Annotated in this window: 53 protein-coding genes, 2 tRNA genes and 3 rRNA genes (2 of these 58 cut by a window edge); 21 read left to right on the top strand and 37 right to left on the bottom strand. The window is 61.6% G+C overall.

Annotated features, from left to right (window positions below; genetic code table 11):
- The 6 genes from J0W34_RS13575 to J0W34_RS13600 form a co-directional block, all read right to left on the bottom strand.
- Positions 1-1,904 carry the 5' portion of a DNA repair ATPase gene (locus J0W34_RS13575; RefSeq protein ID WP_230969132.1) on the bottom strand. The gene continues 3,394 nt to the left of window position 1, outside the view, so 1,904 of the gene's 5,298 nt are visible here — the first part of the coding sequence; it begins with the start codon at positions 1,902-1,904; its stop codon lies beyond the left edge, outside the window.
- Positions 1,905-2,127: 223 nt separating this feature from the next.
- The gene (locus tag J0W34_RS13580; RefSeq protein WP_230969133.1) at positions 2,128-4,239 is read right to left on the bottom strand and encodes a flotillin family protein; all 2,112 of its coding nucleotides are present in this window, start codon (positions 4,237-4,239) and stop codon (positions 2,128-2,130) included.
- Between the two features lie 45 nt (positions 4,240-4,284).
- Entirely contained in the window at positions 4,285-4,932 is a 648-nt protein-coding gene (locus tag J0W34_RS13585) for a hypothetical protein (protein ID WP_227817449.1), read from the bottom strand.
- Positions 4,933-4,983: 51 nt separating this feature from the next.
- Entirely contained in the window at positions 4,984-5,301 is a 318-nt protein-coding gene (locus J0W34_RS13590; protein ID WP_227817450.1) for a hypothetical protein, read from the bottom strand.
- A 1-nt stretch (position 5,302) separates the two neighbouring features.
- Positions 5,303-6,007 carry a PspA/IM30 family protein gene (locus tag J0W34_RS13595; RefSeq protein ID WP_227817451.1) on the bottom strand — a complete coding sequence of 235 codons (705 nt, stop codon included), beginning with the start codon at positions 6,005-6,007 and terminating at the stop codon, positions 5,303-5,305.
- 12 nt (positions 6,008-6,019) lie between these two features.
- Positions 6,020-6,436: a YjfI family protein gene (locus J0W34_RS13600; protein WP_227817452.1), complete on the bottom strand. Its 417-nt coding sequence runs from the start codon at positions 6,434-6,436 to the stop codon at positions 6,020-6,022.
- A gap of 298 nt (positions 6,437-6,734) precedes the next feature.
- Between J0W34_RS13600 and J0W34_RS13605 the strand changes: the two genes are divergently transcribed.
- Genes J0W34_RS13605 through parC form a run of 3 tightly spaced genes read left to right on the top strand, consistent with a single transcriptional unit; the run spans position 6,735 to position 11,703 of the window.
- Complete coding sequence (locus J0W34_RS13605) at positions 6,735-8,714, top strand: DNA topoisomerase IV subunit B (RefSeq protein WP_230969134.1); 1,980 nt, start codon at positions 6,735-6,737, stop codon at positions 8,712-8,714.
- A gap of 10 nt (positions 8,715-8,724) precedes the next feature.
- On the top strand, positions 8,725-9,312 hold the full coding sequence (locus J0W34_RS13610) for a hypothetical protein (RefSeq protein WP_230969135.1): 588 nt from the start codon (positions 8,725-8,727) through the stop codon (positions 9,310-9,312).
- Between the two features lie 33 nt (positions 9,313-9,345).
- Entirely contained in the window at positions 9,346-11,703 is a 2,358-nt protein-coding gene (gene parC, locus J0W34_RS13615; protein WP_230969136.1) for a DNA topoisomerase IV subunit A, read from the top strand.
- A 43-nt stretch (positions 11,704-11,746) separates the two neighbouring features.
- Here the strand turns inward: parC and J0W34_RS13620 are convergent, their stop codons facing one another.
- Entirely contained in the window at positions 11,747-12,451 is a 705-nt protein-coding gene (locus J0W34_RS13620; RefSeq protein ID WP_230969137.1) for a VIT1/CCC1 transporter family protein, read from the bottom strand.
- A 217-nt stretch (positions 12,452-12,668) separates the two neighbouring features.
- Here J0W34_RS13620 and J0W34_RS13625 point away from each other — a divergent pair, with 217 nt between their 5' ends.
- Positions 12,669-13,340, top strand: a complete 672-nt coding sequence (locus J0W34_RS13625) for a 2OG-Fe(II) oxygenase (RefSeq protein WP_230969138.1) — start codon at positions 12,669-12,671, stop codon at positions 13,338-13,340.
- A 15-nt stretch (positions 13,341-13,355) separates the two neighbouring features.
- Here J0W34_RS13625 and J0W34_RS13630 read toward each other — a convergent pair whose 3' ends face one another.
- The 22 genes from J0W34_RS13630 to rpsF form a co-directional block, all read right to left on the bottom strand.
- Positions 13,356-13,832: a bacteriohemerythrin gene (locus tag J0W34_RS13630; RefSeq protein WP_227817458.1), complete on the bottom strand. Its 477-nt coding sequence runs from the start codon at positions 13,830-13,832 to the stop codon at positions 13,356-13,358.
- Between the two features lie 90 nt (positions 13,833-13,922).
- Positions 13,923-14,801: a flagellar motor protein MotD gene (motD, locus tag J0W34_RS13635; protein ID WP_230969139.1), complete on the bottom strand. Its 879-nt coding sequence runs from the start codon at positions 14,799-14,801 to the stop codon at positions 13,923-13,925.
- Positions 14,802-14,902: 101 nt separating this feature from the next.
- Positions 14,903-15,985, bottom strand: a complete 1,083-nt coding sequence (gene arsB / locus J0W34_RS13640) for an ACR3 family arsenite efflux transporter (RefSeq protein ID WP_230969140.1) — start codon at positions 15,983-15,985, stop codon at positions 14,903-14,905.
- The gene (locus tag J0W34_RS13645) at positions 15,982-16,479 is read right to left on the bottom strand and encodes an arsenate reductase ArsC (RefSeq protein WP_227817461.1); all 498 of its coding nucleotides are present in this window, start codon (positions 16,477-16,479) and stop codon (positions 15,982-15,984) included. The genes arsB and J0W34_RS13645 overlap by 4 nt, the downstream gene beginning before the upstream one ends.
- 7 nt (positions 16,480-16,486) lie before the next feature.
- Positions 16,487-16,831 carry an ArsR/SmtB family transcription factor gene (locus J0W34_RS13650; RefSeq protein ID WP_227817462.1) on the bottom strand — a complete coding sequence of 115 codons (345 nt, stop codon included), beginning with the start codon at positions 16,829-16,831 and terminating at the stop codon, positions 16,487-16,489.
- Positions 16,832-16,896: 65 nt separating this feature from the next.
- A complete protein-coding gene (locus J0W34_RS13655) occupies positions 16,897-17,637 on the bottom strand; it encodes a flagellar motor protein (RefSeq protein WP_227817471.1) in 741 nt (246 codons plus the stop codon).
- Positions 17,638-17,662: 25 nt separating this feature from the next.
- Positions 17,663-18,430, bottom strand: coding sequence for an RNA polymerase sigma factor FliA (locus J0W34_RS13660; protein ID WP_227817463.1), 768 nt, complete (start codon positions 18,428-18,430; stop codon positions 17,663-17,665).
- Between the two features lie 144 nt (positions 18,431-18,574).
- Positions 18,575-19,369, bottom strand: coding sequence for a MinD/ParA family ATP-binding protein (locus tag J0W34_RS13665; protein ID WP_230969141.1), 795 nt, complete (start codon positions 19,367-19,369; stop codon positions 18,575-18,577).
- Position 19,370: 1 nt separating this feature from the next.
- Positions 19,371-20,861, bottom strand: a complete 1,491-nt coding sequence (gene flhF, locus J0W34_RS13670; RefSeq protein WP_230969142.1) for a flagellar biosynthesis protein FlhF — start codon at positions 20,859-20,861, stop codon at positions 19,371-19,373.
- Positions 20,862-20,998: 137 nt separating this feature from the next.
- Positions 20,999-23,098, bottom strand: coding sequence for a flagellar biosynthesis protein FlhA (flhA, locus tag J0W34_RS13675; protein ID WP_230969143.1), 2,100 nt, complete (start codon positions 23,096-23,098; stop codon positions 20,999-21,001).
- Between the two features lie 27 nt (positions 23,099-23,125).
- Positions 23,126-24,268: a flagellar biosynthesis protein FlhB gene (flhB, locus tag J0W34_RS13680; protein WP_230969144.1), complete on the bottom strand. Its 1,143-nt coding sequence runs from the start codon at positions 24,266-24,268 to the stop codon at positions 23,126-23,128.
- A 154-nt stretch (positions 24,269-24,422) separates the two neighbouring features.
- Positions 24,423-24,902 carry a DUF192 domain-containing protein gene (locus J0W34_RS13685; protein WP_321573674.1) on the bottom strand — a complete coding sequence of 160 codons (480 nt, stop codon included), beginning with the start codon at positions 24,900-24,902 and terminating at the stop codon, positions 24,423-24,425.
- 156 nt (positions 24,903-25,058) lie between these two features.
- Positions 25,059-25,172: ribosomal RNA gene (gene rrf, locus J0W34_RS13690) — 5S ribosomal RNA — on the bottom strand.
- 116 nt (positions 25,173-25,288) lie between these two features.
- Positions 25,289-28,178 (bottom strand): 23S ribosomal RNA (locus tag J0W34_RS13695).
- A 329-nt stretch (positions 28,179-28,507) separates the two neighbouring features.
- Positions 28,508-28,583, bottom strand: a tRNA-Ala gene (locus J0W34_RS13700).
- Positions 28,584-28,595: 12 nt separating this feature from the next.
- Positions 28,596-28,672: transfer RNA gene (locus J0W34_RS13705), tRNA-Ile, on the bottom strand.
- Positions 28,673-28,749: 77 nt separating this feature from the next.
- Positions 28,750-30,289: ribosomal RNA gene (locus J0W34_RS13710) — 16S ribosomal RNA — on the bottom strand.
- The 16S, 23S and 5S rRNA genes sit together here with 2 tRNA genes alongside, the layout of an rRNA operon.
- A 335-nt stretch (positions 30,290-30,624) precedes the next feature.
- Entirely contained in the window at positions 30,625-32,001 is a 1,377-nt protein-coding gene (dnaB, locus tag J0W34_RS13715) for a replicative DNA helicase (RefSeq protein ID WP_227817866.1), read from the bottom strand.
- A gap of 72 nt (positions 32,002-32,073) precedes the next feature.
- Entirely contained in the window at positions 32,074-32,526 is a 453-nt protein-coding gene (rplI, locus tag J0W34_RS13720; protein WP_227817867.1) for a 50S ribosomal protein L9, read from the bottom strand.
- 15 nt (positions 32,527-32,541) lie between these two features.
- A complete protein-coding gene (gene rpsR / locus J0W34_RS13725) occupies positions 32,542-32,808 on the bottom strand; it encodes a 30S ribosomal protein S18 (protein ID WP_227817868.1) in 267 nt (88 codons plus the stop codon).
- Positions 32,783-33,112, bottom strand: a complete 330-nt coding sequence (gene priB / locus J0W34_RS13730) for a primosomal replication protein N (RefSeq protein WP_227817869.1) — start codon at positions 33,110-33,112, stop codon at positions 32,783-32,785. The genes rpsR and priB overlap by 26 nt, the downstream gene beginning before the upstream one ends.
- 6 nt (positions 33,113-33,118) lie before the next feature.
- Positions 33,119-33,514: a 30S ribosomal protein S6 gene (gene rpsF / locus J0W34_RS13735; RefSeq protein WP_227817870.1), complete on the bottom strand. Its 396-nt coding sequence runs from the start codon at positions 33,512-33,514 to the stop codon at positions 33,119-33,121.
- 192 nt (positions 33,515-33,706) lie between these two features.
- Here rpsF and J0W34_RS13740 point away from each other — a divergent pair, with 192 nt between their 5' ends.
- Both J0W34_RS13740 and J0W34_RS13745 read left to right on the top strand, forming a co-directional pair.
- Entirely contained in the window at positions 33,707-35,092 is a 1,386-nt protein-coding gene (locus tag J0W34_RS13740; protein WP_230969145.1) for a DUF2868 domain-containing protein, read from the top strand.
- Positions 35,085-36,485 carry a GTPase/DUF3482 domain-containing protein gene (locus tag J0W34_RS13745; RefSeq protein WP_230969146.1) on the top strand — a complete coding sequence of 467 codons (1,401 nt, stop codon included), beginning with the start codon at positions 35,085-35,087 and terminating at the stop codon, positions 36,483-36,485. The genes J0W34_RS13740 and J0W34_RS13745 overlap by 8 nt, the downstream gene beginning before the upstream one ends.
- Here the strand turns inward: J0W34_RS13745 and J0W34_RS13750 are convergent.
- Positions 36,470-38,776, bottom strand: coding sequence for an ATP-binding protein (locus J0W34_RS13750; RefSeq protein WP_230969147.1), 2,307 nt, complete (start codon positions 38,774-38,776; stop codon positions 36,470-36,472). The genes J0W34_RS13745 and J0W34_RS13750 overlap by 16 nt on opposite strands.
- A gap of 13 nt (positions 38,777-38,789) precedes the next feature.
- The gene (locus tag J0W34_RS13755; RefSeq protein WP_230969148.1) at positions 38,790-39,635 is read right to left on the bottom strand and encodes a PhnD/SsuA/transferrin family substrate-binding protein; all 846 of its coding nucleotides are present in this window, start codon (positions 39,633-39,635) and stop codon (positions 38,790-38,792) included.
- Positions 39,636-39,902: 267 nt separating this feature from the next.
- On the opposite strand from J0W34_RS13755, the gene J0W34_RS13760 reads away from it, so the two are divergent.
- The 5 genes from J0W34_RS13760 to J0W34_RS13780 all read left to right on the top strand — a co-directional run bounded on the left by J0W34_RS13760 (position 39,903) and on the right by J0W34_RS13780 (position 45,167).
- A complete protein-coding gene (locus J0W34_RS13760) occupies positions 39,903-40,565 on the top strand; it encodes a LuxR C-terminal-related transcriptional regulator (protein ID WP_230969149.1) in 663 nt (220 codons plus the stop codon).
- 94 nt (positions 40,566-40,659) lie between these two features.
- Positions 40,660-42,207 (top strand): sensor histidine kinase, encoded by a 1,548-nt coding sequence (locus tag J0W34_RS13765; RefSeq protein ID WP_230969150.1) that lies wholly within the window; start codon positions 40,660-40,662, stop codon positions 42,205-42,207.
- A gap of 220 nt (positions 42,208-42,427) precedes the next feature.
- A complete protein-coding gene (locus tag J0W34_RS13770) occupies positions 42,428-44,068 on the top strand; it encodes a hypothetical protein (RefSeq protein WP_230969151.1) in 1,641 nt (546 codons plus the stop codon).
- A 121-nt stretch (positions 44,069-44,189) separates the two neighbouring features.
- Positions 44,190-44,642: a hypothetical protein gene (locus J0W34_RS13775; RefSeq protein WP_230969152.1), complete on the top strand. Its 453-nt coding sequence runs from the start codon at positions 44,190-44,192 to the stop codon at positions 44,640-44,642.
- Positions 44,643-44,660: 18 nt separating this feature from the next.
- Positions 44,661-45,167: an OsmC family protein gene (locus J0W34_RS13780; protein ID WP_230969153.1), complete on the top strand. Its 507-nt coding sequence runs from the start codon at positions 44,661-44,663 to the stop codon at positions 45,165-45,167.
- 44 nt (positions 45,168-45,211) lie between these two features.
- Here J0W34_RS13780 and J0W34_RS13785 read toward each other — a convergent pair whose 3' ends face one another.
- From J0W34_RS13785 to J0W34_RS13800, 4 genes are read right to left on the bottom strand one after another with little or no spacing between them, the layout of a single operon-like run.
- Positions 45,212-46,471, bottom strand: coding sequence for a TRAP transporter large permease (locus tag J0W34_RS13785; RefSeq protein ID WP_230969154.1), 1,260 nt, complete (start codon positions 46,469-46,471; stop codon positions 45,212-45,214).
- A gap of 1 nt (position 46,472) precedes the next feature.
- A complete protein-coding gene (locus J0W34_RS13790) occupies positions 46,473-47,018 on the bottom strand; it encodes a TRAP transporter small permease (RefSeq protein WP_230969155.1) in 546 nt (181 codons plus the stop codon).
- Entirely contained in the window at positions 47,015-47,998 is a 984-nt protein-coding gene (locus J0W34_RS13795) for a TRAP transporter substrate-binding protein (protein ID WP_230969156.1), read from the bottom strand. Before J0W34_RS13795 ends, J0W34_RS13790 begins: the two co-directional genes overlap by 4 nt.
- Before the next feature lie 56 nt (positions 47,999-48,054).
- Positions 48,055-48,786, bottom strand: a complete 732-nt coding sequence (locus tag J0W34_RS13800) for a GntR family transcriptional regulator (protein ID WP_227817883.1) — start codon at positions 48,784-48,786, stop codon at positions 48,055-48,057.
- A 106-nt stretch (positions 48,787-48,892) separates the two neighbouring features.
- On the opposite strand from J0W34_RS13800, the gene J0W34_RS13805 reads away from it, so the two are divergent.
- Positions 48,893-49,687: an amidohydrolase family protein gene (locus J0W34_RS13805; protein WP_230969157.1), complete on the top strand. Its 795-nt coding sequence runs from the start codon at positions 48,893-48,895 to the stop codon at positions 49,685-49,687.
- A gap of 20 nt (positions 49,688-49,707) precedes the next feature.
- Here the strand turns inward: J0W34_RS13805 and J0W34_RS13810 are convergent, their stop codons facing one another.
- On the bottom strand, positions 49,708-50,667 hold the full coding sequence (locus J0W34_RS13810) for an alpha/beta fold hydrolase (RefSeq protein WP_230969158.1): 960 nt from the start codon (positions 50,665-50,667) through the stop codon (positions 49,708-49,710).
- 171 nt (positions 50,668-50,838) lie between these two features.
- Here J0W34_RS13810 and pqqA point away from each other — a divergent pair, with 171 nt between their 5' ends.
- The 8 genes from pqqA to J0W34_RS13850 all read left to right on the top strand — a co-directional run bounded on the left by pqqA (position 50,839) and on the right by J0W34_RS13850 (position 56,392).
- Complete coding sequence (gene pqqA / locus J0W34_RS13815; protein ID WP_227817935.1) at positions 50,839-50,913, top strand: pyrroloquinoline quinone precursor peptide PqqA; 75 nt, start codon at positions 50,839-50,841, stop codon at positions 50,911-50,913.
- Between the two features lie 78 nt (positions 50,914-50,991).
- Positions 50,992-51,906, top strand: a complete 915-nt coding sequence (pqqB, locus tag J0W34_RS13820; protein ID WP_227817886.1) for a pyrroloquinoline quinone biosynthesis protein PqqB — start codon at positions 50,992-50,994, stop codon at positions 51,904-51,906.
- Entirely contained in the window at positions 51,906-52,715 is an 810-nt protein-coding gene (locus J0W34_RS13825) for a tetratricopeptide repeat protein (protein ID WP_227817887.1), read from the top strand. Before pqqB ends, J0W34_RS13825 begins: the two co-directional genes overlap by 1 nt.
- 24 nt (positions 52,716-52,739) lie before the next feature.
- On the top strand, positions 52,740-53,516 hold the full coding sequence (gene pqqC / locus J0W34_RS13830) for a pyrroloquinoline-quinone synthase PqqC (protein WP_230969159.1): 777 nt from the start codon (positions 52,740-52,742) through the stop codon (positions 53,514-53,516).
- Positions 53,513-53,788, top strand: coding sequence for a pyrroloquinoline quinone biosynthesis peptide chaperone PqqD (pqqD, locus tag J0W34_RS13835; protein ID WP_227817889.1), 276 nt, complete (start codon positions 53,513-53,515; stop codon positions 53,786-53,788). The genes pqqC and pqqD overlap by 4 nt, the downstream gene beginning before the upstream one ends.
- Positions 53,789-53,896: 108 nt before the next feature.
- Positions 53,897-55,039 (top strand): pyrroloquinoline quinone biosynthesis protein PqqE, encoded by a 1,143-nt coding sequence (gene pqqE, locus J0W34_RS13840; RefSeq protein ID WP_230969160.1) that lies wholly within the window; start codon positions 53,897-53,899, stop codon positions 55,037-55,039.
- An 80-nt stretch (positions 55,040-55,119) separates the two neighbouring features.
- Positions 55,120-55,716 carry a hypothetical protein gene (locus J0W34_RS13845; RefSeq protein ID WP_230969161.1) on the top strand — a complete coding sequence of 199 codons (597 nt, stop codon included), beginning with the start codon at positions 55,120-55,122 and terminating at the stop codon, positions 55,714-55,716.
- Positions 55,717-55,858: 142 nt separating this feature from the next.
- Entirely contained in the window at positions 55,859-56,392 is a 534-nt protein-coding gene (locus J0W34_RS13850; protein WP_230969162.1) for a hypothetical protein, read from the top strand.
- Between the two features lie 22 nt (positions 56,393-56,414).
- Here the strand turns inward: J0W34_RS13850 and J0W34_RS13855 are convergent, their stop codons facing one another.
- Positions 56,415-56,717 carry a hypothetical protein gene (locus J0W34_RS13855; protein ID WP_227817892.1) on the bottom strand — a complete coding sequence of 101 codons (303 nt, stop codon included), beginning with the start codon at positions 56,715-56,717 and terminating at the stop codon, positions 56,415-56,417.
- A gap of 210 nt (positions 56,718-56,927) precedes the next feature.
- Here J0W34_RS13855 and J0W34_RS13860 point away from each other — a divergent pair, with 210 nt between their 5' ends.
- Positions 56,928-57,468, top strand: the 5' portion of a protein-coding gene (locus tag J0W34_RS13860) for a hypothetical protein (RefSeq protein ID WP_230969163.1). 68 nt of this gene lie beyond the right edge of the window; only the first 541 of its 609 coding nucleotides appear in the window; the start codon lies at positions 56,928-56,930; its stop codon lies off the right edge, out of view.

A 57,468-nucleotide genomic window follows, 5' to 3' on the forward strand; every position in this document is an offset into this window, starting at 1 on the left:
ACGATGGCTTCGGCGGTCTCGCAGCCAGGCAAGCGCACTTCGATGTCCTTGAGCGCCTTGAGCTGCGCATCGAAGGCATGCTCATCGGCGAGGAACGACACCGCGCGCTCGCTGACCCGGGCATCTTCTTCGGCCACAGCGGCATCCATGGCATCGATACGCGCCAGATCGACGTAGCGCAGTTCTCTCAAACCATGCAGATGACCTCGTTGCTCACGCAGGCCGTCGAGTGCCTCGACAAAGTCCGTCGGCGACTTCCACAACATGGCACCGATCGCGGAGAACATCTCCTTCTGTTTGCGTTCCGCCTGCTCCAGTGCCTGGGTCGAATCGCGCCGAATGGCTTCGACCTTGTCGAATTCATCCACAGTCGTTCGAGCGGACTTGATCAAGGCCTGCAAGGCGGCACCCAGACCACCTGCGTCGGCATCCGACAACCAGAAATGCGCATCGACACAGCGTGCGCCCTGGCGAATGAGCGCATCGAAGGCGGCGCGCGTCTTCAGCTCACCGCGCGCCGCACGGGCAATGGCGTGCAGCTCGGATACACCACGCACCAGCGCAGCATTGCCTATGCGACCGTAGAAATCGGCCGGCGCCGCGGTCTGAGAGACATGTTCTTCGCTCTGAAAAGGCGTTTGCCACAGCTGCATCTGGTGCTGCCGGCGGGCATCGTCACCTTCTGCCTGCATGACGAGCATGCGTCCGTCGTCAAACCGCGCATAGCCGTTCGACACGATCGGCGCAGCCAGCCGCTTGTCGATCAGGTTGTATGAGAACAGCACATATCGACCGCCGCCGGGCTGATAGAAGACGAAGAGCACGTCCTCCCCGTTGGGCGACTTGAGCATGCGTTTGAATCGAAGGCTTTCCGCCAGATCGGCGGGCAGCTCGAAGCGCTTGAACTCCCCTGACTGCAGGTAGTACCCGCCGGGAAAGATGATGCCGTGGTCTTCGGGCAACTGGACGCAGGATTGCCCGATGGAATCGATGCGGGCGATCTTGCGCGTGATGCTGTTGAAAACGAGAAAGCGCTCTTCCTTTTCCCGATAGGGACGCACCTTGAGCAGGATCACCGAGCCCAGCCGGGCATAGGCGAACTCGGCATCGGCGAGCGACTGGTTCTGGTCTTCGACGGGCTCAGAATAAATGCCGAGCCCTGTCTCGGTGTTGTTTTCGACCTTGACGGTCAGATCGCCACCGATGGTCTCGATGAAGACGGTGTCCAGCACGTTGACATGGGGATGCTTGCCCCCGACGTGGTCGGCCCGTGTGACCGTCGTCCACTCGAAGTCATGCGATGCCGGCAGCGCAATGTCGCGCTCACCACGATTATCGATGTACCGCACCGAACCATCGCGCTCCACCCGCCAGCGAAAAACGCGGACATCCTGGAGCTTCTGGCCGATCTGGAAGGCGGCCAGCAAGGTTTCGCCGACCACCCGCAGCTGAACGAGCGTCGCTTGCTTGTAATAGGTGTAAAGCTCGCGAAAGTCTGCCACGAAGCGCCCTTCAGCGAGGAAGCTGCCCTCCATGGACTGTGGTTCGAGCTCGGTGGATGTGCTTTCGCCGGTCAGCTTGAAAAGCGAAAAGACATCTTCAACCCGGATTTCCTGGCGCAATCCGATGAACACGTTGTAGCCGAAGAGCAGATAGTCACCGACCCGGACGATATCGCGCGCGAGGCAGTTGTTCTCGGTGCGCGCACTGAGTCGTGTCAGCAGACTCATTTCCGAACGACCAAAGGCACGAATGCGAGCGTCGTTCAGCGCTTTGGTTTTCTGGTCGAGCGCCTCGGCTTCGGAGACGAGGCGCTTCTTCAGCAGTTCGTAACTCGTACTATCGGTCACCAGCGCTGCTGACTCATCGGCCTCCTGGCCCGGTTTCGGTTCTGTATCAGCCATTGGCAGGAAAATGTCCGTCTGAATTTGGGTCAATCGATGGGTCAGTGCCGGCAAATCACCGCGATGTCTTCGCAAGGCATTGGCGCGCCCGGCAACCCCGAAGACAGGCGGTTTGCCTCACATGCGGACGGCACGACCAATGCAATCCGGCGACCGACTTTGCTGCGGCACGGTTGGCCCGCGAAGCCGTCTTCGGCTCCTCAGGCCACCCGTGCCCGGTGCATCAACGCGAGTCGGTCTTGAAGCTTGAGATCAGGTTTGCCAACGCACTTTTCTGCTCTGGCGAGCCATCTCGCGCAATCTTGGCCAGCAAGGCCGACACGCTCAGGTTCTGCAGTTCCCCGGAAGACTGTCCCAACGCCCCGACCAGATCCTTCACGTCGGAGACCACGTTGCGATCACCCGAGAGGTGGTCCTTGAACGCCACCTGCAGCGTATCGCTCTTCTGGATGGCACCGTCGATTCCCTTGCCGACGGACAGCGCATTGACGAAGCGCTCGAAGTAAGCACCCTCGCCGCCGACGATGTCGATCTTCGCATTGCCCAGCGCTTTGGACAGCACTTCGGCCTGTTCGCGGGCAATGCCGGTCTGGGCGTCGATGGCCTTGAGGGTCTCGACATGAGACTTGTCCAGGCGCATGCGGAATTCTTCGTGCGCACGGGTCGCTTCGGTCATCGAAGACATGGCTGCAAACTTTTCGCGCAGGCCATTGGCTTCGGCCGCAAAGCGCGCCTCGACCACTTTCGCTTCGGCCATGCCCGACTGGACAATCGCCTCGGCGTCTGCCGTGCGAACCGTGACATCGGCCAGGCCGAGTTTCTCCTTGCCACCCGCTTCCGCTTCGAGTCGGGCTCGCAGCGCCTCGGCCTCGGCCAAACCGTACTTCTCGACCGCTTCGGCCTCTGCGATCTTGACCTTGGCATCTGCAAGGCCCTGTTTCTCGCTGGCATCCGCATTCACAAGCATCACCTTGGCAGAGGCCAGACCCGGTGCGGCCTCCAGCGCCTCGATACCCTCAGCTTCACGCTTCTTCGCATCGGCCTCGCGCTCAGCCACTTTCAGGCGCGCTTCGGCCAGTGTCAGTTCTTCGGCGGCACGGTGTTGCGCGCGCCTCTCCTGTGCTTCGGCGGCTTTCACTTCGATCACGAGTTTTTCTTCCGCCTGACCTTCGGCCAATACGACGGTCGACTTGCGGGTGCGCTCAGCCTCGGCGACAACGCGCAACTCCTTGATGGCTTCTTCTTGTTCGGCCACCGTGCGCTCGACGACGATGCGCTCGCGAATCACGTCGGCGATGTGCTTCTTCTGCAGTTCGACCGCCTTGTCCTTCTCGATCCGCTGCAGGGTGACTTCCTTCTCACGATCGACGATCTCGAGATCGCGGGCACGAGTGACTTTTTCTTCCTCGATGGCGATGGCACGCTGGCGGTTCTTCTCGGCCACTTCCTTCTCGCGCTGCGTGTTTTCGGTCTGCACGGCAATGGCCTGATCGGCATCCAGGCGTGCCAGTTCGGCCCGGGCGCCCTCTTCGGCCTCAATGCGTGCGGTCTCGGCCTGCTCACGCGCACGGACCGAAGCCACTTCACGCAACTGGCGAGCTTCAGCATCGGCCTGCTGGCGCTCCAGCTCCAGCATGGCTTCCTTGGTCTCGACGTCCTTCTTCTTGATCTGCATCTCTTCATCGCGACGCAGGTTGTTGGTGAAGACGTGCTCGACAGCGGTCAGCTCGGTAATTTTCTTGATGCCCTGAGCGTCAAGAATGTTGTTCGGGTCGAGTTTCGACAGCGGTGTCTGCTCGAGAAAATCGATGGCCGCGTCTTCGAGCGCGTAGCCCGAGAGGTCGTCACCAATCTGGCGGATGATCTCATCGCGAAACCGGTCACGCGCCTGGTACAGCTCGACGAAGTCCATCGACTTGCCGACGGTTTTCAGTGCCTCGGAAAACTTCGCGGAAAACAGCTCTTCGAGCGTCTCGTGATTCGACGCCCGGTCACAACCGATGGCCTGGGCAACCTTCAACACATCCTCGGCGGTCTTGTTGACCTTGACGAAGAACTTGACCTTGATGTCTGCCCGGATGTTGTCGCGACAAATCAGACCTTCGTTGCCGGTGCGGTCGATCTCGATCGTCTTGACCGCAATGTCCATGAGCTCGGCCTTGTGGATGATCGGATAGACCATCCTGCCCGTGAAGGTCACCTCGGGCTCGGACCGCAAGGTGTTGACGATCATCGCGTAGCCTTGTTCGACCTTTCGGTAGAACTTGGCAAATGCGGCAAACAGAATCAGTAGCAGTACGGCAAGGATGCCGACTGCAAAAAGGATGGGCTCCATGAATTCCCCTTTAGATAAGTGCCAGCACTGCCGGCAGCGATTTGATTATTCTTCGCCCGCGACCGCAGCTTCCTCGATGACGAGGTAGCCACCCTTGCCCGGGTCGTATTCCATGATTCGTGCAACGCTGCCCCGAACCAGCGTGTTGGGCTCTTCGGCCCAGACCTTGATGTTCAGACTCGCGCCACCGGTCTCGACTTCGGCTCGACCGAAATTCCGTTCGACGGAGCGACTGAGAATGCGGCAGGTCTCGCCGACAAAGCTCTCGTTCGAGCGGGCACTGTGCGTGACAAACAGTCCCCTGAGCGGACGGATCGCCACCGCAGTGGCGGGAATGGCCACCACAACCGACGCCACCAGCGCGAGAGCACCGGCAAGCCATGAAAGTGGCGCGAGCGGAACGATCGGAAGAATCCACATGGCAGCCAGGCAACACACCATCCAGGCCAACAGGACGATGAGGGTGATGACGACCGAAAACGGAACCCCACCCAGTCCGAATGCGACCATGTATGCGCCGACCGAGCCGGCGTCCAGCCCGTCGGCGTCCAGATCAAGATCGAGGCCCAGAATGCCGTCTTCGATATCGACCAGCCCGATTGCGCCGAGCAACCAGTAGAAAAGGACCACGCAAAGAGCAACGGTCAGTACCGCTGTCGGGAACCCCGTCGCCGCATCGAAGAAGCCGAGCATCTCGCCCTCCATATGAATATTTCATGCGCGCAGGACAATAGCATTAATCTGTTACTGTCCGGCAAAGTCGATCAGCTCGCGCGTGACCTTTTCCTTGATCCCCAGGCGATCCGAAGGGTCGAGCCCGTACCGCCTCGCCAGGGTCTCGTAATCGTCCGGCGTCAACGACACGGTGAGCCGTGGTCGTTTCGGTCGCCCCGATACGGGCAGGCCGAGCAGATGTCGAATCTGGTCGGAGGTTGATCGATTCGTTTCGAAGGCGGCCCGCCGAACCGCCTCCAGCACCGCATCTTCGACATCGAAGGCCACCTGGACCGCGCGTATCGCGCGGTCCGAGGTTTTCCAGCGGTCCGGTTTGCTGGCGCTCATCTCAGTCGCTCTTGCCAGTACCCTGACGCGCCTTGATCCGGGCCAGGACCTGTCGTTTGCGATCAGCGTTTTCTCCAATGCCCGCGGCACTGAGCTTCTGATCGAGCGACGCCTTGCCCATGTCGGCATCGATCTGCTCGGCGGCGGCCAGGCGATCGGCAAAGTCCTCGTGACGCTTCTTGATGCGTTCGAGCGACTCTCTGGCTGAGGTGAGCTTGGAACCGGAGCTGACGATGTTGTCCGAGATCGACTGGCTTGCGCGGTAAACGCTTTCGGTTGTCCGCACTGCGGCGATCTCGCGCTCGTGGTCGCGGATCTTGCTCTCAGCACTCTTGATCAGATCCTTGAGTTGCTGAACCTGCAGCGCATAGGTCGCATGCGCCCGGGTCTGCGTATCCAGCTCCACTTCAAGCTCGGCAACACGCTCGGCAACTTCCTCGGCCAGGGTTTCTTCACGCTTGTTCAGCGCCTCGACCGCGATGCTTTCGTAACGGGCTGCTTCACCACGCAAACGCTCGATTTCACGCGCCGTCTGCATTTCCTTGGCGATCACGCCGGCCAGATCCTTCTTCGCCTGATCGATGCTCTGCTTGCCGTCGACGATCTCCTGTTCGTAGATCCGGCTTGCGTTGCCATCGACAATGCTCTCGCCGATTTCGCGCACCGACCCACGCAGGAGAGTCACGATCTTGTTCATAACAGACATGTTTTGCTCCTCTTATTTGAGATAGGCGGACAGCGCTTCGAGCGCGTCCAGTGCGTTGTCGCTCACGGCCGCGACATCTGCGGCAATGTCGGCAAGACCGGAATTCGGTCCCAGCGCACCGAACATGACGTATCGGTTGCCCACTTTGCCGAACGAGGACAAGGGCACCGACGGGTTCAGCTCCAGCATGGTTTGCAACAACTCCGCGCGTTTGTCGTCACGCACCTCGTGTTCGTCCCACAGGAAGCTCATGCACAGCAGTTGAGACTCAGAACCGGTGATGAAAACCGGCAGTTCGTCGCGCCCTTCGATGCTCACCTGCAACACGGCCACGTCACCCGGAATCGGGTGAACCTGGACGGACAAACCACCCATGGCCGCAGACACCGCATCGTCGATGCCGCGTAGCTGTTTTTGCAATTGCTCCATTTGCCCTCCTTGGATATTCTTGGAACCATCCGAAACTGAATGGCATACTCGGCAGAGTAGACAGGCAGACATCTTATGTCAAGACATATCATGTCGAACTGCAAAATCGGTCACACGCCAGGCGGAATGTCCGATTAAGGATCATCGAGATCACGCCACCCGACCTGCCGCGCAATGCGTGCAGACAGTCGCCAAGAGACCGGGACGCGACGCGCCCGGCACCAAAGAGACCCCAAAAGCCGCTATGCTTTGGCCCGGCGCATTTTTCCAGCGCGATTGACCGGATACCTCCACTCGCATGGCCAGCAACAAGACATACGACGAATCCTCATTCCGCGTCCTGAAAGGACTCGAACCCGTCCGCGAACGGCCGGGCATGTACACCCGCACCGATTCGCCGGCCCACATCATCCAGGAAGTGATCGACAACGCGGCTGACGAGGCCCTGGCCGGTCAGGCCAAGAAGATCTCGGTGACTGTGCATCGCGATGGTGCGATCACTGTGGCAGATAACGGCCGCGGCATTCCGGTCGGTCTGCACCCGGAAGAAGGCGTGCCGGTCGTGGTACTGGCCTACACCCGGCTGCACGCGGGGGGCAAATTCAACAAGAAGGAAGGCAATTCCGCCTACGCATTCTCGGGCGGTCTGCACGGGGTCGGCGTGGCGGTTACCAACGCCCTGTCCACCCGTATCGAGGTGGAGGTAAAGCGCGACGGCAAGGTGCACCAGATCGTTTTTGCCGATGGCGGCGAGAAGATCGGGCCACTCGAGGTTATTGGCGAGTGCGGCCAGCGCAACACCGGCACCACGGTCAAGGTGTGGCCCGATCCGAAGTATTTCGACGTGCCGCGCGCGCCCATGAACGAACTGGAGCGCCTGCTGCGCTCCAAGGCCGTGCTCCTGCCGGGCGTTGAAGTCAGGCTCGAGGTCGAACAGGCCGACGGCAGTCTGCTCAAGAAAGAATGGCACTATCCCGACGGGCTGTCTCAGTACCTGGGTGAGCAGGCAGGCGAATCAGAACCGGTGGCGCCGTTGTTTACCGGCGAAAAATATGCGGCCGCCGACGACGAGACCTTTGCCAATGGCGAAGGCGCAGCCTGGGCCTTCGGCTGGTTTGACCCGGCCGCGCCGAGCGAGTCCTATGTGAACCTGATTCCCACGGTCGCGGGCGGTACCCACGAATCGGGGCTTCGCGCAGGCGTCTTCGAGGCCGTCAAGAGCTTCATCGAGCACCACGCCCTGCTCCCGCGCGGGCTCAAGTTGCAGCAGGACGACGTGTGCAACCGCATGAGCTTCGTGCTGTCGGCGCGCCTGCTCGACCCGCAGTTTCAGGGGCAGGTGAAGGAAAAGCTCAATTCCCGCGAAGCCGTGAAGCTGGTTTCGGGCATGGTGCGCGATCCGTTCGAGATCTGGCTGAACAATCATGTGGATGCGGGCAAGGCGATCGCCGAACTGGCGATTCGCGCCGCCACCGCGCGCCAGAAGAATGCCAAGAAGGTCGAGAAGAAGAAGTCGTCCGGCGTCGCGGTGCTACCGGGCAAGCTCTCCGATTGCGAAAGCGAAGACATCGCAGACAACGAAATCTTTCTGGTCGAGGGTGACTCCGCCGGAGGCAGCGCCAAGCTGGCGCGCAACAAAGAGACCCAGGCGATCCTGCCGCTGCGCGGCAAGGTGCAGAATTCCTGGGAGATCGACGCCGGGCGCCTCTACGCGAATAACGAGATTCACGACATTGCTGTCGCGCTGGGCGTCGAAGCCCACACGGCTGACGAAACCCCGGACCTCTCCGGCCTGCGCTACGGCAAGGTGGTGATCATGTCGGACGCGGACGTGGATGGCTCGCACATCCAGACCCTGCTGCTGACCCTGTTCTTCCGCCACTTTCCCAAGCTCATCGAGCACGGCCACATCTATATCGCGCAGCCACCGCTGTACCGGGTGGATGTGCCGGCCCAGGGCAAGAAACGCCCCGCTCGACGCCTGTACGCGCTCGATGAAGGCGAACTGGCGGCCATTCGCGACCGTCTCGAAGCCGAGGGCGTGAAACCGCAAGCCATAGAGATCGGCCGATTCAAGGGTCTGGGCGAAATGAACCCCGAGCAACTGCGTGAAACCACGATGGACCCGGCCACGCGCCGGGTGCTACCGGTCCAGGTGCGCCCCGAAGCGCTGGAAGAGACGATCCGCATGTTCACCCTGCTCATGGGCAAGGGCGAGGCTTCGGGCCGTCGCGCTTGGATGGAAGAGAAAGGCGACACGGTCGACGCCGATATCTGAGGAACACGTCATGATCCGATCGATTCAACGACAACTGCTGGCCCTGGTGCTGGGCACTGCCTGTGTCGCCAGCCCGGGCGCCTGGGCCGCGGGCTACGGCGCCGGGATCATCGATCACTACGATGGCGCCACCGGCCTGTACTTTCGCACGATCACGGCCGACAAGATGCCCAAAGGTCTGGTGAGCAGCTACAAGCCGCGCACGATCATCACCAATCTGTTCATCTTCAACCCGGAGAATGAGGCGTCCAATCGCTTCTTCGAGGAAACGCCCAAAGGCGAGATCACCGACATCCTGTTCGAATCGGGCATCACAGACGGTCAGATCGACGTCATCAGCATCGGAGGCGGCTGGCGCTTCAAGCACAACACCGGCCTGCCGGAAGGGCGCACGCCGCGCGACAAGCTGCTGGTCGGCGTCAAGGACGAAGACACGGACAACATTACGCTCTACGTCGCCAACAAGCACGGCGAAAACCGCAGCGTGCTGACCGTCGTGCCTGCCGGCGCCGAGTGGCACATCGATGCCGCCAACGGCAAGCTGCGCGTGATCCGCGAGGAAGACGGCAAACTCATCATCGAGAGCTTCGACTGGTAAGCCTCTCAACGAACATCTTCATCATCCCAGAGCATGAGCAACGACACACCCGATCTGTTTGACGACGCCCCGACCGCCGATGCGGGCGCGGACCTGACACCGCCCCCTCCGCCGCCGGAAGAGCCGCCCATGGACGGCGACGCCCTGCCGCTGGATCGCTACGCCGAGCGGGCCTATCTGGCCTACGCCATGAGTGTGGTGAAGTCGCGCGCCCTGCCCCAGGTCGAAGACGGCATGAAGCCGGTGCAGCGACGCATTCTCTACGCCATGAACGAGATGCGTCTGCGTCCGGACGCCAAGCACGTGAAGTCCGCGCGCGTGGTCGGTGATGTCATCGGCAAATACCACCCGCACGGCGACAGCTCGGTCTACGACGCCATGGTGCGCACGGCACAGGACTTCTCCCTGCGCTACCCGCTGGTCGATGGCCAGGGCAACTTCGGCTCTCGCGACGGCGACTCCGCTGCGGCCATGCGCTACACCGAGTGCCGCCTGACCCCGATCGCCGAACTGCTGCTGGCCGAGATCGATCGCGGCACGGTCGATTTCGTGCCCAACTACGACGGCGCCTTCGAAGAGCCCTCACTGCTGCCGGCACGCCTGCCCATGGTGCTCATGAATGGCGCCTCGGGCATTGCGGTGGGCATGGCGACCGAAATCCCGTCGCACAACCTGCGCGAGGTGGCCGAAGCCGCCTGCCTGCTCATCAAGAATCCGGACGCCGGGCTGGACGAAGTCATGGCCATACTCCCCGGACCGGATTTTCCGGGTGGCGGCCAGCTCATCTCGCCCGCCTCGGCCATTCGCGACGCCTATGCCAGCGGCCGCGGCAGCCTGCGGGTGCGCGCTCGCTGGCATGTTGAAGAGCTGGCCCGCGGACAATGGCGCGTCATCATCGATCAGCTGCCCCATGGCGTATCCACCGCCCAGGTGCTGGCCGAGATCGAATCGCTCACCAACCCGCAGCCGCGCGCCGGCAAGAAAGACGTCTCGCAGGAGCAGAAACAGCTCAAATCCCTGGTGCTGGGTGTACTTGAAACGGTGCGCGACGAATCGTCCGACAAGGCGCCCGTGCGCATTGTGCTCGAGCCGCGCTCGAGCCGCCAGAGCAAGGACGAGTTCATGGCGGTGCTGCTCGCCCACACCGGGCTTGAGACCAGCACCTCGCTCAACCTGACGATGATCGGCCGCGACGGGCGCCCGCAACAGAAGAACCTGGTGCAGATCCTGCGCGAGTGGGTGGACTTCCGTTACGTCACCGTCGAGCGCCGAACCCGCCATCGCCTTGACGAGGTCGAGCGCCGCATCCACATTCTCGAAGGTCGCATGATCGCCTTCCTCAACATCGAGGAAGTGATCCGCGTGATCCGCGAAGCGGACGACCCGAAAGCCGATCTGATGTCGCACTTCAACCTCACCGAAGTGCAGGCAGAAGACATCCTCGAGATCCGCCTGCGTCAGTTGGCACGACTGGAAGGCATCCGCATCGAGCAAGAACTCGGCACCCTGCGTGAAGAGCGCGACGGCCTCAACCACCTGCTCGACAGCCGCGCCGCGATGACGCGCCTGATCCTCAAGGAAATCAACGAAGACGCGAAGAAATACGGCGACGACCGCCGCACGCTGATCGAATCGGTCGAGCCCGTCGCCGCCGCTGAAATCAAGGTGGCCGACGAACCGATCACCGTGATCATCTCGAAGAATGGCTGGGTCCGCACCCGTCAGGGACATGGCATCGATCCGGAGAGTGTGAACTACAAGGCCGGCGACAGCGGTTTCATGCTCATCGAAACCCGTACCGTCTGGCCGCTGATCGTGGTCGATACCAAAGGGCGCGGCTACACCGTCAAGGTCAGTGATCTGCCGGGTGGCCGGGGCGACGGCACGCCCATGAGCACGCTGATCGAGTTCCAGGATGGCGCCAAGCTCGCCCAGGCGGTATCAGCGCACCCGGACGCGAAATATCTGTTCGCCAACTCCGGTGGCTACGGCTTCATCTGCCAGATTGCCAACGCCATGACCCGCCAGCGCGCCGGCAAGGCGTTCATGAGTCTTGAGAAAGGCGAAGTCGTGCTGAGTCCGACCCCGGTCCGGGGTGACTGGGTCTGTGCCGTTTCCGATAACGCCCGCGTCCTGGTGTTCCCGATCACCGAAATGAAGGAACAGAATGGCGGTCGCGGCATCATCGTGATGGGCCTCGACAAGGACGCCACCCTGGCGGCCGTGGCCGTTCCCGAGAACGAAGCGGATCTGGAAATCATCGGCAGTGGTCGCGGGGGTCGCGAGACCGTCGTGCCGGTCAAGCCATCCCAGCGCGAATTGTGGCGCCACCGCCGGGCACGCAAGGGCATGGCCTTGCCCAACAAGATCAAGCCCACCGGGGCGCGGTAAAAAGCGGGGCGATCTTCGGGTCGCCCCTGTGCTTTCTGATGGTTCAGGCAACGCTGGTGCCGAAAAGCGCCCCCACCGCTGCCGTCGCCGCCATGGCAGCCGCCCCCCAGAAGCAGACCCGACCTGCGGCCGTCCACGGCCCGGCCCCACCCGCACGCGCGGCCAACGCCCCCAGCAAGGCCAGGCTGACCAGAGAGCCACAGGCAACGGTCAGCACCAGCGCGTCGCGGGGCACCGCCCACGCCAGCAACAAGGGAAATACGGCCCCCATCGAAAACGTGGCGGCAGAGGCACCCGCCGCCTGCAGGGGGCGCGCCGCATGCGTTTCGGTCAGGCCCAGTTCATCGCGTGCATGGGCGCCCAGTGCATCGTGGGCCATGAGTTGCTCAGACACCTGCCGCGCCAGTGCGGGCTCAAGGCCACGCGCCTCATAGATCCGTGCCAGTTCCAGTCGCTCGAACTCGGGGTTGGCCGCAAGCTCTTGCCGTTCTCGAGCCAGATCCGCTTTTTCGGTGTCGGCCTGCGAGCTGACCGACACATACTCCCCCGCCGCCATCGACATTGCGCCCGCCACGAGCGCGGCGACTCCGGCCAGCAGCACCTGCCCGGACGCGGCGCCCGAAGACGCCACACCCACCAGCAGACTGGCCGTGGACACGATGCCATCGTTTGCCCCGAGCACGGCGGCACGCAACCAGCCGATGCGATCGGCAAAATGACGTTCAGGGTGTTTGGGGGATTTGCTCAAGGGACGACTCCGGTAGTGTTCTGGGCTGGTCAGACGCGAGTGAATGCCAGCGCGACATCAGATCATGCCCATGGGCCATGCAGCAAATCATTCCATCCCGTACTGCAAAGCGCTACAATCGCGCGCCGCCTCGTTGGACCACCCATCCCGGGTGTCGAGCCGGCAGGACAATTCGCGATCATGACACCCTGCCGCGTGACTGCGTGGTGCAAGCAACATGACTGAGGCACTGGGGGCCTGCCCCCCGACGGAGCCGCCAGATCAGGAAGCCATTTTTCGGCGTATTGCCGAGGCGCTGACACGTGACGGCTATGCCCTCGTTCCGGACGCGATCGACCTGAACTTGCTCCAGGCGCTACGTGCCCGAATCGAGCATCTGGGTGCTGACGACTTCGTGCCGGCCGGCATTGGTCGTGCTCAGGAGCAAATGAAGAACGAGTTCGTCCGCCGCGACGAAATCCACTGGCTGGAACGCAGCGACCCGACAGAGGCTCAGTGGCTGGCCTGGGTGGATGCACTTCGCGACTACCTGAACCGGCGGCTGTTTCTCGGCCTGTTTTCCTACGAAGCCCATTTTGCCCACTATGCGCCGGGGGCGTTCTACAAGCGCCACGTGGATGCGTTCAGGGGTGAAGCAAACCGTATTCTCAGTACCGTGCTTTATCTGAACGACGGATGGCAGCACGCGGACGGCGGCCAGTTGGTGCTGTATCCGGAAAATGGCCTGGAACCCCTGGCCAAGGTTGATCCGGTCATGGGCACCCTCGCAGTCTTCCTGAGCGAGGAGTTTCCCCACGAGGTGCTGCCTGCGGCGCGTCATCGGTTCAGCATTGCCGGTTGGTGCCGGGTAAACACCTCAACGGCAGATCGCGTCGACCCGCCGCGCTGATTCAGCGCCCGGCGCTCACCAGAACTTCCACCACCACTTCTTCTTTTCCATGGTGTCCTGCACATGGGGCGCCCATTGCTGCGAGCCGCCGACACTGGCAAAAAAGCTGCCGAAGCGCTTGTCCGCTTCGTTGATGTGATTGGTGAGCCACACCTTGAGAAAGTGCAGCAACTCGAACGTGATCTTGGCCTCACCGGTATCGAGCTTTGACTGCAAGGCCGTCACCTGACCAATCAGGTCTTCATGGTTCTGCTTGTGGCGCTCGAAGTCGGGGTAGTTCGACACCCGCATCAATGACTCTTCGACGGAAAAGTGCGTACGCGTGTATTCGGCCAGATTGTCGAGGATGCGACGGGCGGCTTCGGAGCCATGGCGCTCCATGATTGCCCTATGCAGCTGATTGAGCAGATCGACGAGCTCCTTGTGCTGCTCGTCGATTTCCTGGACTCCGACGCTGAACCCGTCAGTCCACTGAAACAGATTGGCTTCCATCGCGACCTCGATTGAAATAATACGTGGCGCGGATGATAGGCCCCTCGCTGAGTGACCCGTTGATCCGTATCAATGCAGTTACGAATTTAGTTACATTTCCTGACGGTCGATCATGCCGCTCGACATATTGGCAGAGACCGGCGGCAAAATGCTCTGGATAGCATCGTCTTCCCGCAAGGGGACGGGTTCCGGCACATCTTCTTCAACGAGCGTGGACTCCATGAGCAGGGTGACGCGCCGGTTCTGGGCACGACCTTCGGCTGAGAGATTGCTCGCCACGGGCCGCTGATCACCATAGCCCGCCGCGGTCAGACGCCCCGGTTCGACGCCGTTGGCCACGAACAGGCGCACCACGCTCGACGCCCGCACGGCAGACAGCTCCCAATTGGACGGGAAGCGATAGGTGTTGATCGGCACGTTGTCGGTGTGCCCTTCGATCACGATCGGAAATTCTGCCGGTGCCAGCACCTGTGCCACGGCATCGAGGGCATCGACGGCGGTCTGTCCCAGGTCAGCCTCACCGGGCTGAAAAAGCACTTCGGCGTTGATTTCCACCTTGATGCCGAAGGCCCCTTCGGTAACGCTTACCTGCCCGCCATCGGCCAGCGGCTGAAGCACCCGGCGGATTTCGTCCGCCATGTCACGCACCCGCCGGGCGGCTTTTTCGCGCTCCGCCTTCTTGGCCGCTTCCGCTTTTCGTTCGGCGTCCGTCTTCTTCGGTCCGATCATCGTTTTCGATGGCATCGGCAGATCCTGCACGATCATCTGGCGTCCGCTGTCGTTCACGCTGACGCTCCGGAAAGCCTGCACGATGGAGTCGGACAGCACGCGGTACTTGCCCTCATTGATGGAACTGAGGGAATACATGACCACGAAAAAGGCAAACAGCAAGGTAATGAAGTCGGCGTACGAGACCAGCCATCGTTCGTGGTTCTCGTGTTCTTCGGCTTCCTTGCGGCGTCGTGCCATGAATGGGCGTCCTTGCTCAGGCGGGGTCTGGCCGCCTCGTGGCGGCCTACCCTATTCCTATCGGCAACGGCTGCCCTGCCTTGAGGGTATTCGACTCCCTTTCAGGCGCCCGCGTGAGCGCCGCGCTCATACCAGTTGCGGGTGTTGTTGATCATGCGCACCAACCACAGCATCACCGGCACTTCGATCAGCACGCCCACCACCGTGGCCAGCGCAGCCCCGGATTCGAAGCCATACAGCACGATGGCCGCCGCCACAGCCAGCTCGAAGAAGTTGGAAGCACCGATCATGGTCGATGGCCCGGCCACCTCGTGGGCCACGCCCAGCTTGCGATTGAGCCAGTAGCCCAGTGCTGCGATGAATAACACCTGCGCGAGAATCGGCACCGCCAGAATGGCAATCACCACCGGCTGCGCGACGATCGCCTTGCCCTGGAACGCGAACAGCAACACCAGCGTCGCGAGCAGCGCAAACAGCGAAAACGGTGAAAAGCGGTCAAGCGCGGCCTTCAGATTGGCTTCGCCTTTCTTGAGCAGCGTGTGACGAATCGCCTGCGCGATGGCCAGCGGAATGACGATGTACATGACCACGGACAACAGCAAGGTATCCCAGGGCACGGGAATGGCCGATACGCCCAACAGCAGCGCAACAATCGGCGCAAAGGCAAACACCATCACCAGATCGTTGAGCGCCACCTGGGTGAGCGTAAAGTTGGCGTTGCCCCGGCACAGGTTACTCCACACGAACACCATGGCGGTACAGGGCGCAGCCCCCAGGAGAATCAGCCCGGCGATGTAGCTGTCGAGCTGCTCTGCGGGCAACCAGGGCGCAAACACGTGACGAATGAACAGCCAGCCGAACAGCGCCATGGAAAACGGCTTGACCGCCCAATTGACGAACAGGGTCACCCCCATGCCGCAGGCATGCTGACGCACTTCGTGCAGGGCGCCGAAGTCGATCTTGATCAACATCGGGATGATCATCACCCAGATCAGCAACCCGACCGGCAGATTCACCTGGGCGATCTCGAGACGCCCCAGCGCCTCGAAGGGCCCGGGCAGCATCAGCCCAAGGAGGGTTCCGGCAACCATGCACAGGGCGACCCACACGGTGAGGTAGCGCTCGAAGAAGCCGATGGAAGCGCCGGCCGCCTGGCGACCGACCACATCGCATTGCGCGCTCATACGGCCCCCTCTTCCATCAGACCGATACTGTCGAGTTGCTGCTGCAGCGCGCCCCGGTCGGCAATCACATCCTCAGGCAGACCCAGCAGGCGTGCAAACCGCTTGCGCAGCGCCTGGGCCGTGTCGAGAAAGGCCTTGAGCCGTATCTCGTCGTCGCCTTGCACCGCAGCCGGATCCGGCAAACCCCAGTGCGCTCTCAAGGGGGCGCCCGGCCAGACCGGGCAGGCCTCGCCAGCGGCGTTGTTGCACACGGTGATGATCAGATCCATGGCGGGCGCATCGCTCTCGGAAAACGCGTCCCAGGACTTGCTCGACAGTCCATCGGTGGGAATCCCCTCCATCGCGAGCACTTCAAGCGCCAGCGGATTGACCTTGCCGGTAGGGTCGCTACCGGCGCTATAGGCCTGCATACGGCCTTGCGCCATGGCATTGAGCAGCGCCTCGGCAAGAATGGAACGGGCTGAATTACCCGTGCACAGAATCAGTACGTTCATGAGGACATCAACACTTTGAGGAAATCGTGGATTCGCCGAAGCAGGCTTGAGGATTGCCCTGACAGCATTCGGCACTGAGAAATTCGATGAGTTGCTGCATGGTGTCCACGTTGGCCGCGTAGCGCACATGCCGACCTTCGTTCGCCGAGGAGACCAGGCCCGCCTGAGCCAAGGACTTGAGATGAAATGACAAGGCGTTGGGCGCAACGTCAAGCTGGCTGGCCAACTCGCCAGCGAGCAGCCCCGCGCGCCCATGGCGCACAAGCAGGCGAAAAACCGCCAGACGCGTCGGCTGAGCCAGAGCAGTGAGCGCGGGGACTGCGCTTTCGGTGGTGAACGTTTCAATAATCATTGAAATATTCTACCAATAAAAAACGACGGTCGTGTGACCGTCGTTTGTAACTCATGCGCTTCTCTTCAGACGTCGTAACCCTGGAGCCGCCGCTCGATAATGCGGGGATTGTCGCCATTCGCAATTCCCACCAGTCCATCGAGAAACAGCTCCTTCATCGACACCAGGGTGCTGACATGGGCCAACAGCTTCTTGGCCGCCGGCAGAAACACCAGGTTGGCAGATCCGACACCATAGATGGTCGCCACGAACGCGACCGCAATGCCCGACCCGAGCTTGGCCGGGTCGGAGAGATTTTCCATCACATGGATGAGCCCCATCACGGCCCCGAGAATGCCGATCGTGGGTGCGTAGCCGCCCGCGGCTTCCCAGATGCGGGCGCCCAGCTTCATGCGCGACTCCCAGGCATCGATTTCGACCTCGAGCACCTCCCGCAGACGGTCAGGCTCCATACCGTCGATGAGCAGTTCGATGCCTTTCTTGGCAAACGGGTCTTCCACCAGTTCCATCTGGTTTTCAAGCGCCAGCAGGCCTTCGCGGCGAGCCACGTTGCTCCAGCCGACGATCTGTTCGATCAGCTGCTGATGGGATGATTCGGGCGGAACGAAAATCCACTTGATCATGCGCATGCCGTCCTTGAACACACGCAACGGACTTTGCAGCATGACGGCGCCCAGGGTGCCGCCAATGACGATCATGAAGGCCGTGGGTTGAACCAGGGAGCTGATGTGACCCCCTTCGAGCATCTGCCCCACAAGAATGGCGGCAATGCCGATGGTCAGGCCGATGAGGCTGATGCTGTCCATACGCACGTGGGTTCAGAGCCTCCGCTCAAGCCGCCTTGGTGGCACTCTTGGGCGGACGGCCACGGCGGGCCTTGGGCGCTGCCTTGGTGCCGTGAATGCGGGAACGAAGGCGCGCGACCGCCTGACTGTGCAACTGGCACACGCGGGACTCGGACACACCCAGCACTTCGCCGATCTCGCGCAGGTTGAGGTCTTCCTCGTAATACAGGCCCATGACCAGCTTTTCGCGCTCGGGCAGATCGTCAATGGCCTGAACGAGCACATCACGCATGTTCTGGTCGAGCAAGGCATCCAGCGGGTCGCCTTCATGCCCGGCGGCGTGACGCTCAAGAAAGTCGTCATCGCTGCCTTCGGTGAAATCTTCGAAATACACCAGCTGATGCCCGCGTGCGTCCTGCAGCATCTTCTGATACTCGGGCAGGGTCATGTCCATGGCGTCGGCCAGTTCCTTCTCCGTCGGCGGACGACCGTGTGTCTGTTCAAGCTCGTGGATGGCGCCTTCGATCCGACGCATGTCGCGACGCAGGCTGCGCGGCAACCAGTCGTTTTCACGCAGGCCGTCGAGCATCGATCCGCGGATACGCTGCACCGCATAGGTTTCGAACTGGGCGCCCAAGCCTTCTTCGTAGCGACTGATGGCGTCCAGGAGGCCAATCATGCCGTTCTGGATGATGTCATCCACCTGCACACTGGCCGGCAATTTGGCCATCAGGTGATAGGCGATGCGCTTGACCAGCGGTGCATAGTGCGTCACCAGTTGGTCCCGATCGAGAGTGCCGGATGCGGTATACATTCGCTGACCTGTCTTTTCTCAATGCCCTGTGGGGGGCTCAAACCGCTTCGCGGCATAAGCCATGAAGCCCGATGGTTCCCATTTTCCGCATTGCCCGGCAAACCGACGGGTGGAAAAAGGCGATTTATTCCCCGTATTTCCCATTCACATGCGCGCCGACTGCAATCCGCCCTGCTTCCAGCCTTGAAGCCGGCGCAGGAAGGCCGCCTCCGCTTCGGCCGGCGGCATACGCCCGGCATCGTGCAACAAGGCGTCCGCCAGCGCATCGCGTTCGATTTCACCGGCCCACGCCAGGGGGATGCCCACCCGTGCGCGAACGAGATCTTCAAGACGGGCAAACATGCTGCGCGCGTCGGCGCGATCCTTGGCGCGCGCCACGGCCACATGCACCGCACCTGCGCCAAGCGCAGCGAGAGATTTGATGCACGCGTAGGCCTCGGTGACGCCACGACCGCTGGCTTCGACGACAACCAGCCGTTTGGGGGCTGCAAACACGAAAGGCGACGGCGCATCCAGACTCGCGGGTGAGGCGTGAACCATCATGAATCGCGTGCGCCGCTGCAGATGGCGGATGGTGCCGAGCAGACTGGCCCGTCGCTCGTCATCGAGCAAAGGCATGGCCATGGCCGCCGCGGTGATGGGCAAACGCCCCATCAGCCCCTCGACGGGCAGCACGAGGCCATCGACCGTCTCGCGCTCATCAAGTACGTGCAACAGGTCTTTGGCCGGCGCATGGCCCCAGATATCCGCCAGACTGGCTTCACCCGCCGCTTCATCAAGCACCAGCACGCGATGCGCCTGCTTGCCGATCTCGGTGACCGCACGGGCAGCGGACAGCTGCGCCTTGTGCCCCGTGGCAAACATGGCCACCACGGTGGGCGGCGATTTTCTGAACAGCCGACGCAGGCCGGCTGCCTGATCTTCACGGCCGTCGATCATGTCAGGCTCCCAGGCCGGCGCCGGCCATCAGCAATCCCGCTTCGTCTCCCTTGAGGTGATAGGGAGAGTCGCCATCCACGGCCTTGAGGGCCCGGTGCAGCAAGTAGGCGCGGTTGGGCAGATGCAGATCTTCTGGCACCCGCTGACCATTGGCCACGTAGAACACTTCCAGGTCGTTGCGCACTGCCACGTCGATGGCCGGTGCCAATGAGGCGGCTTCATCCACCTTGGTGAGAATGCAACCAGCCAGATCGGGGCCGTCGTAGGCACGCACCACATCATCGAGCGTGTCGCCGCGGCTGGTGGCATTGAGCAGCAGCAGCCGCTTGACGTTACCGGCGCCCAACAACATGGCGGCTTGCTCGGCCACCATGCGGTCACGCTGGCTCATGCCGACCGTGTCGATCAGCACCATGTGCTTGTTCTTCAGTTCAGCCAGTGTCTGACGCAGATCCGCCGCATCGCGCACCACGTGCACCGGCACCCCCAGAATGCGGCCGTAGATGCGCAGCTGCTCGTGCGCTCCGATCCGGTAGCCATCGGTGGTAATCAGGGCCAGTTTGTCGGCACCATGTCGCACCACGCAGCGGGCAGCGAGCTTGGCCGCCGTGGTGGTTTTTCCGACGCCGGTCGGGCCGACCAGCGCATATACGCCACCCCGGTCGATGACGTCTGCGTCATTCGACATGGCACGAAGGCTGCGATTGAGCGCCGTCTTGACGGCATTGCGCGCAGCCGCCAGCTCGGCCTCGGCCTCCACCGCTTCACACAGGGTGCGGGCCAGTTGGGCTGAAAAACCGCATTCGAGCAATTCACCGACCATGCGGGTGCGCGCCGGCGCCTGACGGCCCTGCTCGCCCCAGGCAAAGGCCGCAAGCTGACGCTCGAGCATGCCCCGAATGCCGGCCATCTCTTCCATGAGCTGCTTGTTGGCGGCCTGAAGCTCGCGAATCCGCGCGGACTCCTCAAAGCCTTTCGGCTCAACGTTGCTCGGATTCGCCGCCGGTCTGGCCGCTACCGGCCGCTGCATATCGCTGCCGGAGCGCTGGGCCGCTTTCGACTCGACATCCTGTGCCGCAGCGCGCTCAGCCAGCGTGGGGCGCTTCGCATCGGCGCGCGCAGATTCGATTCGCGGCGGATTGAACGGGCGAATCACACGCCCTTCAGGGGCTGCGCTTTGAGGTGTCGGACGCTGAGGTGTCGGGCGTCGACGCGCGGCACTGAGCTGAAGACGGTAATCCCCATCGTCCGCCTCCTGCTCGTCCACCTGAACGGCCACCGGGGCAACCGGTGCCTGAACCCTGGGCTTGGGCGCGGGCTTCGGTGCCGCAGCCTGATGCAGCAGATCCACCGCATCGGCTGGCAGCGCAACGATTTCGACACCACCGTCCACCGACCGATTGGACAGCACGATGGCATCGGCACCGAGCTCCTCCTTGAGCTGACGCAGGGCCTCGCGGGCGGTTTGGGCAAAATATCGCTTGACGTTCATGGGGCTCTCCGAAGCCGTCACGCCCAAACGGCGGGCGCGTTTTTCATGACTTCATTATGGAGAGCACCCTGTCCAGCAAAAGGGCGGAAAAAAGGGGGTCTGCCCCCCTTATTCTTTCAAAAGGACATGGTCCCCCGTCAGGCGATCGGAGCACCCACCATCCCGGTCACGCGGATCATGCGGTTCTCCGGTACCTCGGTGTTGGCCACCACCTTGAGCGACGGCACCGACCGACGCAGGAAGCGAGACAGCAGCCAGCGCAGCGGCGCCGGCACCAGCAGCACCGGCGGCAGGCCCGTGCTCTCCTGGCGCTCGGCCAACTCGGCCGTCTGACGAAGCAAGGTGTCCGCAAGCCCGGGCTCGATCGCCCCACCATCACCACCGCCCGCCGAGACGGCCTGCATCAGCACACGCTCGAGGGACGGATCCAGTGCCAGCACCTGAACTTCGGAATGGCCGGGGAAAAGCCCCTGGACGATGGCACGGCCAAGCGCCTGACGGACCCGCGTGGTGAGTTCCAGTGCGTCCTGAACGTGCGGCGCATGTTCTGCCAGGGTCTCGATGATGGTGCGGGTATCGCGGATATTGACCCCTTCTTCGAGCAGGTTCTGCAGCACACGTTGCACCGAAGCCAGGGGCAGTTGTTTGGGCACAAGATCTTCGACGAGCTTGGGCGCTTCCTTGCCAATGTGATCGAGCAAGGCCTGCGTCTCCTGACGCCCCAGCAACTCGGCAGCATGTTCGAGGATGACATGGTTGAGATGCGTCGCCACCACCGTACTCGCGTCCACCACGGTGTAACCCAGCGCGTGCGCCTGCTCCCGTTGCCCGGCGTCGATCCACACAGCGGGCAGGCCGAATGCCGGGTCGGTTGTATCGCGGCCGGTCAGCGTGCCGGACACGCGCCCCGGATTGATCGCCAGGAGCTGCCCCGGATAGGCCTCGCCGCTACCCACTTCCACACCCTTGAGGGCCACGCGGTACGCATTCGGTTTGAGTTCCAGGTTGTCCCGAATGTGGACGGGCGCGGCCAGGAAACCCACTTCCTGGGCAAACTTCTTGCGCAACCCGCGAATCCTCTTGAGCAGTTCGCCGTCCTGCGCCTTGTCGACCATCGGGATGAGGCGATAACCGACTTCAAGACCAAGCACGTCGACCGCGGACACATCGTTCCAGCTCGCCTCCTGCGACGCTTCAGTGGCCTGAGCCACCGCTTCGGGCGTGGGCTTCTTGATCTCCTCTTCCACCTCTGGCGGATGCTTCATGCGCCACCAGGCGAGGCCGCCAAACACCGAAGCGAGCAGAATGAACACCAGGTTCGGCATACCCGGGATCAGGCCAAGCACGCCGAGAATGCCGGCGGTGAGCATCATGATGACCGGATTCGAGAAAATCTGACGCACTACCTGCCCGCCAATCTCTCCCTCGTCGCCCACACGCGAAACCACCAGACCGGCCGCAACGGAAATGATCAGCGCGGGAATCTGCGCAACGAGACCATCACCGATGGTGAGCAAGGTGTAGTTTTCAGCCGCCTGTGCGAGCGCCATGTCGTGCTGCATGACGCCCACCACCAGACCACCAGCCACGTTGATCAACAGGATCAGGATGCCCGCCACCGCATCGCCACGAACGAACTTGGACGCACCGTCCATCGCCCCGTAGAAATCCGATTCCTGACTGATATCGATACGGCGCTGTTTGGCTTCCTTTTCATCAATCAGACCGGCGTTGAGGTCGGCGTCGATTGCCATTTGCTTACCGGGCATCGCGTCCAGGGTAAAGCGAGCGCTCACTTCCGCAATCCGCCCAGCGCCCTTGGTAATGACCACGAAGTTGATCACGGTAAGGATCGTGAACACCACGAGACCGACCGCCGTGTTCCCGCCCACAAGGAAGTAGCCAAAGGCCTCGATCACCTTGCCGGCCGCATCAGCGCCAGTGTGTCCGTCGAGCAAGACGATTCGGGTCGACGCGACGTTCAGGCTCAGACGCAGCAATGTGGTCACCAGCAAGACCGTGGGGAACACCGAAAAATCGAGCGGACGCTTCGTATACATCGCCACCAGCATCACCATGATGGACATGGAAATGTTGAAGGTGAAAAACAGATCCAGCAAAAACGCCGGCAACGGCAACACCATCATCGCGAGAATCATGATGATGAGGATGGGTGCCGACATCTGGCGCAGCACCACCGGAGAGATCAGGGAACGTAGATTGAACGTGTTTTCCATGTTCGATTCAGCCAAGAGTCACGCGCATCACGCGGGCGAAGGCCCGGGATCCATATCTGGAGGAACCTGCAGCGCCGTCGGCTCAGCCGGTGGCAGGCCACCGTTTTCCATCCAGTGGTTGAGCTGGTAGATATAGGCCATCACTTCAGCCACAGCCGTGTACAAAACGGCTGGCACGGTCTGCTCCAGTTCGCAATGCTTGAAAAGCGCACGCGCCAATGGGGGGGCCTCCAGCAGCGGCACATTGTTCTCGCGCGCCAGTTCGCGAATCTTCTGGGCAAGCGCATCGGCGCCTTTGGCAACCACCATCGGCGCACCCATGCGATCAGCGTCATACTTTAGCGCAACGGCGAAATGCGTCGGGTTGGTCACAACCACGTCCGCGGTCGGGACTTCGGACATCATCCGGCGACGTGCCATCTCACGCTGGGCACTTCGGATACGCGCCTTGATCTGCGGATCGCCCTCGGTCTCTTTCATTTCCTTGCGCACTTCCTCTTTCGTCATGCGCAGCTTCTTGTGGTATTGCCACAGTTGAAAGGGAACATCGAGAAGTGCCAGCAATGCCAGGCTGGTGACGATGAGTAATGCAGAAAAGAGCACCGTCTCGGCAAAATCAGGAAGGCTGATGTTCAGCGGCTGCGTCATCAGCGACATGATGTGGTCTTTTTCACGCCAGATGGACCAGGCGCCAATCCCGCCCACAAGAAGCGCCTTGAGCAAGGCCTTGACCAGTTCCGCAAGACCATGGACCGAGAACATACGCTCCAGGCCTTTCAGCGGATTCATGCGTTCAAACTTGAAACCCAGGGCCTTGGGGGCAAAAACAAGCCCCCCCATGAGGATCGGTGCGCCCACAGCAGCAATCATCAGGACGAAGAAAAGCGGAGCGACGGTTAATAACGCCTGAGTCAGGATCTCCTGCAACATCAGCACCATACGCGTGCTGTCCATTGCGGCGGCCGCATCAAAGCTCAGACCGGATTTGACAAGGGTAACGACACGACCTGAGATCCACTGCCCCGTCACCCACATGACGACGACACCCGCCATCATGACCAGGAAGGTCGAAAGCTCACGCGATTGCGGAACCTGCCCCTCTTCCCGGGCCTGTTCCAACCGTCGTGGTGTGGGGTCCTCTGTCTTCTCGAGATCGCTCTCTTCGGCCACCCTGCGCTCCGCTCATCCAACACAATGCCCCGGCGGAGCATTGAATGGAGGCATTATCAGACGCGTCAGGCCATGAGTCCGGGTAGATAAGACAGGTAAAAAGCGGTCATTTCAGGCTTCAAGGCCCAAGACCTCAAGCACCCGGTATGCGCAACTATTCCGCGGCGGGGAGCTTCTCGATCCCTTTGATGACCGCTCCACTACCAATATTCTTCGACCGAAACCAACCCGCATTCATTTCGAGCGCGAAGCGTGCCGGCGCCTTGGCACAATGATTGTCTTCAGTCTGCGGCAGCATCTCTTCGACATTGATGACGACACCGTTGTCATCCAGAAAGGCGACCGATAAAGGAATCAGGGTGTTTTTCATCCACATGCAGTGAATTGCCTTTTCGGGGTAGACGAAAATCATGCCTTCATGCGAGGGCATTACAGAGCGGTTCATCAACCCGGTCGCCCGATTCGTGTAGTCAGCCGCCACCTCCGCCGAAATCCGAAACATTCCCGTTCGCAGTTCGACGCGCGGCAACTGGTCCGCAAAGCTTGCCGCGGGCTGCAACAAGGCCAACGACAGTACAACGAGACGAAGCGGCTTGAATGGGTTGCTCACGAGAAAATCCTGATATGCGGTCATTTCGGAATCCAAGCATACGCGATCTCTCCCGTCATCGACACAGTCTGCAACACGAGGGTTTACGCATTCATGCGTCAAGTTTTTAGTTTGATTTCGAATCGTAGTGTCAATAAAAAACCCCTGCTACGGTTGTGTAGCAGGGGTTTTGAGTAGTTAGTCTGACGATGACCTACTTTCACACCCGCAATGGGCACTATCATCGGCGCGATTCCGTTTCACGGTCCTGTTCGGGATGGGAAGGGGTGGTTCCAGAATGCTATTGTCGTCAGACTTTGATCGTTGTCGGGATGGGATTAGTCCATCCTGACGAATTCGGAAGATCAAGTCGAAACACAGCGTGTTGTGTGTGATTGCGTCTTTGAGATATTTGTTGTTCTCAAGGTTATAGGATCAAGCCTCACGGGCAATTAGTATCGGTTAGCTTAACGCATTACTGCGCTTCCACACCCGACCTATCAACGTCCTGGTCTTGGACGACCCTTGAGCGTGATCGAGTCACGAGGGAAGTCTCATCTTGAGGCGAGTTTCCCGCTTAGATGCTTTCAGCGGTTATCTCTTCCGCACTTAGCTACCCGGCGATGCCACTGGCGTGACAACCGGTACACCAGAGGTGCGTCCACTCCGGTCCTCTCGTACTAGGAGCAGGCCCTCTCAAACTTCCAGCGCCCACGGCAGATAGGGACCAAACTGTCTCACGACGTTTTAAACCCAGCTCACGTACCACTTTAAATGGCGAACAGCCATACCCTTGGGACCGGCTACAGCCCCAGGATGTGATGAGCCGACATCGAGGTGCCAAACTCCGCCGTCGATGTGAACTCTTGGGCGGAATCAGCCTGTTATCCCCAGAGTACCTTTTATCCGTTGAGCGATGGCCCTTCCATACAGAACCACCGGATCACTATGACCTGCTTTCGCACCTGCTCGACTTGTGGGTCTCGCAGTCAAGCCTCCTTTTGCCATTGCACTATCAGTACGATGTCCGACCGTACCTAGGAGACCTTCGTACTCCTCCGTTACCCTTTAGGAGGAGACCGCCCCAGTCAAACTGCCCACCATGCACGGTCCCCGACCCGGATTCACGGGCCTAGGTTAGAACCTCAACGACACCAGGGTGGTATTTCAAGGTTGGCTCCACGATAACTGGCGTTACCGCTTCAAAGCCTCCCACCTATCCTACACAAGTGACGTCAAAGTCCAATGCAAAGCTACAGTAAAGGTTCATGGGGTCTTTCCGTCTAGCCGCGGGGAGATTGCATCTTCACAACCATTTCAACTTCGCTGAGTCTCAGGAGGAGACAGTGTGGCCATCGTTACGCCATTCGTGCAGGTCGGAACTTACCCGACAAGGAATTTCGCTACCTTAGGACCGTTATAGTTACGGCCGCCGTTTACCGGGGCTTCGATCAAGAGCTTGCACCCCATCACTTAACCTTCCGGCACCGGGCAGGCGTCACACCCTATACGTCCACTTTCGTGTTTGCAGAGTGCTGTGTTTTTAATAAACAGTCGCAGCCACCGATTCTCTGCGGCCTCCTTCTGCTCCACCCGCAGGGGCTTCACATACAAGAGGCACACCTTCTCCCGAAGTTACGGTGTCAATTTGCCGAGTTCCTTCTCCTGAGTTCTCTCAAGCGCCTTGGTATTTTCAACCTACCCACCTGTGTCGGTTTGCGGTACGGTCGATTTTGGACTGAAGCTTAGAGGCTTTTCCTGGAAGCTTGGTATCAACCACTTCAGAGTCAATGACTCCTCGTTATCACGCCTCATCTAAGCCTGGCGGATTTGCCTACCAGGCACGACTACACGCTTGAACCGGGACATCCAACACCCGGCTGGCCTAACCTTCTCCGTCCCCCCATCGCATCCAAAATCGGTACAGGAATATTGACCTGTTTCCCATCGACTACGCATTTCTGCCTCGCCTTAGGGGCCGACTCACCCTGCGCCGATGAACGTTGCGCAGGAAACCTTGGGTTTTCGGCGAGGGTGCTTTTCACACCCTTTATCGCTACTCATGTCAGCATTCGCACTTCTGATACCTCCAGCATCCCTTACGAGACACCTTCGCAGGCTTACAGAACGCTCCCCTACCATGCGTACAAGTACGCATCCGCAGCTTCGGTTATCAGTTTGAGCCCCGTTACATCTTCCGCGCAGGACGACTCGACTAGTGAGCTATTACGCTTTCTTTAAAGGGTGGCTGCTTCTAAGCCAACCTCCTAGCTGTCTGTGCCTTCCCACCTCGTTTACCACTTAACTGATCATTTGGGACCTTAGCTGGCGGTCTGGGTTGTTTCCCTCTTGACAACGGACGTTAGCACCCGCTGTCTGTCTGCCGTGTATCACTTTCCGGTATTCGGAGTTTGCTATCGCGGGGTAAATCGCAGTGACCCCCCCAACGATGACAGTGCTCTACCCCCGGAAGTGTCCGCACGACGCACTACCTAAATAGTTTTCGGGGAGAACCAGCTATTTCCAGATTTGTTTGGCCTTTCACCCCTATCCACAGCTCATCCCCTAATTTTTCAACATTAGTGGGTTCGGACCTCCAGTGCGTGTTACCGCACCTTCATCCTGGCCATGGATAGATCATCTGGTTTCGGGTCTACATCCAGCTACTAAAGCGCCCTTATCAGACTCGCTTTCGCTACGCCTCCCCTATTCGGTTAAGCTTGCAACTGAACGTAAGTCGCTGACCCATTATACAAAAGGTACGCAGTCACCCCTCAAAGGAGGCTCCCACTGTTTGTATGCATGCGGTTTCAGGTTCTATTTCACTCCCCTCCCGGGGTTCTTTTCGCCTTTCCCTCACGGTACTGGTTCACTATCGGTCGATCACGAGTATTTAGCCTTGGAGGATGGTCCCCCCATCTTCAGACAGGATTTCACGTGTCCCGCCCTACTTGTCGTACGCTTAGACCCGCCAGCGACCCTTCACATACAGGGCTATCACCTTCTATGGCCGGGCTTTCCATCCCGTTTTGTTGAATCACTGGTTTAGTCGTACAGGCTGGTCCCGGTTCGCTCGCCGCTACTTCGGGAATCTCGGTTGATTTCTTTTCCTACGGCTACTTAGATGTTTCAGTTCGCCGCGTTCGCCTCCACTGGCCTATGTATTCAGCCAGGGATACCTCATAAGAGGTGGGTTTCCCCATTCGGACATCTGCGGATCAAAGCTCTATTGCCAGCTCCCCGCAGCTTTTCGCAGGCTTACACGTCCTTCATCGCCTGTGATCGCCAAGGCATCCACCACATGCACTTAGTCGCTTGATCCTATAACCTTGAGCTCTGCCTTCCGACAAAGACTCCGCTACAGGAGAACTTCAAACGTCTCAAGTTGTTGTGCTTCCCACCTGCCGCTGGTTCGCAAGCAGACAGGAAACGATGCAATCACACACCATAAATAAATTTACTACTGTGTGACTCGCCAGTTCTTACGAACCGACGATCATTCGACTTTTCTTCCTAATTGTTAAAGAACGCACCTGATCCGAAGACCAGGGTAAAACGTCAGCACTATCGCCTCCAATCATTCACAGGCAACACTGCTGACGCTTCACCGCACACTCGAAGAGTTGAACAACCGAACAACACCAATTGAATGGTGGAGGATGACGGGATCGAACCGACGACCCCCTGCTTGCAAAGCAGGTGCTCTCCCAGCTGAGCTAATCCCCCAACTTGATGCTTTGGTGGGTCTGGTTGGGTTCGAACCAACGACCCCCGCCTTATCAAGACGGTGCTCTAACCGGCTGAGCTACAGACCCCACTTCTCGGGTGCGCGAGCTTACACATTGAACAACCGATAGGTTGTGGATACTTGGCCCCGAGGGGCTTTCTCTGGAAAGGAGGTGATCCAGCCGCAGGTTCCCCTACGGCTACCTTGTTACGACTTCACCCCAGTCATGAATCTCACCGTGGTAAGCGCCCTCCCGAAGGTTAAGCTACCTACTTCTGGTGAAACCCACTCCCATGGTGTGACGGGCGGTGTGTACAAGACCCGGGAACGTATTCACCGCGGCATTCTGATCCGCGATTACTAGCGATTCCGACTTCACGCAGTCGAGTTGCAGACTACGATCCGGACTACGATCGGCTTTCTGGGATTAGCTCCACCTCGCGGCTTGGCAACCCTCTGTACCGACCATTGTATGACGTGTGAAGCCCTACCCATAAGGGCCATGATGACTTGACGTCATCCCCACCTTCCTCCGGTTTGTCACCGGCAGTCTCATTAGAGTGCCCAACTTAATGATGGCAACTAATGACAAGGGTTGCGCTCGTTGCGGGACTTAACCCAACATCTCACGACACGAGCTGACGACAGCCATGCAGCACCTGTGTCCAGGTTCCCGAAGGCACCAATCCATCTCTGGAAAGTTCCTGGCATGTCAAGGGTAGGTAAGGTTTTTCGCGTTGCATCGAATTAATCCACATCATCCACCGCTTGTGCGGGTCCCCGTCAATTCCTTTGAGTTTTAATCTTGCGACCGTACTCCCCAGGCGGTCGACTTCACGCGTTAGCTGCGTTACTCAGAAAGTTTCCTCTCCGAACAACTAGTCGACATCGTTTAGGGCGTGGACTACCAGGGTATCTAATCCTGTTTGCTCCCCACGCTTTCGTGCATGAGCGTCAGTACAGGCCCAGGGGGCTGCCTTCGCCATCGGTGTTCCTCCACATCTCTACGCATTTCACTGCTACACGTGGAATTCCACCCCCCTCTACCGTACTCTAGCCGTGCAGTCACAAGCGCAGTTCCCAGGTTAAGCCCGGGGATTTCACACCTGTCTTACACAACCGCCTGCGCACGCTTTACGCCCAGTAATTCCGATTAACGCTCGCACCCTACGTATTACCGCGGCTGCTGGCACGTAGTTAGCCGGTGCTTCTTCTGGTGGTACCGTCATCGACGCCATGTATTAGACAGCGCCATTTCTTCTCACCTGAAAGAGCTTTACAACCCGAAGGCCTTCTTCACTCACGCGGCATGGCTGGATCAGGCTTTCGCCCATTGTCCAAAATTCCCCACTGCTGCCTCCCGTAGGAGTCTGGGCCGTGTCTCAGTCCCAGTGTGGCTGATCATCCTCTCAGACCAGCTACGGATCGTCGCCTAGGTGAGCCATTACCCCACCTACTAGCTAATCCGACATCGGCCGCTCCAATTGCGCGAGGTCCGAAGATCCCCCGCTTTCCCCCAAAGGGCGTATGCGGTATTAATCCGGCTTTCGCCGGGCTATCCCCCACAACTAGGTACGTTCCGATGCATTACTCACCCGTTCGCCACTCGTCGGCAGAGAGCAAGCTCTCCCCGCTACCGTTCGACTTGCATGTGTAAAGCATGCCGCCAGCGTTCAATCTGAGCCAGGATCAAACTCTTAAGTTCAATACCTGTTAGTACTCAAAGTCAAAAAACTGACATGAATACTCAATCTTTTTGAAACTCATGTAGCCGAAGCTACTGTGCCCAACAAGACCAAGCACCCACACCTATCGGTTGTCCAAATTTTTAAAGAGCCGCCGAACAACTTGTTGCCGTTCAGCGAAGAAGCGAGATTCTGTCAGAGCCACCTCACTTCGTCAACCCCCAGATCACTTAAATTTCAGCGCCCCGTTGGCCGTTACCCCCGCTCCGAAAACACCGCCGAAGCGCGAAGAGGGGCGAATTATAGACACTAATTCGTACGTGTCAACACCCCACGAAAAAACCTTCAGGAAAGCTCAATATTCTGGCTGACCGACGAAGTTTTCGAACCGGGTGTACTCACCGATAAACGTCATGCGCACTACTCCGGTCGGACCATTCCTGTGCTTACCAATGATCAGTTCCGCCGAGCCCTTGTCCGGGGAATCCGGGTTATAGATCTCGTCCCGATACACGAACATGATGATGTCTGCATCCTGCTCGATAGCACCGGATTCACGAAGATCCGACATCACAGGACGCTTGTTGGGCCGCTGTTCAAGGCTTCGATTGAGCTGAGAGAGTGCCATGATGGGCACTTTCAATTCCTTCGCCAGCCCCTTGATCGAGCGGGATATCTCGGACAGCTCAGCTGCCCGGTTATCGCTTTGCTTGAGGGAAGTCATCAGCTGCAGGTAATCGATAACAATCAGACCCAGTTTGCCGAACTGTCGATGCAGTCTGCGCGCCCTGGCGCGCAGATCGATCGGGTTGAGACCGGGCGTCTCGTCGATGTAGATGGGCGCTTCATGCAACTTCCCGAGGGCGTAGGTCAATCGCTGCCAATCATCGTCAGTCAACTTCCCTGTCTTGAGACGAGACTGATCAAGCCGCCCGACCGAGGAAATAAATCGGTTCGCCAACTGGGTCCCCGGCATCTCCATTGAAAAAATGGCCACAGGCAGCTTGCTCTCGACGGCGATATGTTCGGCAACGTTGAGCGCAAAGGTGGTCTTACCCATACCGGGGCGACCTGCGACGACAATCATGTCGGTTGCGTGAAGCCCCGAGGTCATTTCATCCAGGTCGGACAAACCTGTCGGGACTCCGGTTGTCTCTGCCGGGGAGTCCCGGTCGTAGAGTTCCTGAATCCGATCGACGACCTGCCCCAGAATCGGCTGGATCGGCACAAAACCGGCCTGACTGCGTGCGCCCGCCTCCGCGATCTCGAAGACCCGGGCTTCTGCCTCATCCAGCAAGGTCGAAGCATCTTTGCCAGAGGGCGTGAGTGCGCTCGCCGCGATTTCGTCACCGACCGTCACCAGAGCGCGCAGAATGGCGCGCTCCCGCACGATCTCTCCGTAGCGACGAATGTTCGCCGCCGAGGGGGTGTTATTCGCGATCTCACCGAGGTAGGCGAGCCCACCCGCCTGTTCGTCCTCGCCACCCTTCTGAAGCGACTCGAAGACAGTCACCACGTCGGCGGGCTTTCCCATCTCGATCAATCGGGCGATGTGCTTGAAAATGCGCCTGTGATCATCACGATAGAAGTCCACTTCGCTGACAAGGTCAGCGACCTTGTCCCACGCCGCGTTGTCGAGCAGCAGGCCGCCCAACAGAGACTGCTCGGCTTCGAGCGAATGCGGGGGTAGCTTGAGCGCTGCGATTTCCGGGTCTAGTTGCATCGAATTCATGGAGCCCATTGTGCCTAATCAAAAACAAAAAAGGGCTGCACATGGCAGCCCTTTTTCGGTGAGCGCGAAGACTTACTGCGTCTCGCCCAGCACAGACACGGTGATGGTCGTCACCACGTCGGAGTGCAGAGCCACGTCCAGCTGAACGTCACCCACGGACTTCAGCGGGCCGTCCGGCATGCGGATGGTGCTGCGGTCGATTTCAAAACCCTGGGCTTCCAGCGCGTCGGCCACGTCAGCGTTGTTGACGGAGCCGAACAGACGGCCGTCCATACCGGCGTTGCGAGTGATCTGAACCATCAGACCTTCGAGCTTCTCGGCGATTGCCTGAGCAGCAGCCAGCTTGTCTGCCTGAGCCTTTTCAAGTTCGGCACGGCGGGCTTCGAACTCGGCCATGTTGGCCTCGGTCGCGCGCTTGGCCTTGCCTTGCGGGATCAGGAAGTTGCGTGCGTAGCCATCCTTGACCTTGACCACGTCACCCAGATTGCCGAGCTTGCCGACCTTTTCGAGCAGAATGATTTGCATGTTGCTCTCTCCCGATTACTTGTGCAGGTCGGTGTAAGGCAGCAGCGCCAGGAAACGGGCGCGCTTGACGGCAGTGCCCAGCTGACGCTGGTAGCCGGCCTTGGTACCGGTGATACGAGCCGGCATGATTTTGCCGGTTTCGGTGATGAAGTCCTTCAGCAGGTCAACATCCTTGTAATCGATTTCTTCAATCTTCTCCGCAGTGAAGCGGCAGAACTTGCGGCGCTTGAACAGACCGCCGCTACGGCCACCACGGTTACGACTCTTGGGTTTGAAAGCCATTGTCGATTCCTTCCAAAAATTTGATGTTCGTTATATGCAACACCGGAAGCTTGCTTCGCTTGCTTTTCGCGGCAAGAAATCCGGTTGCTTCAAGCTTCCAGCCACATGCAGCGACGGCCAGCTGTCTGGCCATGTCGCCGATTGCGACTGCGGGCAACTCGCACTCCACATCCCGCTCAAGACCGTTTTCAACCTGTCGGGACGCATGCCCCAGAATGCAGTTGATCAGCGGCACCCCGGCGGGGGTGTATCGCATCGGCGCCAGTTCAATCAATCGGCCCTCGATGCGCAGCGTGTTGCTCACGCCGGCTTATTCCTCGGTCGCAGCTTCCTCGGACGACTCTTCACTGTCGTCAGCGTTGTTGCCGCCGGTCAGGGAGCGCGACTTCTCGTCCTTCATCATCGGGGACGGCTCGGTCACGGCCTTCTTCATGGTCACGGTCAGGTGACGAAGCACGGCATCGTTGAACTTGAAAGCATGCTCGAGCTCGGCAAGGGTGTCCTTGTCGGCTTCGATGTTCATCAGCACGTAGTGTGCCTTGTGGATTTTCTGGATCGGGTAAGCCAGTTGACGGCGGCCCCAGTCTTCCAGACGGTGGATCACACCACCCTTGGTCTCGACGACCGAACGGTAGCGCTCGACCATGGCCGGAACCTGCTCAGACTGGTCCGGGTGGACGATAAAGACGATTTCGTAGTGGCGCATGCACACTCCTCGTGGTTACCAACAAAGTAGCCCCCCGGTCATGCGTGCCCGGTGGAGCGAAGGAAAGCCCGCGATTCTACACCAGCCAACGACGAAGAATCAACTATTTACGTTGCCCGCTCACCTTGTTCCCGGCGTTACCCGGCCTCGCGTTATGCTATGGCTCCCGAATTTCAGGTATCCCGCCATTCAGTGACAAGACACGCACTCACCCCCTTTGAAGCCCGCTGGCTTGCTGAAGCGACCCGACTTCGCGAGGCGCATGTCGGGCCGCTGGAAGACGCAGCCGCCAATCGGGCGGCGCGTGCTGCTGGCGGTGACCTGGAGGCGCGGCTGTGCCATCGTGCGCTGGCACTCGATATCGACAAAGGCGGCCTGCGACAACGGCTTGTCGATTGGTCGCAGCAGGCGCGGTGGGCCGGTATGGTGATTGCGATTCTGGCAGTGCTCGCCGGCACCAGCCTCGGGGCGTCCGTGCTGGGTGATGGGCAGCGGCCGGTGAATGTCGTCTGGGCGCTCGGCGGACTACTCGGCATCCACTCCCTCACCTTGATCGCGTGGTTTGCCGGACTTGCCTTGCCGGGGCTGGGCCATGGCTCGCTTGCCGGTCGGCTCTGGCTCTCGGTCACTCAATGGCTCGGGCGCCGCCATGGTGATGCCTGGCTGCCAGAGGCGGGTTTATCGATCGCTCGACGTGGCCGTATGGTCCCGGCCTGGCTGGGCCGGCTGAGTCACGGCATGTGGCTGCTCACCCTCACAAGCGCCCTCATTACCCTGCTCGTCATGCTCTCCACCCGGCGCTACGACTTTACCTGGGAGACCACCATTCTGTCCCGGGACGTGTTCGTCGGTCTGGTCGATGGCCTGGGCGCACTGCCCCGTGTGTTCGGACTCAGCATGCCGAATGCCGATATGGTGATGCGCGCAGCGGGGCCTGATCCAGCGACCGGCGATCGGCAAGTATGGTCCTTGTGGTTGATCTCGGCCCTGATCCTGTATGGAGTCATCCCCCGTGCCATGTTGTGGCTGTGGTGCTCATGGCGATGGCGCACATTCACCGAGGGCTTTCGCCTCGATGTGGAAGAACCCGGCCATGCGCGGCTTGCACGTGCTCTCATGCCAGCCTCGGAAGGCGCTATCGTCACAGATGCGGCCCCGGGCAGCTTGCCGCAGTTCAGGACCGGGCATGTGGAACACCACGCTGGCGCACGACAACTTGGGGTCGCACTTGAACTCGGGCCCGACCTGACTTGGCCGCCGGAACACTGGCCCCCCACGCAGCTGGGCGGACGTCTGGATAGCCGCGACGAGCGCCGCGAGACCCTCGATCAGCTCTCGACCCACCCGGTGCACCGACTGTTGGTTGCCATCGACACCCGCCTGTCACCCGACCGCGGTTCCCGCGCCTTGATGGCCGAGCTGAGCCGCTACACCGACGTGATGGCGGTATGGATGCGCGGTCACGGCGCACGTGCCGACCTGTGGCGTGAAGTGCTGCTTGAACTCGGTATTGCCGAGACGGATCTGTTTGTTGATGAGAATGAAGCACGACAATGGCTGGAGGCCGACGATGAATGACGGTCTGAACATTGCCGTGGTCGGTCACACCAACACCGGCAAGACGTCACTGCTGCGCACACTGCTGCGGGACACGCAGTTCGGCGAGGTCTCGGATCGGCCCAGCACCACCCGCCATGTCGAGGGCGCACAGCTGCTGGCCGATGGCCGTCCGGTGGCAACGCTGTTTGATACGCCGGGGATGGAAGACGCCATCGCCTTGCTCGATTACCTCGATACGCTGGCCCCGCCCGCCGAGCGACTCGACGGTCCGGATCGCCTCAACCGTTTTCTCGCCAGCGCAGAGGCGGTGGGCCGATTCGAGCAGGAGGCCAAGGTCTTGCGGCAGCTCATGCAGAGCGATGCCGGGTTTTACGTCATTGACGTGCGCGACCCGGTACTGCCCAAGCATCGCGACGAACTGACCCTCCTCTCCTACTGCGCGCGGCCCTTGCTGCCGGTGCTCAACTTCGTCAACGCGCCGCTGAACCATGAAGGTGCCTGGCGCGACATGCTGTCGCGGGTCGGCCTGCACGCACAGATTCGCTTCGATACCGTGACGCCGGAAGCAGACGGTGAGCGACGCCTTTACGAGGCTCTGGCCACCTTGCTGCCTTCACAACGTCCCGCGCTGGACCAGTTGATTGATAGCCGTGCCACCGACGAGATGCATCGCCGTCATGCAGCCACGCGATTGGTGGCTGAACTCGTCATCGACGTCGCTGCCAGTCGGCGACAGGTGTCCGCCGACGACGAGGTTATTGCCCAGGCTGTCAAACAGCTGCACGCTGACGTTCGCCAGCGCGAGCAGCACTGCGTGGACGCCCTGCTCGATCTCTACGGTTTCAATCGCAATGATGTCATCGCCGCGCAGTTGCCACTGCTCGACGGCCGCTGGGAAGACGACCTGTTCAGCGCCGAAACGCTCCGCGTCATGGGCGTCAGTGTCGGCAAGGGTGCGGCAGCCGGTGCTGCAGCCGGGGTGGGCATCGACCTGATCGCCGGGGGTTTGACGCTGGGCGCCGCCGCGGCGCTGGGTGCGCTGATTGGCGGCACGTGGCAGAGCATCAGCAACTTTGGCGACCGGATCAAGGGAAAGCTGACCGGGGAGCGTGAGCTGACCGTGGACGACGCCATTTTGCGGGTGCTGGCGGCGCGTCAGCAGGCACTGCTGGGTGCATTGAGCGGACGCGGCCACGCGGCGACCGGTCCCATCGACCTGAGTACCGCGCCGGTTCAGCAGTGGACCGAGGGTGCGCTACCCGACGAGATCGAACTTGCCCGGGCACACCCGGCCTGGAGCCGGCTCGGCGGGCGCCGCATCGATGACGACAACGAACGCCAGGAGGCTATCCGCCACCTCGCCGAACGCTTTTTCCTCTCACCCGGCAGTGCCGATCAGGCCGCCAGATAGGCATCGATCTCCCGCAACGCCTGATCGAAACGCGTCGGCATGGCGCCGAGCAGCGCGGTGATCCGCGCAGGATCCCCCTGATCGCTGCGCAACATGTGCTCAATGTTTTGCAAGTCCTCGCCGAGGCGCGTCAAGCCAAGACTCAGCAGCACGCCTTTGAGGGAGTGCACGTGCTGACGCAGGCTGTCTCGACTGGCGGACGAGGCGCCCTCCAGGGTCAGGGGCAACATCGCCATCTGCTCGCCGAGCAGACTGCGGTTTTCTTCAAGCGACTCCCGAAACAGGGGTTCATCGCCGCCAAACCGGGCGACAGCACCGTCCACATCCAGTTCTTTACACGCCAATACCTCTTCGTGATCAGGAGACTGTCCTGCTTCGCTCGATGCACAGGCCGCTGACACCGACACGGCCTTGAGGCTCGATCCCCCAATGTGGTCGCGCACCGTACTGACCACCTTCGCCGCATTGAAAGGCTTGGTGAGGTAGTCGACCATGCCCATGGCAAGGCATTCGCGCCGCTCCTCCTGCAGCGCGTTTGCGGTGAGCGCGATGATTTTCGGGGCTTTTCCCCCAAGGGCGTCGAGGATGCGGCGCGTGGCACTCTTGCCATCGACCTCCGGCATCTGTAAATCCATGAGCACCACCTGATAGGGGTGCGCGGTCGCAAGGGTCACCGCCTCTTCGCCGCCGGACGCACTCTCCACCATGGCACCGACGCGCTCGAGCAGCCGCAACGCCACGGTGCGATTGATCGGATTGTCGTCCACCACCAGCACGCGAACGCCATCCAGACGGCTCGCCTCGCCGGTCTCGACGGCGACGTCTTCGGGCGCTTCAACGTCGGCGATCTCGAACGGTATGCGCAGCCAGAACACCGCGCCGCCACCGGCGGCATTGAAACATCCCACCTGCCCGCCCATGGCATCGGCCAGCCCCCGACTGATCGTCAGCCCGAGCCCGGTGCCGCCATGGCGCCGATTGATGCTGGCATCCGCCTGTTTGAACGGTTCGAAAAGACTTTCAATGTCAGCCGGATTGATCCCCGGTCCGCTGTCCTGAACCTCAAGACACAACACGGCCCGTCGGTCTGCACCCGGATCGCAGCCGATGCGCACCTCGATCTCGCCAGCCGGCGTGAACTTCACTGCGTTGGAAAGGAAGTTGTTGATGATCTGCGACAACCGGGTCTGATCGCCCAGCACGGCGCCCGGCAGAGTACCGCCATCACGCTTGACGAGGCGGATCTCGAGGCCTCTTTCCCGCGCTGTTACCTGGCTGGCCGCCACGCACACCTCGATCACACGCAATGGATTGAAGATGTCTTGCTCCAACTGCAAGGCACCCGCTTCAACCTTGGAAAAATCGAGCACATCATCCACCACCCGCCGCAGTTGCCCGGAGGCCACCACCAACTGATCGACCAGTTCGGCCTGCCCGCGCGTGCGGGCCTCGTCGGCAATGATGCGAGCCAATCCGATGACCCCGTTCAGTGGCGTCCGTATCTCGTGGCTCATGGCCGCCAGAAAACTGCTCTTTGCGCGGTCCGCCTGCCGCGCCGTCTCGGCGGCCTCTTCAGCCTGCACCAGCAGGGTCTCGCGTTCGATTTCGCGCTTTTCAAGTGCCCGCGACATGAGGTTGAAAGAATGCGCCAAGGACACAACCTCGCTCTCCCCGGCCTCGGGGGCACGCGCGCCCAACTCACCCTTGGCAATGCGCCCGGCCGCCTCGGCCAGCCCCGAAATGCTACGGGCCAGCCATCCTCCCAGCAGCCAGGAAAACAGCGCCGCCAGCACCATTCCGGTGACGGCTGCAAGCGCGGCAAGCTCACGCGCACGCGTCAGCTCCGCCCTCGCCTCGGTGTTATCGATGCCGATTTCGACCCGGCCGATGGTGGCTTCACCCGCCGTGATCGGCTCGGTCATCTCGAAAATGCCGTCCGGATCGAGCGGGACATTGTCGACATCGAACTTGTGGGTCAGGGCGTCCCTGTCGCCATGGGCGACCACGACCCTGCCATCGAGATCGAACACGCGCACCATGCGTGCCGCACCACGGTCGACCATGTCATGCGTCACCGCCTCGATCTTGGCCAGGTCGCTGGAAATCAGTGCGTCCGAGATGGCGGCCGAATACAGATCGATGGCCGTTGCGCCGCTCTCGCGAATCAGGCGAGTCTGCCCTCGCTCCATCTGCCCCAGCGCCGCCGTAATGGTCATGCTCAGGGCGATGGCCTCGATCAGCGCAATGCCGAAAATGGCCTTCCAGCGAAAAGAGAGGTTCGCCAGTTTCATCCGGCCGACGCCATCACTTGGGATCGCCCAATCTGATCAGATCCAGGTTCAGCGCCCGGATCGAATCCCACTCGCTATCGGTGGCCGCCTCGATCCCCTTGAAGCGCAACACGCGCAGCATCCCCTGACCCGCCTCGGTGTTGCTCAGCGACGCCATCCCGTTGAAGAAGGCCTGGGTCACAGCCGGCGTCAAGCCCGGCAGCGCAGCGAACGCGTGGGGCGCATAGGCCTTGCTTTCCCAGATGACCTTGAGCTTGTCGCGCACCTCAGGGCTCATGGCATTGAGCGTGCGCACAATCCCGCCGCCACCGGCGTAGAAACCGCGCGAGACGTTCAGGTAAACCGAATCGTGGGACGAGACATAGGTGGGCGTCACCTCGACGCCCGCCGCTTTCATTTCGGCAATCGGGATGATGGTGGCCGCGAATGCCGCCGGCGACGGAAACGCCACCTTCATACCATTGAGGTCTTCCATCCGATTGATCTGGCTCGCCTTGGCCGCCACCAGCAAGCCCTTGAGTTTTCGGCCCTTTTCCTTGGCGAACGCGACATAACCCGGATTCTTGCTGAACACGGTGTAGTGATACGGGTTCATGTAGGCGATGTCGTAGTCGCCCTGACTCACCCGTTTTTCGAACTCGGGGATGGTCGGCGCCGTGGCGAATCGAAAAGCACACCCCGTGCGCTCGGAGATGCTTGCCAGAATCGGCAGCCAGGCCTTGGCCAGATCACTTGGGGCCTGCTGTGGCACCACGCCCACATTGATGGGGCGATGCTCAGCGCACTGCGCTGCATGGGCCGTGGAGATTCCGGCGGCGCACACCAGAATGACCAGCCCCAACCCCAAGCTTCTTTTCATCAGCACAGCCTCGACTCCCTTTATCACCCTGCTACCTACGGCTCAAAGCAGCCGTTTTGAACCCCTGCCGGGAAAACTACCCTTTACGCATCGACAAACGTATCAGTTCCGGTGTCGCCTTGGGCACTTTGTTTCGGAGCCGCCGAACGGCGCCCACCTGACTCAGGTCGTTCCCCCAAGAGCGGAGGGGAGCACGGAAAGCCGGACTGCGTTGGGTCGGCGCAACAAAGATGCCATACTGCCGGCTACGTACAACCGAAGGGCTTGGTGACCGTGCACACCCCATCCCATACGGAACCCGTCACCGTCGTCATTGCCGACGACCACCAGATCATTCGCGACGCCATCGACAGTCTGCTCGCCCAGGCGAGCGAGCAGTTCGGCCACCGTTACGATCGCGTCGCCACCGCCGAGGATGGCCTCAGCGCCATCGCCAGGGTCAAGGCCCACAAGCCGGCACTGCTGTTCCTCGATATCTCCATGCCCATGGCCAGTGGGGTCGAGATCATCCACGACATCCGCCGCTGGAGCCCCGAGACCCGCATCATCGTATTTACCGGCATCACCTCGCCCGGCCTGATCGCGACGGTGGTCGAATCGGGCGTGGACGCCCTGTTCAGCAAGGGTAGCCCGGTGGCCGACATGATCGACAAGCTGCCGCTCATTCTTCGCGGCGGCCGCCACATCGCCCCCGAGTTCAACGACATGATCGCGCGCGGCAAGCAGGCGGCCACGCTCACCGACCGGGAGCGCCAGATCCTCAACATGGTGGTGTCCGGCAAGACCAACAAGGAAATGGCTGGCGTGCTCAACATCAGCCCCAAGACCGTCGACAAACACCGCACCAGCCTCATGACCAAACTTGACGTCCACTCGGCTGCCCAGCTCATGGCCCGGGCGCTCAAGGACGGCCTGATCGATCCCACATGAGGGGCGCAAATGGGGTCAGCACCCCATGCCCCGCGCGCCTCAGGCGAAACACAATCAGTCACCGGCGCATGCGCCCAACCCGCTCGGTGACCCCATGATTCGACGGCTTCGCCATATCCCCTCTCAGGACTCGCACCGATTCGCCGTGACGCTCGGCGCACTGGCCTGCCTGCCCTTGCCGGCGCTGGCGTTCTCCCCGGGGGCCACCGTCGGTGCCGGCGACATCGTTTTCTATACCTTCCTGCTCACCGTGGCGGCCTTCTCCGCCGCGATCGTCGCCGCCTATCGGCAACCCAAATGGCTGGGATATGTGGTGCTCACGGTATTGATGGCGCTCAGCACCGCGGCAGGCGACGGCATGCTGGCGCATCTGATCGGCCCGAGCGACTTCGTGCTGTGGGCCCTGCCCTTCATCATCCTCACCGGGGTCACCGCCTACGGGTACTGGCTGATTTCGATTCGCCTCGAAGCGCCGCATCCGCTCGTCCGCTTCCGCGCACCGGCCCGCTGGCTGGCCATCGCGTCAGCCAGCCTGTGCATCAGCAGCGCGCTGTGGCTCAAGCGCATTCCGCTGAATCTGATGTGGATCCCGGCCAACCTGCTCTACTTCACCATGCTCATTGCGCAGACCCTGCCCCCGCTCACCTGGCAGACGCCCGATACACGGCTGCGCGGCGTCATCCGGGCGTTTCCGTTTGCCGTCGGCGGCAGCGCTGTCGCCGTCTATGCATGCCACTGGCTCTTCTTCGATTTCACCCCGGATACGCTGGTCGTCATCAACCGGCTGCTCATGCTGCTCACCGTCGGTTTTGCACTCACCATCGTCATCTGGCAGGCCTATGCCGCCGAGCGCGAAAAGGACGCGGCACAGCGCCGGGCACTCGAGGCAGCCCGGGCCGAAGCCGAAATGCAACTCGCGCTCACCCGTGCCGAGCACGACTATGAACGGGCCCGCCAGGTGGCGGGCCAGCATCGCGAGCAACTCGCCTCGGTGTCCCACGACCTCAAGCAACCGATCGCGTCCCTGCGCATCGCCATTGCCCAGCTCAAGCGTGACAACGAAGGTCCGGACGCCGACAAGCTCGACCGCGCGGTAGATTACATTGACAGCCTCGCGCGGGCCTATCTTGACGAACACCTGACGCAGACACGCGACGAGGCCGATGATGGCGGCCATGTGGACGGCGCACGCGAGGCCATCAGCACGCTGACGTTCGCGGCGATGATCGAGCAGATGTTCGCCGACGATGCGCGCGCCAGAGGTATCGACTTCAGGGTCGTCGCCCACGAGGCCACGATTCACGTAGACCCGCTGCCTACCATGCGCGCCATGACCAACCTCATCAGCAACGCACTGTCACACGCCAACGCCACGCGTATTCGTGTTTTCTTCCGGCGTCGCGCCGGGGGCGTGCACTATCTGGTCATGGACAACGGCCGCGGCATGGGTCCGGCCACGCTCAGCGCAGTGCAGTCCGACGGCATCCGCGGCCCGTCTGACAGCCACGGGCACGGGCTGGGCCTGGGTATCGTGCGGGCACTGTGCGAGGCGCAAGGTCTGCGCTTCAGTCTCGCCTCGCGCGCCGGGCACGGCACCCGAGCCTGCATCGACATCGGACGCACAGACGGATTGGGGTCTTGACCCCATTCATACAAACGCGTTACTTCCCCATCATCGAACACGTCAACGCGCTGCCGACGTCGCATCGCGCCCGATCACCACAGCCGAGGACGTGCCTGATGAACAAGACTCGATCATTCCTACAAGAAGACGGGAGCGTGTCTCCGGCAATCTGCCGGACCTCGGACGCTCCCACGGCCACGGTGCCCGCAATCGAGCCCACCTCAGAGGAACAAGAACAATGAGAACCCATTCCACTCCCCTCGGCCAGCCACGCCTCTGGGCGGCGCTGGTCGTCCTGATGCTCATGCTCTCGGGCTGCGTCCCGGTACCCGCAACGCTGCCGACCAAAGACTCAATTGCCTCAGAAGAGGTCACCCCGGTCGATGGCACCTGGCGAATCAACACCATCAACAAACAGGTGCGCATCGAGGCCGGTCGCGTGTATGCGGTCGATCCATGGCTGCATGCCGGCCTCTATCAGATCCAGCCCGGCATGGTGGTGATCCGCGATTTCCGCCGGCTCGACACCGGGCACTACACCGGCGCAGACCTGCCCTTGCAGGGCACGTTCGATGGACAGTTGCGCCCTCACGGTCGCATCGAGGTCACGGTGCAGACCGCGATCGGCCCCATGCGCTATGAGCTGGCGCCGGTCGACCTGGATGACGCCGAGGCCTACAAGACCGAACTGGCCGGTACCGACTACCCGGTGGTCGAGCCGTCCCCCCAGCCGACGCCTATCATCACACCGCCACCGCGGCCTGCCCCGATCGTGCGTCCGGGCAACGACGTCACCCCGGGGTGCGGCGGGTTTGGCGAGCACCCCTGCAGCAAGATCAAGCCGGTCGATCGCGGCAAAGCCGGGAAGCTCCTGTGCCCGGGCGGTCAGAACTTCCTGTCCAAGGGCAAGTGCTGGGTGTGCCCCAACGGCTACACGCGCTCGCTCAAACCGCTCGATCATCCCAAAGCCTGCCATCAGCGCGGCCATCCATTCAAAGGCCCCTTCAAAAGCGCAAGGTACAACGGTCAGCCCAACGGCTGTCCGGACGGGCAGTTCAATCACTTGGGGCGCTGCAAGTCCTGCCCGGACGGCTTCAAGCGGGACGGCATTGGCGCGGCGTCCACCAACATGTGCAAACCGGTCAAAGGCAACTTCGGCTGCGACGCTGGCTACCGGCAGGCCAAACAGCCGCCCAAGGTGAAGAACATGCTCGCCAGCCTGTTCGGCCTCAAGTCCGGCAAGTACTGCGCACCGCCCTTCGACATCAAGGCCGCTGCCCGCGCTGCGATGCCCAGCGGCGGCCAGCTCAAGGAGGCCGCCGAAGTGTTTCTGAAAGGCATGACGGGCAACAAGGAGAAGATGCGCGCCTTCCGAAGCGCCTTTGTCAAGAAGGACTGGGGCGCCCTGCTCGACATGCTGGTTCAGCAGCCGGGGTTCATGCGCGCCATCGAAGTGGGCAAGAAGCTCGGCTACGAGGAAGTATCTGTCGGCGTCGGTGGGGATGTGTCGATCATCGGCGGTCTGAACGCGGAGGTCGGCCTGGCGATCAACACCGGGAACGGCAAGATCCGGCCCTATGCGGCGGGCGGTCTGTCCAAGGGCGTGTCGATCGGGGTCGATGGCACGGCCAGCCTGGGCTTCTGGAAGGTGCCGTTCGAAACCGGCGCCACCCAAGGCATCACCACCTCGGTCAGCGGCGTGATCAGTCTCGGCGGCGGTGCCTGGTACACCTACTTCGACCCCAGGAAGAAAGCGCAGGAAGAACTCGCCGGCTTCACCTTCTCTGCCGGGGTCGGTCTGGGCGCCGAGTTCGGTGAGTACAACGAGGTGGGCACCAAGGTCTTTGGCGCGCTGCCGATGAGGATGCCCGGAGTCTGATTCGCCATACGCCCCCTGGGCCGATGGCACATGCCATCGGCCCGTATTCGTGGACAGGGGCGCCGATACGCTTCTATGCTCATGCGGACACAGCCGCCCCGACGCCTGACTGGAGCTCACCATGGCCGAATCACCCGACCCACCGACCACGCCGGAAACGCGCCACCAACGCATGAAACGCTACGCCACCCTCGGCGTGATCATCGGTACCGGCGTCTGGACCACCTTCTTCTTCGGCTTTCTGGTGCTGAGCATGCTGGCCCCGCAGGTAGTGCCTGAGAGCTGGTTTCTCGACATGATCCGTCAGCACCCGGCCGGCACGCTCGGGCTGGCCATGGGGGCCATCTCGGCATTTTCGGTGGTGGCCGTGCTGGACGTGTTCGCACGCGACCCCATCGAGATCAAGTTCTTCCAGTTCGAACTCAAAGGCGCGGCCGGCCCGGTGGTGTTGTGGGTCATCTGCTTTCTGGCCTTCATCGCAGCCACCGACGCGCTTTGGGAGAACACCGGAACCAATCCGCCCCCCAGGGTCTCCATGCAGAACAACACCCCCGTGGCCGACGCCCGGCAATGACGAAAAAGGAGAGACACCATGAACGCAGATGAACTGCGTGCCACGCAGGCACCGCTCAAGGCCAGATACAAAGAAGATGCCGCTGCGGCGATTGTCACCCTGCGGGCACAGGGTCGCCTGGGCGAAGGTGTGACTTGCAAGGTGGAAACCGGCAAGGGGCTGGTGAACGCCGGACTCCACCCGGCAACGGGCGGGAACGGCCTGGCGGCCTGTTCGGGCGACATGCTGCTCGAAGCCCTGGTGGCCTGTGCTGGTGTCACCTTGAACGCAGTGGCCACCGCGCTGGGCATTGAACTGCGGGATGCGAAACTGGAAGCCGAGGGCGATCTGGATTTTCGCGGCACGCTGGGCGTCGACAAGGCGGCCCCCGTGGGCTTCCAGAACATCCGCCTGCGGTTCGTGCTCGACACCGACGCCAGCGAGGAAGAACTCGATACCCTGCTCAAGCTCACCGAACGCTACTGCGTGGTCTATCAGACCATCGCCAGGCCACCGCAGATGGCGGTCAGCCGCCAGCGCGGCTGAGAACGTGGCGATCCGCCCGGCAGCGGGCGGATCGCGTCAGGCCGTCAGACGAAGGCCAGTGCCGTGAGCGGCACGAAGCTCACGATCATCAGCACCACGAACATGGCCACAATGAACCACTTGCCGTAGCGCATCACCTCTTCGATGCGCATGCCCGTGGCCGAGCACACCGTCAGCAGCACCGAAGCCACCGGGGGCGTCTGCTGCCCGATCCCCAGGTTCAGACAGACGATCACACCGAAATGGGCCGGATCGATCCCCATCTGCTGCACCAGTGGCATGAGCATCGGCACCACCACGATGATGGCCGCCGAGGCGTGCAGGAACATCCCGAGCACGAGCAGGAAGGCATTGATGAGCAGCAAGCGCACCACGTAGCTGTCGCTCACCCCGCCCAGCGCACTGGCCACCTGCTGGGGCAGGCGCTCGTTGGCCAGAAACTGCCCGAGCACGGCCGAGCCGGCGATGATGAGCATCACCACCGCGGTCTGGCGCACGGTATCGAGCATCAGCGAGTAGATGCGCTGACGATTGAGGTCGCGATGCAGCACCGTGCCGAACAGCAACGCGCAGATCACGCCCAGAGCAGCGCCCTCGGTCGGCGTCACGAAGCCGCCGATGAGGCCGCCGACCACGATCACCGGAATCAACAGGGGCACGGCCGCCTGTCGCAGTGCCGTCCCGAGCCTTGGCAGCTCGAAACGCTCGTCGCGCGGGTACTGGTCGCGCCGCGCAAAGATGTAGCTGGTCACCATGAAGGCACCGCCGAGCAACAGCCCCGGCACGATACCGGCAATGAACAGATCCTTGATCGATGTGTTGGTGGTCACGCCATACAGCACCATCGGGATCGAGGGCGGAATGATGATGCCCAGCGTGGCGCTGGTGGCCGTCACGGCCGCGGCGAAGCTGCGCGGGTAGCCCTGCTTTTCCATGCTCGGCACGAAGATCTTGGACATCACCGCCGCATCGGCCACCGCCGAACCCGACATTTCGGCCATGAACATGGAGGTCACCACGTTCACATGGGCCAGCCCGCCGCGAATCCACCCCACCAGCGCGCGCGCCAGGTTGATGATGCGATCCGAGATGGAGGTGGCCCCCATCAGTTCACCCATGAAGATGAACAGGGGAATGGCCAGCAGAATGACCTTGTTCACGCCCGAGAACAGCTGGATCGGCACCATGATGAGATCGATGCCGGACAAGGCCATGGCCACGGCGGCGGCCACCATCAGGGCAAAGCCGATGGGCATGCCCACCGCGATCAGGGCGAGCAACAGAAGAACGACACCCCAGGCCATGTCAGCAGCCCTCCCCGTCACGATCGCGCCACAGCGCGATCAACTGCCACACGATGGCAACGATCATGAGCGCGGCCGCCAGCGGCACCGCCACCATGAACCAGCCCTGGGCGATCTCGGCCGTTTCGATTTCGGTCGCGCCGGAACTCTGGATCATGCGCACGCCCTCGACCACCACCACGCAGAGAAAACCCGCCACCGACAGCGCCACCAGCGCCCGTACCCATCGGCCGGCCAGACGCGGGAGCTTGTCGACGAGCAGATCGAAGCTGATGTGCTTGCCTTCGCGCAGCGCCAGATAGCCGCCGAGAAACGCGATCCACACCAGCAACAGGCCCGGCAATTCATCCGCCGTGCCACTGATCAGCGACAGCGTCTGGTCAAAACCACGGTAGATGGGTTCCACCCAGGCATGCTCCGCGGCCGCCCGGCGCAGGCCGCCGAGCACCGCGTAGCGGTAGAACACGTTGGCGCACACCAGGGCCGTCGAGGCGGCAAAGCAAGCCACGCTCAGCACCCCGACGGCACGATCGAGCCAGCGGATCATTTTGCCGAACCAGTCGATTTGACGAACTTCAGGTACTCGTCACCGAAGTCGGCTTCATACTTGGCGCGCACCCCTTCCGTGGCCTTCTGGAAGGCCGGCAGATCGACGGCATTGACCTCGGCATTGGCCTTCATTTCAGCCAGGTACTTGTCTTCGAGTTCAGCCGACAGCGTGTAGGCGGCATCGGTGATCTGGCGACCGACCTCGACGAAGACGGTGCGTTGCTCCGGGCTCAGGCTGTCGTAGAACGCATTCGACATCATCAGGAAAGACGGGGTGTACACATGGCTGGTAAGGCTCATGTACTTGGCCACTTCAAAGTGTTTCTGCTCGTAGAACCCGTAGGTGGCCGCTTCGGCGCCATCGACCACACCGGTCTGCAGCGAGGTGAAGGTCTCGCCCCAGGGCACGCTCTGCGGGGTGGCGCCCAGATCCTTGAAGACCGCCTGACGGAACTTGCCGCCGGAGATCCGGATCTTCAGCCCTTCCAGATCGGCCGGTGCCTTGATGGCACGCTTGGTGTTGATCACATGGCGGAACCCGTTTTCATAGATGCCGATCACCTTCACGTTGCCCACTTCTTCGATGCGGGCACGCACGGCATCTTCCAGGCCCGCCTTCATCGCGCGCTGCACATGCGCGCGATCGGAGAACAGCCAGGGCAGATCGAAGATGCCGAGCTTCTTGTCGAGCTTGAGCACGCCGGACGCGATATTCACCATCTCGATGGAACCGGCCTGGAGGTTGGCGAGCAAGGCCTTCTCGTTGCCCAGCTGGCCACTCGGAAAGAGCTGGAAGTCGAACTGCCCCGGCAGGCGCTTTTCGATTTCGGCAGCAAACAGTTGCGACTGGGCGTGCTCGGGCGACAGGGCCGACACGTGGCTGGCAATGCGCACCACCATCGGCTCGGCCATGGCCGGCGCAGCCACACAAGCGGCCAGGGCCGCCACGCTCATCACCAGACGTTTGATCAGTTTCATGGAGTCTCCTTTCAGGTTTTCGCCAGGCATCAATCGGTGTGCCCGGTCATCGCGTGTCAGCGAATTTCGGTTTGGTACTTGAACTGGGCTGCAGGACCGCGCGAGCGGCGCCATTCGATGGGGCTGCCGTCAAAGCCCCGCGCCAGGCGGTCGATGACGATCAGCGGTGTGTTCTCTTCCACGTGCAGGATTCGCGCGTACGGCGGCGTCACCATTTCCACGGTCAGGCTCTCGTCCGCGCGTGCCACCACTTCACCGCACTCACTGTCGTAGACCGGGTACAGCAGCGGGCCGATCTCGGCGGTGTCCAGCGCCATGAAGGGCGCGAACCGGGCCGCCGGCAACCAGATCTGTTCAGCCAGGATCGGCACCCCGTCGATGAGACGCAGGCGGTTCATGAAAATCACCTCGGCGCCTTCGGCCAGCTGGAGCTGGCGTGACACCTCGCTGGGGGCCGACATCACCTCACGTTGCACGATGCGGCTCTCGGGCACGACGCGCTCGCCCGCTTCGTTCGAAAAACGGAAGAAACGGAACAGGGACTGATCGAAGCTGGGCCGACGCACGAAGGTGCCGCGGCCGTGCTGACGCTCAAGCAGGCCCTCGTCCACGAGCTGTGCCAGCGCCTGGCGCGCGGTCCCTGGTGCGACGCCGTATTGCTCGGCAATCACGTTTTCCGAGGGGATCTGCTCGCCGGCACGCCAGCGGCGGCTCACGACTTCGTCGCGCAAGGCTTCGGCCAGGCGCTGATAACGTGGCAAACGGGCATCGCCTTTGAGTGCGCTCACGACATCTCCTGTTCAATTGGGTTGCACTACACTTCTATATAGAAGTATAAATACACATCTTTGTCAATAAGTAAAAGTTATGCGGATCACGGGTGGAAATGACTTGATGGGCCAGTCGGCGGGCCTGTTCGACGGGCACGCGCATGTGTTCTGCACGGACGGCCCCATGGTGCCGGGCAGGCGCTATACGCCGGAGCATGCCGCACCGCTCGCGGACTATTGCGCCATCCTCAAACACCACGGCGTCGATGGCGCCCTGCTCGTGCAGCCGAGCTTTCTGGGCACCGACAACAGCTATCTGGCGGCCAGCCTCACCGCGGTCGGCAAGCATTCAGGTCTGGTGTTCAAGGGCGTGGCCATGACCGACCCGGAGACATCGCTTGCGGAAATCGACCGGCTCGACGCCGCCGGTGTGGTTGGCATGCGGCTCAATCTCATTCACGGTGAGCTGCCCGACCTCGGTTCTGTGGCATGGCGCGCCCATCTGGCCGAACTGGCCCGGCGTGGCTGGCACATCGAGGTGCAGATCGAGGGGCCGCGACTGCCGGGCGTGCTCGCGGTCCTCAAGGACCAGGCCAGCCGCCTGGTCATCGACCATTTCGGCCTTCCCCAAGCCGGACAGATCGACACCTGCCCGGGCTATCAAGCCGTGCTGGCGACGCCGGGGGAGCACATCTACATAAAGGTCAGTGCGCCCTACCGCGCCTTTCCCGGGTACCAGGGGGCCGAACTGGCCGCCCAGGCCCGCAACGCCACACGCAGATTGCTCGAGCGGTTCGCGCCCGATCGACTCGTCTGGGGCAGTGACTGGCCGTGGACCCGCCACGAGACCGGGCGCTCGTTTGAAGAAGCCCTGGCCTGGCGCGCCGAGTGGGAAGCCGTCGTCGCCGCCCCCCCCTGATCACCGGCTCAAGGGACTGATCAGCCCTCGCCGTTCGATGAAACCAGGAATCGATCGGTCGCAGCGCGCACGGCTGTGAGCATGTCGGGCTCGAACGGATTGTGCCGGCAGCCCGATACCTCGGTCATCGTGCTTCGGGGCAACAAGCGATGCAGGGCCCGGCTCGACTCAATCGGGCAGATCCGGTCGTCCACACCATGAATCAGCGCCACCGGCATCTCGGTCAGATAGCCGGCGGCATCCTGCCACCAGCCCGGTGCCAGAAAACACGCGTGGGCCAGGTAGTGCGCCTGCACCCGGTACTTGTCGATGCGCGCCATCTGCGTCTCGTCATGCTCGGCCACACTCAGGTCGGGCACGGGAGCACCGTCCATGACCACTTCCCAGGCCTGCCAGGCCCGCGCGACGCGCGACTGCAAATCCACATCGTCCCCCTGCATCACCTCGAGTACCCAGGGACTCAGCTGCGCACGGGCGTCGGCGGGCGCAAGCGTCGCCAGCAGATCATGCCCGGCCGGAGAAAGCTCGCGATGACCGTCGAAGAATTCCGCCACAGCCATCGGGCTGCCCGTGAAGAATCCGCGCAGCACCAGCCCGAGGCAGACGGCGGGGTGGGCAGCCGCATACGCCAACCCCAGGGTCGCGCCCCAGGAACCGCCGAGCACCAGCCATCGGTCGATGCCCAGATGCGCTCTCAAGGTCTCGATGTCCGAGATCAGCTTTTCGGTGGTGTTGTGGCGTGTTTCACCGCGCGGCAAACTGCGACCGCAGCCACGCTGATCAAACTGGATGATGTGGTAGCGCTCGGGGTCGAAGAAGCGTCGGTGGGCCACCGACATGCCACTGGCCGGCCCGCCGTGAAGGCACACGACAGGCAAGCCGTCCGGATGGCCTGATTGCTCCACATGGAGGCGATGGCCATCGCCCACATCGAGCGAAAAGTCGCGCCAGGACTGGGGATCGGGGGTGTGATCACTCATGCCGTTCATGTTACTCCTGATGCTGTTGAGGGGTCTCTCATGATTTTCATGAGATGCAATTCAAGAAAGGCCGGATGTTTGTGCATTCGCACAAGCGCAGTATTTGTTCGCGAGGGCTGAGCACTTTGCCCGCCTGAGCAAACAAATTAAATCTCAACAAGGAGACTTGTCATGAAATGGGAAACCCCGGCAGCTGTTGATTTCCGCTTTGGCTTCGAAATCACCATGTACGTTGCTGCTCGCTAAGAGCCGCCAAAAGGCCCGCGTAGACAGCCTCTACGCGGGCCTTTTTCTGTTTACCCACCTCAAAAAAGAATCCTGCCTGTGAAAATTCGCGTTCTCGGTTCCGCCGCCGGCGGTGGCTTTCCGCAGTGGAATTGCAATTGTCCCAATTGCGATGGCCTGCGAAAGGGCACCCTCAATGCCAAGGCCCGTACCCAGTCCTCCATCGCTGCGAGCGGTGACGGCACCGACTGGGTGCTGTTCAATACCTCGCCCGATGTGCTCCAGCAGATCCAGTCCTTTCCGGGGCTGACCCCTGGCCGAGCCCTGCGCGACACCGGCATCGCCGCCATCGTGCTCATCGACGCCCAGATCGACCACACCACCGGCCTGTACATGCTGCGCGAACACAAGCAGCGCCACAAGCTGTGGTGTACCGCCCAGGTGCGTGAAGATCTCACCCACGGCAACCCGATCATGAACCTGCTCGAGCACTACTGCGGGCTCGACTGGCGCGAGCTGCCGCTGGGCGACAGCTTCTCCATGGACGGCATTGCCGGCCTGCGCTTCGAGGCGCTGCCGCTGATCTCCAACGCACCGCCCTACTCGCCGCACCGCGACAAGCCCGAGCCGGGCGACAACGTGGGCGTGACGCTCACCGACACGGCCAGCGGCAAGAAAGTGTTCTACGCGCCGGGCCTGGGCCAGATGGAAGACCATGTCTGGGCGGCCATGCAGGCAGCCGACGTGGTGCTGGTGGACGGCACCCTGTGGACCGATGACGAGATGATCACCCTGGGCGCCTCCCAGAAGACCTCGCGCGCCATGGGCCACATGCCCCAGAGCGGCCCCGACGGCATGATCGAGTGGATGGACAAGCTGCCTTCGACCACGCGCAAGATCCTCATCCACATCAACAACACCAACCCCATCCTCAACGAAGACAGCCCCCAGCGCGCCGAACTGACCCGTCACGGCATCGAGGTGTCCTTCGACGGCATGGATATCGAGGTCTGATGCGCCGATTCGCCCTTCCCCTTCTGGCAACTTTCGCCCTTGCCCTGCCCGGCACGGTCAGCGCCGACATGACCGACGACGAACTGGCCGAGATCGTGCGCAAGCCGAACATCGGGCTCTACAAGGGCTATGCCGAGTTCAAGATGGCCCACTACGACAACGCCCGCCAGATCTGGCAATCGCTGGCCGAGGTGGGCACCGCCGAAGCGTGGTTCATGCTTGGCCTGCTGGCCGAAGACGGGTTGGGCGAAGACAAGGACATGGTCGAGGCGCTCGAGCGCTACCGCAAGGGCGCCGAGGCCGGCTCCACCAAGGCCCAGTACCGCCTCGCCCGAATCTATCTGGACGGCCAGGGCATGCCGGCCGACCCGGCCCGTGGCGAAGCCTGGCTCGCGAAAGCGGCGGAAGGTGGCGACGATGCCGCCAAGGAAGAGCTGGTCACTTTGCGCAGCGGCACGCCGGACGACCCGTTCGTGGCCGCGCGCCGGCTGGAGTCCAAAGGCGAAGCCGAAGCGGCCGCCAAGGCCTACCAGTCACTTTCGGACGAGGGCAACCTGCGCGCCCGCACCCGACTGGCCTGGATGTACGAGGCCGGTCGCGGCGTGGCGCGCGACCTGTCCCGTGCCGCCGATCTGTTCGAATCAGCCGCAGAAGCAGGCGAACCCGAAGCCCAGTTTGCCCTCTCGGTCATGTACGAGACGGGCGCCGGGCGCCCCACAGACCCCGCCGCCGCGGCGAGCTGGCTGAAAAAGTCGGCCGACGCAGGCTACCCGGAAGCCGTCGCCCATCAGCGCGCACGGCAAAACTGATCCGTCCTGAAAGGGAACCACACCATGCAACCGAACGACGTCCCCACCCCGCACCTGGCCACCATCAACTGTGCCGAGCCGCCCATGAGCCGTGAAGAGTTCGAAGGCCGCCTGCGCGAAAAAGGCACCAGCTATCACATCCATCACCCCATCCACAAAATGATGGCCGATGGCAAGCTCACCCAGGGCCAGATCCAGCGCTGGGTGGCCAATCGCTACCTGTACCAGGTCGCCATTCCGGTCAAGGACGCCAACATCATGGCCAACTGCCCGGACCGCGAGATCCGTCGCGAGTGGATTCAGCGCATACTCGATCATGACGGCTACAACATCGGTGGCGAGAAGACCGAGGGCGGTATCGAGGCCTGGATTCAGCTCGGCATGGCTGTGGGCCTGACCCGCGACGACATCATGTCGGAGCGCCTGGTCGCCCCGGCGGCCCGCTTCGCGGTCGATGCGTACGTGACCTTCGCCCGCAACCGCCCTTGGCAGGACGCCGTGGCCTCCAGTCTGACCGAGCTGTTCGCCCCGCACATCCACCAGCAGCGCCTCGACACCTGGCCTGAGAAGTACCCCTGGATCCAGACCGACGGCCTGCAGTACTTCCGCAATCGACTGACCCAGGCCCGCCGCGACGTCGCCCATGGCCTGCAGTTCACGCTCGACTACTTCGGCCAGAACCGTGCCCTGCAGGAACGCGCCCTCGAGATCCTGCAGTTCAAGCTCGACGTGCTCTGGTCGCTCGCCGACGCCATCATGCTGCAAACCTGCGAGGTCGAGATCAAGGGCCCCAAGGTATGAGCGACGCCCCCGCCATCAACACGCCGAAAGTCTCCAGCCACTTCCGGCTGCAGTTCGAGCAGGCCCAGGATGCCTGGGTGCTGCTCTACCCGGAAGGCATGATCAAGCTGAACCCCAGTGCGGGCGAGATCATGAAACGCTGCGACGGCACCCGCGATGTGCCGGCGCTGGTGGCCGAGCTGGAGTCCACGTTCCAGACCGAAGGTCTGGAGCCTGATGTGCGCGCCTTTCTCGAGATGGCGCAGAAGCAGCACTGGATCGTCGAGGCATGACAACCCGCCCCGCAGGCCGGACAAGCCTCAATGCTGCACCCGCCGGCAGTGCACGACTCGATGCCGGATGGCGCTTCGCTGATCCGGCCTGCGGCCAAGGAATCTGATATGAGCACCACCCAACGTCCCGGCCCACCGCTGTGGCTGCTGGCGGAAATCACCTACCGCTGCCCCCTGCACTGCGCCTTCTGCTACAACCCGACCGACTTCGCCAGTACCCGTCCGGAAGACGAGCTGGACACCGAGGGCTGGCTCAAGGTGCTGCACGAAGCACGCGCCATTGGCAGCGTGCAGTGCGGCTTCTCGGGTGGCGAGCCGCTGATGCGCGACGACCTGGAAATTCTCGTCGCCGAAGCGCACAAGCTCGGTTACTACACCAACCTGCTCACCTCCGGGGTGGGGCTCACCGACGAGCGCGCCGAAGCGCTCAAGGCGGCCGGGCTGGACCACATCCAGCTCTCCTTCCAGGACACCACGAAAGAGCTCAACGACTTTCTCTCCCACACCCGCACCTTCGATCTCAAGCATCAGGTGGCCGAGCGCATCAAGCGCAACGGCTGGCCCATGGTGCTCAACTGCGTGATCCATCGACTCAACATCGACCACGTGGACAAGATCATCGAAATGGCGGTGGCGTTGGGCGCCGAGTATCTGGAACTGGCCAACAACCAGTACTACTCCTGGGCGCTGCTCAACCGGGACCAGTTGCTGCCTTCACGCGAGCAGCTGGAGCGCGCCGAGCGCATCACCAACGAGTATCGCGAAAAGCTCGGCGACAAGATTCGCATGTTCTTCGTTGTGCCCGACTACTACGAGACCCGCCCCAAGAAGTGCATGAACGGCTGGGGCAATGTGTTCCTCACCATCACGCCGGACGGCACGGCCCTGCCCTGCCACACCGCCAAGATGCTGCCCGGGCTCGAATTCCCCAACGTGCGCGACATGGGCGTGAAAGACATCTGGTACGACTCCGAAGGCTTCAACCGCTACCGGGGCGATGGCTGGATGCACGACACCTGCAAGAGCTGCCCGGAGAAGGAAAGCGACCTGGGCGGCTGCCGCTGCCAGGCCTACATGCTGGCCGGCGATGCGACCCTGCCCGACCCGGTGTGCGACAAGTCGCCCGCGCACGGCAAGATCGTCGAGGCCATTGAGGCCGCCAACCGGCCGGGCAATCCGGCCATCGACCGGCCGCTGGTGTTCCGGGATCCGAAAGAGTCGAAGAAATTGATCGCTCAGATGAGCAAATGAAAAAAACGAGGGCTTGGGCCCTCGTTTTTTTGTCGCCTACTCTCTAGAATCGGCATTTCATTCCATAAGCATGTATGCCGATGAAACTCCTTCGCCTCACCCCTGTGCTGGTCGCGCTGAGTGCAGCGGCTACGGCGCACGCAGTTCCTCCAGCCGAAGCCGATCTTGACGAACTGGCATCGATGTACGCGTTGCATGCACTCTACGAGAACTATGCAGTCGCGTGTCGTCATAACATGGGCGCTGGACACCCCAGCAAGACCGTCGATCCGGAGACCGGGACATACGGCGGCATTCCACCGGGTTCACCCGAATGGAATCAACTGGTTCAGGCCTTCGAATCATACGTTGCCACCATGTGCGACTCGATGAGCGCCGATTATTTCGTTGCCGAACAGAAGGCACTCTGGCGCGAGACACTTGATGGCGACGCGCTGAAAAGCACCCTCTCGTTCTACAGAACAGCAGCTGGCGCCCGCTTTCTGAATGGCGCAAACGCCTCTGTTGCACAACTGCAGGCGCGCATCGATCAGAAGGTAGCCCGCGATACCGAAGAGGCAAGCCAACGCTTTCAGGCAGAAACCTACGAAATCGTCCGGCAATATGCGGAGCGCAACACGCCATGGTGGCAAGTGTGGTTGGACGTGATCGTCAGAATCGTTCGCGCTGTGTTCTGAAACGTCCCGTCATCACCGTCGACGCGCCAATCCGGCGCAGGAGGACAGGTTCATCTTCAAAAAACGAGACATCTGGCATATCTTTCGTCGCCCCCCTCGACGAGGGCCCCATCCATTCAACTCGCCGCTTTGTGAGGATTTCATGACCCAACTTCGAGCCCTGTTCGCCGCAATGACCTGCCTGTTTCTTTTTTCCGGATGTGCCGCCACCGTCGATCGAGTCGGCAGTAGCGCTCCCCTCGTGCGCCCCTCCGAACAAGCTGAGAAAACGGTCGTGATGACCCTCACGCGAGTTGATGACGAGCAGTCAATCGAGGACTGGCAGGCGTTCAGAAACGAGTGGCACGACGCCTTGTCGAACCTTGCAGCCGAAAACGGCACGCAGTTTCGCCTCGTCGAAGATGGCGACAGTGTCGACGACAACGCGGTGCTCATCAAAGGGACCGTCAATGGTTTCCGTTATGTCTCACCGGGAAAGCGTATCGCTTTTGGCGCCATGACCGGAAACGCATACATGGACATCGGTTTCGAGTTCATTGAAGTCCCGATGGGGCGCCTCCTCGGCGCTCGCCAATACACGACGAGTTCGCGAACGATGGAGGGAATCTTTTCCGCCATGACTGATCGTCAGGTGCGCGCGACCGCCGACGCGATGTGGAAAGACCTCTTCAATTGAGGCGCCTCTGCGGTGTTGGCGTTCAGCTCGCCAGCTCGCGAATCTTGCGCCCGGCGCGCTCGGCAAACTCGCCCACCGCGTGTGCGCCTTTCGAGACGGTGCGGCCCACGGCCCGGGCGCCCGTCTCGACACCGTCGACCGCCGCGCGGGCGCCGACTGTCACGCCCCTTCGGGTGGCATCCACGGCGCGCACGACGCCGGTCTCGACACGATCGACCACGCTCGGGCCCGATGCGGTGTCCGCCGGGCTGGTGTCGTTCGCCCACACCTGACTGACCGAAAGCACCAAGGCGGCAATCAAGGCAACTCTGTTCAGTGACTTCATGATCAACTCCTTTCAGAAGACGCTGAAATCATAGAACTTTCGTTCAATACCGGCATTTTGGCTTGAAAGCATTTGTATCTGAACTCAACCGTGCACCCTGACACGGGTCCATTCATTCAAGAGATGGCCGGCGTGACGAAATGCGATCCATCTTTCCACGCCGACGCGCTATCTTCTGCGCATACCTCAATCGATTGCCGATCATCACCGATGCACCAACCCACTGAACACAAACACCTGAGCCCACGCGAAATCGCTGAATTCTTTCAGCGCTCGGGCAAGTTCGTTCTCACCTTCACCGGCTACTCCGGCTCGGGCTACGAGGACGAGGAAGCCATGCTCGATATCGCCGAGCAGGTGTTGAACCAGTTCGACCCGGCCGACACCCTGATCAACATCGGCGCCACCGCCGACGGCATCGGCGCCGTTTATCTCCTGGCCAAGCAGGAAGGCTTCGCGACAACGGGCATCGTGTCGAGCCAAGCATTGCTCAGTGGCGCGAGCCTCTCTCCCTGTGTGGACGATGTGTTCTATGTCGAAGACGACACCTGGGGCGGCTGCCTGCCCGAGAGCAACGACCTGTCGCCAACCTCGACCGTCATGGTCGCCGTCAGCCACGCCATGATCGGCATCGGCGGCAGCGTTGTCGCCCGGGACGAGCTGCTCGCCGCGCGAGAAGCCGGCAAGCCGGTGCACTTCTTTGCCGCAGACATGAACCATCAGCGCGCCATCGACAACGCAAAACGTGCCG

Origin of the sequence: Nitrogeniibacter aestuarii (genome assembly GCF_017309585.1) — a bacterium.
Classification (GTDB): domain Bacteria; phylum Pseudomonadota; class Gammaproteobacteria; order Burkholderiales; family Rhodocyclaceae; genus Nitrogeniibacter; species Nitrogeniibacter aestuarii.

Excerpts from the sequence above, each read along its gene's own strand:
- J0W34_RS13610 (WP_230969135.1), top strand. The coding sequence starts at position 8,725 with ATGATCCGATCGATTCAACGACAACTGCTGGCCCTGGTGCTGGGCACT.
- J0W34_RS13755 (WP_230969148.1), bottom strand. The coding sequence starts at position 39,635 with ATGAAAAGAAGCTTGGGGTTGGGGCTGGTCATTCTGGTGTGCGCCGCC.
- J0W34_RS13625 (WP_230969138.1), top strand. The coding sequence starts at position 12,669 with ATGACTGAGGCACTGGGGGCCTGCCCCCCGACGGAGCCGCCAGATCAG.
- J0W34_RS13810 (WP_230969158.1), bottom strand. The coding sequence starts at position 50,667 with ATGAGTGATCACACCCCCGATCCCCAGTCCTGGCGCGACTTTTCGCTC.
- J0W34_RS13630 (WP_227817458.1), bottom strand. The coding sequence starts at position 13,832 with ATGGAAGCCAATCTGTTTCAGTGGACTGACGGGTTCAGCGTCGGAGTC.
- J0W34_RS13850 (WP_230969162.1), top strand. The coding sequence starts at position 55,859 with ATGACCCAACTTCGAGCCCTGTTCGCCGCAATGACCTGCCTGTTTCTT.
- J0W34_RS13600 (WP_227817452.1), bottom strand. The coding sequence starts at position 6,436 with ATGGAGCAATTGCAAAAACAGCTACGCGGCATCGACGATGCGGTGTCT.
- motD (WP_230969139.1), bottom strand. The coding sequence starts at position 14,801 with ATGGCACGACGCCGCAAGGAAGCCGAAGAACACGAGAACCACGAACGA.
- J0W34_RS13650 (WP_227817462.1), bottom strand. The coding sequence starts at position 16,831 with ATGATTATTGAAACGTTCACCACCGAAAGCGCAGTCCCCGCGCTCACT.
- J0W34_RS13765 (WP_230969150.1), top strand. The coding sequence starts at position 40,660 with ATGATTCGACGGCTTCGCCATATCCCCTCTCAGGACTCGCACCGATTC.
- J0W34_RS13655 (WP_227817471.1), bottom strand. The coding sequence starts at position 17,637 with ATGGACAGCATCAGCCTCATCGGCCTGACCATCGGCATTGCCGCCATT.
- rplI (WP_227817867.1), bottom strand. The coding sequence starts at position 32,526 with ATGCAAATCATTCTGCTCGAAAAGGTCGGCAAGCTCGGCAATCTGGGT.
- J0W34_RS13685 (WP_321573674.1), bottom strand. The coding sequence starts at position 24,902 with ATGACCGCATATCAGGATTTTCTCGTGAGCAACCCATTCAAGCCGCTT.
- J0W34_RS13770 (WP_230969151.1), top strand. The coding sequence starts at position 42,428 with ATGAGAACCCATTCCACTCCCCTCGGCCAGCCACGCCTCTGGGCGGCG.
- J0W34_RS13660 (WP_227817463.1), bottom strand. The coding sequence starts at position 18,430 with ATGTATACCGCATCCGGCACTCTCGATCGGGACCAACTGGTGACGCAC.
- pqqE (WP_230969160.1), top strand. The coding sequence starts at position 53,897 with ATGAGCACCACCCAACGTCCCGGCCCACCGCTGTGGCTGCTGGCGGAA.
- J0W34_RS13745 (WP_230969146.1), top strand. The coding sequence starts at position 35,085 with ATGAATGACGGTCTGAACATTGCCGTGGTCGGTCACACCAACACCGGC.
- J0W34_RS13775 (WP_230969152.1), top strand. The coding sequence starts at position 44,190 with ATGGCCGAATCACCCGACCCACCGACCACGCCGGAAACGCGCCACCAA.
- J0W34_RS13795 (WP_230969156.1), bottom strand. The coding sequence starts at position 47,998 with ATGAAACTGATCAAACGTCTGGTGATGAGCGTGGCGGCCCTGGCCGCT.
- pqqD (WP_227817889.1), top strand. The coding sequence starts at position 53,513 with ATGAGCGACGCCCCCGCCATCAACACGCCGAAAGTCTCCAGCCACTTC.
- rpsR (WP_227817868.1), bottom strand. The coding sequence starts at position 32,808 with ATGGCTTTCAAACCCAAGAGTCGTAACCGTGGTGGCCGTAGCGGCGGT.
- J0W34_RS13790 (WP_230969155.1), bottom strand. The coding sequence starts at position 47,018 with ATGATCCGCTGGCTCGATCGTGCCGTCGGGGTGCTGAGCGTGGCTTGC.
- J0W34_RS13595 (WP_227817451.1), bottom strand. The coding sequence starts at position 6,007 with ATGTCTGTTATGAACAAGATCGTGACTCTCCTGCGTGGGTCGGTGCGC.
- J0W34_RS13780 (WP_230969153.1), top strand. The coding sequence starts at position 44,661 with ATGAACGCAGATGAACTGCGTGCCACGCAGGCACCGCTCAAGGCCAGA.
- J0W34_RS13825 (WP_227817887.1), top strand. The coding sequence starts at position 51,906 with ATGCGCCGATTCGCCCTTCCCCTTCTGGCAACTTTCGCCCTTGCCCTG.
- J0W34_RS13805 (WP_230969157.1), top strand. The coding sequence starts at position 48,893 with ATGGGCCAGTCGGCGGGCCTGTTCGACGGGCACGCGCATGTGTTCTGC.
- J0W34_RS13580 (WP_230969133.1), bottom strand. The coding sequence starts at position 4,239 with ATGGAGCCCATCCTTTTTGCAGTCGGCATCCTTGCCGTACTGCTACTG.
- J0W34_RS13590 (WP_227817450.1), bottom strand. The coding sequence starts at position 5,301 with ATGAGCGCCAGCAAACCGGACCGCTGGAAAACCTCGGACCGCGCGATA.
- flhA (WP_230969143.1), bottom strand. The coding sequence starts at position 23,098 with ATGGAAAACACGTTCAATCTACGTTCCCTGATCTCTCCGGTGGTGCTG.
- J0W34_RS13605 (WP_230969134.1), top strand. The coding sequence starts at position 6,735 with ATGGCCAGCAACAAGACATACGACGAATCCTCATTCCGCGTCCTGAAA.
- J0W34_RS13645 (WP_227817461.1), bottom strand. The coding sequence starts at position 16,479 with ATGAACGTACTGATTCTGTGCACGGGTAATTCAGCCCGTTCCATTCTT.
- J0W34_RS13665 (WP_230969141.1), bottom strand. The coding sequence starts at position 19,369 with ATGATCGACGGCCGTGAAGATCAGGCAGCCGGCCTGCGTCGGCTGTTC.
- J0W34_RS13845 (WP_230969161.1), top strand. The coding sequence starts at position 55,120 with ATGAAACTCCTTCGCCTCACCCCTGTGCTGGTCGCGCTGAGTGCAGCG.
- flhF (WP_230969142.1), bottom strand. The coding sequence starts at position 20,861 with ATGAACGTCAAGCGATATTTTGCCCAAACCGCCCGCGAGGCCCTGCGT.
- parC (WP_230969136.1), top strand. The coding sequence starts at position 9,346 with ATGAGCAACGACACACCCGATCTGTTTGACGACGCCCCGACCGCCGAT.
- J0W34_RS13585 (WP_227817449.1), bottom strand. The coding sequence starts at position 4,932 with ATGCTCGGCTTCTTCGATGCGGCGACGGGGTTCCCGACAGCGGTACTG.
- pqqC (WP_230969159.1), top strand. The coding sequence starts at position 52,740 with ATGCAACCGAACGACGTCCCCACCCCGCACCTGGCCACCATCAACTGT.
- J0W34_RS13750 (WP_230969147.1), bottom strand. The coding sequence starts at position 38,776 with ATGAAACTGGCGAACCTCTCTTTTCGCTGGAAGGCCATTTTCGGCATT.
- J0W34_RS13785 (WP_230969154.1), bottom strand. The coding sequence starts at position 46,471 with ATGGCCTGGGGTGTCGTTCTTCTGTTGCTCGCCCTGATCGCGGTGGGC.
- arsB (WP_230969140.1), bottom strand. The coding sequence starts at position 15,985 with ATGAGCGCGCAATGCGATGTGGTCGGTCGCCAGGCGGCCGGCGCTTCC.
- rpsF (WP_227817870.1), bottom strand. The coding sequence starts at position 33,514 with ATGCGCCACTACGAAATCGTCTTTATCGTCCACCCGGACCAGTCTGAG.
- J0W34_RS13855 (WP_227817892.1), bottom strand. The coding sequence starts at position 56,717 with ATGAAGTCACTGAACAGAGTTGCCTTGATTGCCGCCTTGGTGCTTTCG.
- dnaB (WP_227817866.1), bottom strand. The coding sequence starts at position 32,001 with ATGAATTCGATGCAACTAGACCCGGAAATCGCAGCGCTCAAGCTACCC.